Origin of the sequence: Citrifermentans bremense (assembly GCF_014218275.1) — a bacterium.
Taxonomy (GTDB): Bacteria; Desulfobacterota; Desulfuromonadia; order Geobacterales; family Geobacteraceae; genus Geomonas; species Geomonas pelophila.
Genome location: NZ_AP023213.1, coordinates 1,421,792 through 1,479,462, shown reverse-complemented (window position 1 = coordinate 1,479,462; position 57,671 = coordinate 1,421,792). Strand labels below are relative to the sequence as shown.

Sequence of the window (57,671 nt, the reverse complement as noted above, 5' to 3'; positions counted from 1 at the left end):
CGCCATGAAGCGTCTTCGCGATGATCGGGAAGACGCTCCACATGGAGAAGGCCTTGAGAGCCAAGAGGATCTTCGCCCCGCTTTTCTCCTGTACCTCGTTCAGTATGGCCAGGTTATGGCGAAGCCGCCCCAGGTCCACCACGTAGGATGGAGATGGGGCAAGCCTCGTCATTTCCTCTACATGCAGTTTGGTCACGTAAGTTCCGCCCACTCGCCGCCGTCGACTACCACGGTCGGCAGCCCCATGGAGCCCAGTTTTTCCAGGAACGGCTCGGGATCGAACTGCTCCATGTTGAAGACGCCTTCGCCGCGCCACTTGGCGGTCAGCATCATGATGGCGCCGACCACGGCGGGAACGCCGGTGGTGTAGCTGATCGCCTGGGATTTCACCTCGCGGTAGCACGCCTCGTGGTCGCAGATGTTGTAGATGTAGACCTGCTTTTTCTTGCCGTCCTTGATGCCGCGGGCGATGACGCCGATGCAGGTGCGCCCCTTGGTGAGCGGCCCGAGGCTTCCGGGGTCCGGGAGCACCGCCTTCAAAAACTGCAGCGGCACGATCTTCTGGCCGTTATACTCCACCTCGTCGATGCGGGTCATGCCGACGTTCTGCAGCACCTCTAAGTGCTTCAGGTAGTTGTCCGAGAAGGTCATCCAGAACTGCGCCTTCTTGATGCTCGGGATGTGCTTGACCAGCGACTCCATCTCCTCGTGGTACATGCGGTAGATGTTCATCGGGCCGATCCCTTCCGGGAAGTCGAAGTTCTGCTTGGTGGCAAGCGGCGCGGTCTCGACCCACTGCCCGTTTTCCCAGTGGCGGCAGGGAGCGGTGACCTCGCGGATGTTGATCTCGGGGTTGAAGTTGGTGGCGAAGGGCTGGCCGTGGTTGCCGGCGTTGGCGTCGATGATGTCGATCTCGTGCACCTCGTCCAGGTACTTCTTCGCGGCGAGGGCGGTGTAGACGTTGGTGACGCCCGGGTCGAAGCCGCTTCCCAGTAGCGCCATGAGCCCCTTCTCCTTGAAGCGGTCCTGGTAAGCCCACTGCCAGCTGTACTCGAACTTCGCGGTGTCGAGCGGCTCGTAGTTGGCCGTATCGAGATAATCGACGCCGGTGGCAAGGCAGGCGTCCATGATGGTCAGGTCCTGGTAGGGAAGCGCCACGTTGATCACCAGTTTCGGCTTTTCGCGCTCGATCAGCGCTATCAATTCCGGGACGTTGTCGGCGTTTACCTGCGCGGTGGCGACCGGAAACTCGATCTGCGCCGCGATGGCGCGGCACTTGGACTCCGTGCGCGATGCCAGCGTGATGGCCGTGATTACACCTGTGGCCTGGGCGCACTTGTGTGCCACAACCCCGCCTACACCACCTGCCCCGATAATCAGTACTTTGCTCATTTCACTTACTCTCCTCTTTTCAATAATAAAACGTCGGCGGCGTCACCACCCAAAGAAGCTTCGCCGCACTTTTTCCTACATTCTTCACCGCATGCTTGCGGTCTGAAGCGAAATAGAAACACTCACCCTTGTCCACCGTGTACAGCTTGTCGTCCAGCCGAAGCTGCACCTTGCCCGAAATCACGTAGCCGAATTCCTCGCCTTCATGTATCGGCTGTTCGTCCATCTCGCCGCCGGGGTCCAACGTCACCAGCACCGGGTCCATGTCCCGGTTCTGGGCACCCGGCACCAGGAGTTCCACCTTGACGCTGTCGCCGTCGTCGGTCGCCTGAACCCGGGCGTCTTTCCCGAACACGATGTCCTGGTCAGTCTCCTCGCTGAAGAACTCCTGCATGCTGATGCCGAAGACGTCGACTATATCCTTCAAGGTCGCGATCGACGGCGAAGTGGCATCGTTCTCCAGCTGTGAGATGAAACCTTTGGTAAGATCGGCGCGGCTGGCCAGTTCCTCCTGGGTAAGCGAGTTGACCATCCTGAGCCTTTTCAACCTCTCACCGATTTTCAAAACATCCTCCCCGGTTTAGTATCAGTAAACCTTTTGTATTTCGGCACTCTATTGTGTTCCCGAAATTTTGTCAACGAAAAGTTTAGTATTGATATACTTCCTGTTTATCAATTAGGGGAGGTTAATTTAATGAGCAACCCAAGCTATTGTAAACACATCACTTTACATCCCATGCTCTTTTTAGGAGTCGTCTTCAAGCGACCAAATCCCTTCCAGGAAATTGCGTTTTCCGACAGAACCTCCCTGCAGGTTACCATCGCTGTCTGGGTGCACCTGGGCCTGGCTCGTGTTGCCGCCGGCCTCACGGATGATGTATACCGCACCAAGCTAAGTAGCTGTTGAGGCGCAGGTTTTTTTGTGCTACTACTTTTCCCACGCCCTCCGCCGTTCCCCCGGGGCGCTCAATCCCAATGCAAAGGAACCAGCATGAACCTTTTAGACGGCAAGAGATGCGCCGACAGCCTGATCGCGGACATCGCGAAACAGGTCTCGCGCCACGTCGACGCCGGCCTCAGGAAGCCGCACATGACGGTGGTCCTGGTCGGGCACCACGCCCCCAGCGAGTCCTACGTCAAATCCAAGGTCACCACCTGCACGCTTTCCGGCTTCGAAAGCAACCTGATCCGGCTTCCCGAGACCGTGACCGAAAAGGAGCTGCTCTGGCTGATCCAGCAGATCAACGCCGACGCCTCCACCGACGGCGTCATCGTCCAACTCCCGCTCCCCAAGCAGATCAACGCCCAGCGGGTGATCAACGCCATAGCTCCCGAGAAGGACATCGACGGCTTCCACCCCGCCAACTTCGGGCGCATGGCGCTCGGGCAGAAGGCGTTCCGCCCTGCAACCGCCTACGGCATCTGCAAGCTGCTGCAGTTCTACCAGGTGCCGGTGGCAGGAAAGCACTGCGTGGTCATCGGGCGCTCCAACATCGTCGGCAAGCCGATCTCCATCATGCTCTCCAACGACTTCGACATCGGCAATGCCACCGTCACCCTGACCCACATCGAGACCCCGCGGGAACTGCTTCTGGAGGAAACCCGCCGTGCCGATATCGTCATCGTCGCCGTCGGCATCCCAGGCTTCGTCACGCCGGACATGGTGAAGGACGGGGTAACGCTCATCGACGTCGGCATCAACCGGCTGGAGAACGGCAAGATCGTCGGCGACGTCGATTTCCCTGCCGTGGCCCCCAAGTGCGAGTGGATCACCCCGGTTCCCGGCGGAGTCGGGCGCATGACCGTCGCTGCCCTGATGATCAACACCCTGATGGCATACCAGAACAACTTCGAGCTGGCTTAAGACCCCCGTTCAACGTTCAACGTTCGACGTTCAATACCAGACAAAAAAGGGTCCCGGCATTTTCGCCAGGACCCTTTTCCTTTTCTGCGTTTTTCTGAATCTTTTTTACATCCCTTCCAGCCACTTCATCCAGCTTTAAAGCACCTTTTAGAGAAGAACCTGGGAGATAGCGTAGGCGATTACGGTCGAGACGCTCACGCCGATCAGTCCCGGGATCATGAAGCTGTGATTCAGAAGGTACTTGCCGATCCTGGTCGTGCCGGTGCGGTCCATGTTGATGGCGGCCAGGTCGCTGGGGTAGAAGGCAAAGAAGAAGTAGGCGTAGCTTGCCGGCATGAGCCCTAAAAGCAGCGGTATGGGGAGACCCAGGGCGAGACCCAGGGGAAGGGTGATGGCCAGCGTCGCAGCCTGGCTCTTGACGAAAGCGGAGATGCAGAAGGTGGCGATGGCGAAGGTCCAGGGGGCCATCTTCACCATGACGCCGATGTTGTCGACCAGGAACTTCTTATTGGCGGTGATGAAGGTATCGCTCATCCAGGCAATGCCGAAGATGGATACAACTGCGATCATGCCGGCAGTGAAGACGCTGGAGTGGGCTATTTCCTTGGCCTTGACGTTGGCGCTGAACATGATGAAGGCGCCGAAAGCGAGCATGATGAACTGGACGACGGTGGTCATGGCGACCGGCTTTCCTCCTGCGGTCAGAGGGAGAATCCAGGGACAGCTCGCCATCAGGATGATGCTGCCCACACCGGTAAAGAACAGGGCCACGGAAACCTTGGCAGTGGTGGAGATCTTCATGCCGAGCGTGGTGACTTCACTGTCAAGCCCCTTGCGGAATTCCGGATCCTCGAGGCGAGCCTGGAACTCCGGGTCCTTGTCGAGGTCCTTGCCACGGTTGAAGCTCCAAGCGGCTGCTGCCAGGACGCCGATGACGCCGGCAGGCATCGTGACCGAGATGATGTCGATGAGGGTAACGGGGTGCCCCGCCTTGGCGGCAAAGCCGAGGAAGAAGGTGACCGCTGCCGCAACCGGGCTGGCAGTGATACCCATCTGCGAAGCGACGCTGGAGATCGCCATGGGACGTTCGGGGCGGATCTTGGTCTTCAAGGCCACGTCAGAGATGACCGGAAGCAGCGCGTACACTGCATGGCCGGTGCCACAGCAGACAGTGAGAAAGAAGGTGGAGAGCGGCGCCAGGATGGTCACGTACTTGGGATGGGCGCGCAGCAGCTTCTCGGTCAGTTGCACCAGGTAGTCCAGCCCTCCCGCCACCTGCAAGGTCGCCGACGCCGTGACAACCGCCAGGATGATGAGCATCACGGCGATCGGGGGCTCGGAGGGGGTACTGCGGAACGCGAGCACCAGCACCGAGACGCCTAGCCCGCCGATGAGCCCCAGGGCCACTCCGCCCCTGCGAATACCTATTAACACCGCTCCCAGCACCAAAACGAACTGGATCCAAAACATCGCTGCCATGACGACCTCCTCTGTCGGGGTTAGCTTTAGCGAGGGCCGTTGCACCTCGCTTCAATTTCTAACTTCCCTAGAGCAGGCATGATGCCAAAACCGCGCACCGCTTCAAGTCATCGATTATACTAGCAAAATCCAGAAAACCACGCCCAGATGCAGCAGGAACAGTCATAACCACCAGCAATGTATCAATGGATGAACAAGGCAAAAACGTCGTGATTCCGGGAAGATGAGCCTACCTATAACCGCTGATTATCGTTATAACCGCAGGTTATGCCACTTAATTAGCCGGTTATGCGGCGAGGGTTAAGGGAGCATTTTGCAGGATGATCTGGGATTGCCGCGGTATGGTCCCCTCCCTTGACGGGGTCCGGGGCGCAGCGTTTCGCGAAGGGAGGGAACTGGAATCTAGAGCGAGGAAACCGCAGGGGTCGGATGGAAGAGCGGTGCAGGAGCGCTGTGGAGTGCTAGTGGCGCATCTTCAGCCGTTTACTGAGGGCAGGTTGCGAGATCCCCAGAAGCCTCGCCGCCAGTGTCTGGTTGCCGTTGGCCCGGTCCAGCGCCTCCTGCACCAGGAACGCGGCGGCGTCGCTGAATGTCGGCAGCTCGTCGAAGCCGGAAAAGGGGTTTTGCTTCGGCGCCGCGGCTTGGGTGGGTCCGGACTCGGCCTGGGCCGACTCGACCGCTTTCACGAAGCTGTCCATCGATAGCATGCGGTCCCTATGCACGCTGACCGCATCGTAAACCATGGCCTTCAATTCCCGGACGTTGCCGGGAAAGCTGTAGGTACAAAGGAACTGTGCCAGCCCCTTGGGCGGGGTCGGCTTCTTCTTGCCCAGGGTCTCGGCGGCTTCCCCCAGGAAATGGTCGAGCAAAAGCGGAATATCGCCGCGACGCTCCCTGAGGGGGGGGATCTGCACCCGGTGGGTGCGCAGCCGGTAGTAGAGGTCCCGGCGGAAGCTTCCGGCGCTCTCCTTGGCGGAGAGGTTCTGGTGGGTGGCAACGATCACCCTGGCGCGCAGCCGCTTGGGAAGGTCGCACCCCAAGGGGAAATATTCGCGCTCCTGGAGCAGGCGCAAAAGCTTCACCTGGGAAGGGATGCTCAGGTCGCCGATCTCGTCAAGGAAAAGGGTGCCGTCCGCCGCCTCCTCCACCATCCCGCGCCGGGCCTGGTCCGCGCCGGTGAACGCGCCCCGCACGTGCCCGAAGAGGGTATCGGCGAAGACGGTGTCGTCGAGCCCCGCCACGTTCACAGTGATGAGCTTGCCGCGGCAGCCGCTCAGCCGGTGCGCCGCCTGGGCGATCAGTTCCTTCCCCACTCCGCTCTCCCCCGTGATCAGAAGCGGCTGCGGGCTTTTGGCCACAGCTTCCACATAGGAGAAGATGTCGAGCATGGAGCGGTCCGCGGTGACGATGGAGGAAAACGCCTCGGGATGGGAGAGTTCCCGCGAGATGAGCCTGCTGGAAACCTCCTGGAACTCGCTTCTCATCTCGACCATCCGGATGGCGCGCAAAACGCTCCCGACGATCCGGTCCGCCTCGTCGGTCTTGACGCAGTAATCGAAGGCGCCGAGTTTCATGCAGCTGACGGCGGTTTCGACCTGGTTCAACCCCGAGACCACGATAACGGCGATCTCCGGGTGCTGCTCAGCGATCTGCTTCAGCACCTCCTCGCCGGAGAGGTGCGGCATGGTCAGGTCAAGCAGCACCAGCCCGATCCCCCCCTCTTCCAGGAGCGAGAGCACCTGCCGGCTGTCGCAGCAGGTCTTGATGTTGTTGATCCCGCCGTAAGTCTCCAGGGTCAGCGCCAACGAACCGAGCCAGTCCGGCTCGTCGTCTACCAGCAGGATCCCGAAGCCGGGATAGACGTTCTCGATCATGCGTTGTTCTCCTCGTGGTACACCGGCAGGGTCAGGGTGACCGTGGTCCCCTCCCCGTTCGACTCGAATTGCAGGTTCCCGCCATGCTCCTTGACGATCCCCGCCGAGACCGAGAGCCCGAGGCCGGTCCCCCCCTGGTCCTGTTTTGTGGTGAAAAACGGGTCGGTCAGGCGCGACAGGTGCTCGGGGGCGATCCCCGTGCCCTGGTCCCGCAGGCGCAGGACCACCTGGTTGCGGAAAACGTCGTGCCAGGTGGTCAGCTCGATGGCCCGCTCCGGGTCGGGAAGCGCCTGGCAGGCGTTAAGTATCAGGTTGACCAGCACCTGCTCGATGCGCTGGCGGTTCCCACGGATGCGCGGCAGCGACTTGCGGTACTCGGCGCTGAAGCGCGTGGTCGCCTTGTGGATGGTCGGCTCGACCAGGCGCACCGCCGCTTTGGCCGCCGCGTTCAGATCCAGGATCTCGTTGCAGTCGGTCTCGTCCCGGCGGGCGAAATCCTTCAGGTCGGCCACGATGCGCTTGATACGCTTGCCGGCGTCCTGGATCTTCTCCAGGGACCTGGGGATCTCCTGGCGCATCCGTGAATAGGGGAGCCCGCCGCAGCTGAAGTCTCCGTTCTCCTCGTAGTAGCGCTCCAGGATCTTCACGGAGTCGTCATGGAACCGCTTCAGGATCGGGACCTCGAGAAGGATGACGCCGGTCGGGTTGTTGATCTCGTGGGCGACGCCGGAAACCAGCACCCCCAGGGCAGCCATCTTGTCCGCCTGCACCAGTTGCTGCTGGTTCAGGCGGAGCTCCTCCTCCACCTGGCGCCTTTCGGCGATCTCGCGGGTGAGGTCCGCCGTGCGCAGGGCGACCTGACGGTGCAGGGTGCGGGACCAGAGGGCGAAACCGCCCAGAAGGAGCACGAGCGGCACCACCACGACCGCCGCGTACTTCGCGAAGGTCCACCAGTCTATCGTCTGCGGCTCCACGACGCCGAGCCACCTGTTGTGGATCGCGTCGTACTGGCCGGTCTTCTTCAGTATCGCCAGCCCCTCGTTGAAGCGGGACAAGAGCTCCGCGTTCCCCTTCTTCACCGCGTAGCAGTAGCGATGGGTGGCGACGTTGCGCAGCACCGGGACAAGGTTGGAGAGCTTCAGCTCCCGGATCATGTACATACCGGGAACGATGGCAACCACGGCGAAGTCGGCGCGGCCGGAAGCGACCATCCTGAGTGCGTCGGCCGGAGTATCGGTCAGGGTCAGCTTCCCCCCCACCCCTTGCCGGACCAGATAGTCGTGCATGATTCCCGCCCGATGCACCGCCACCGTCTTACCCTTGAGATCATCAAGCGATGAGACGTAGGGGGAGTCCTTGCGGGCGAAGACTGCATGGTTGACGACGGCATGGGGGACGGAAAAGTCGACTTCGGAGGAGCGCTCCTGCGAGTACGACATCCCCTGCAGCACGTCCACCTTCCCGCTTTGCAGCGCGCTGCGCATCCCGGACCAGCCGCCCAGGCGGAATTCGACCTTCATCCCCATGACGTCGGCTATGGCCCGGGTGAGATCCACGTTGTAGCCGGCAGGGTGGCCCGATTTGTCGATGAACTCGTAAGGGGGGTAGTCGCGGTCGCCGCCGACGATGACGGTCCTGACGCCGGCCGCAGATTCGGCGGCGCCGCAGACGGGAACGACGAGCAGGGCCCAAAGGAGCATCTGGGCCAGGACGACCAAAGGCTGCCGCCGGCGGCACGGCAAGGTGGGTCCTGCAAAGAAAAGGGATGCTGTCTGAAGGAATGTTCCCATGCTGATCCCGGTGCTGCTGATAGGGTCTAGCTCTTCCCCCTCCCCTGGAGGGGGAGGGTCAGGGAGGGGGAAATCGACTGGTGACGCCGCGGCTGCTGGAAAAGGAAAGCAGCAGAAGAAGAGCGGCCCGCCGGCTGGTCAGAAAATCTGCTCCTGCGCCCGCTGCTCTATTCCGGCCATCTTCAACAACTCCGCCTCGATATCTGCCGGGGTGCCGGGCTCCTCGAAGCTGATCCGCCCCGCCTTCCCCGCCCTCAATTCCCGCAAAAACGTCTCAGCGGCCCGGTGCACGTCGACCACGCCGCCGGTCATCAGGCAGCCGAGGCAGCGCCCCACAGCCTCCACCATCTCGTACGGCAACTCCGGCAGCTCATCCAGCTTGTAGCGCTCCTTGAGCAGCTCCGGGTAGCGCCGCATCATGTACGCCGCCGCGAAGACGCCGACGTTGGTGTAGTCGAGCGCATTGGCGCCGATGGCCCCGCTTGCCGCCAGCCGGTAGGCGCCCCCCTGGTCGTCCATCACCGGCCAGAGAAGCCCCGGGGTGTCGAAAAGAAGTATCCCGTTTCGCAGGTCGATCTGCTGCGGTTTCAGGGTCACCGCCGGCTTGTCACCCACCTTGGCGATCGATTTCCCCGCAAGTGTGTTGATCAGCGTCGACTTCCCCACGTTGGGAATGCCGACCACCATGGTCCGGATCGGGTAGCCTGGGTTGCCACGGTTGGGGCAAACCTGCTTGATGAGCTTCACCAGGTTCTTCGCTTCGGGTATGTTCTTCGCTACCAGCGGCAGGGCGCGCACACCGGACGCCTTCTGGAAATGCTGCACCCATGCCCTGGTGACTGCCGGGTCGGCGAGGTCGTTCTTGTTCAAAACCTTGATACAGGGCTTGTTCCGCCGGACCTGCTCCAGCAGGTGATTGGAGCTGGAGAACGGAAGGCGCGCATCTAGCACCTCTATGATCACGTCGATTTTGCGGACCAGCTCGGAGATCTGTTCGAGGGCCTTGCTCATGTGCCCCGGATACCATTTGATTGTCATGTACTCTGTTTCCTTCTGGATTGCGTGAATTGCGGCAAAGGCGCCACCATACCACACACGATGCCGAAAGTGGGCATTTTGTAGCCGATGGGAGGAAGACGCGCCTGGCGCAGATGAACCGCTCTGGCTGCAGGTCTCATGACCAAGCCGCCACCTTCCCTTTAATATTAACGAAGTTGACTCCCATTACCAGTGCAGCTAACATTGCGAATGTTAAAAAGCTGTAACCAAAACAGGCGCATGCGGCTGGCCTTGAGGGGTACGACTTTAAAGGAAGGAAAGATGCGAGACTTCATTGCAGAGGCGGTGCGTTTTGCGGTGATCATAGAGAAAAAAAGCTACGATATCTACCGGCAGGCGGCTTTGGAGGTAGTCGACCTCGCCGGCAAGCGGATCTTCGAAAAACTTGCCCGCGACGAATCAAAACATATCGATGCGCTTTTGTGGCAGCATCCTGGGACCTGGTGCAGCGACCTTAGGCAAAAAAGCGAGACCCAGCCGGGGGTGGAGTGGGACCTGACCGGGCCTACAGGAAACAGGGTGTTCGAACAGTTGCGTCTTGCCCTGCTTAACAAGCGCTGGAGCATCGGGTTTTACACCATGCTGCTCAGGGCCTTCAAGGAACCCCGCATCTGCCGCGTCTTCGAAATGACGCTGTCGGTGGCGCGCAAGGAATTCAAGCTGATCACCGAAGAGTACCTGCAGGCAGACGTAAGCTATGGGCATTCTCGCGGCAACCGCCCGCCGCGCCGGGTTCACGTAAGGGAAGGAATCCGGGCCTCCCCCCCGAACAAGCACTCGCAGCTCTATTTCTCCATGCTCGACGCCGGTCGCGTATCCCGCCTGGGGTAGCCGCACCGGCGCCTCATTCTCACTTCCCTGTTCAATATCCCTCCTCGCCTTGCGACCGGCGGCCACAAACCTGCTAAAGTTAGACCTTGTGCAAAATCAACCCGCGGCATCCGGCGGCCGCAGGGCAAGGCGGTGGCACGCCGCCGGACGCTCTGCCTGCACCGGGAGGTAACCCATGGAAAACGAACCTGTCTATACCCCGCTCCCCGGCAGCGGCGAGGTCCCCCCTCCCCCGGCAGAGCTGTTCGAACAGGCGCGCCGGCGCAGGGGGAAATCCTACCGGCCGCGCACTCGGCACCTCACGCCTGGCGGAAAGGCGAAATACACGAACCGTCTTTTCCTGGAGACGAGCCCCTATCTCCTGCAACACGCCCACAACCCGGTGAACTGGTTCCCCTGGGGGGACGAGGCTTTCGAACTTGCGCGGCGCCTGACCCGGCCGGTCCTGGTCAGCATCGGCTACGCCACCTGCCACTGGTGCCACGTGATGGAGGAGGAATCGTTCGAGGACGAGGAGATCGCGCGCTTTCTCAACGCCAACTTCATCGCCATCAAGGTGGACCGCGAGGAGCGCCCCGACGTCGACACCGTCTACATGACCGCCGTCCACGCCATGGGGATGCAGGGGGGATGGCCGCTCAACGTCTTCGCCACGCCCGACCGAAAACCCTTCTACGGCGGCACCTATTTCCCGCCCCGCGATTATCCGGGCGGCATCGGGTTCCTGAGCCTGTTGCAGAGGATCCGGGAGACCTACCGGCAGGCACCGGAGCGGGTGACCCACGCGGGGGTGCAGCTTACCGAGGCGATCCGCGGCATGCTGGCGCCGATGGGGGGCGAGCCCCCCGAAAAGGAGATCTCCCTGGATGGGGTGATTGAGGCTTACCAGGAACGGTTCGACGCCAAAAACGGCGGGGTCGTCGGCGCGCCGAAGTTCCCCAGTTCGCTCCCTTTAAGCCTTCTGCTGCGCGACTACCTGCGACGCGGCGATAAAAACTCGCTGTTCATGGCGCAGCACACCCTGCGGCGCATGGCCGCAGGAGGGATCTACGACCAGGCGGGCGGCGGCTTTCACCGCTACGCTACCGATTCGGCGTGGCTCATCCCGCACTTCGAGAAGATGCTCTACGACAACGCAAGACTGGCGGCAGCCTACCTTGAGGGGTATCAGGCGACAGGGGACCACCGTTTCGCCCAGGTCGCCGGGGAGATCCTGCGCTACCTGCAACGCGACATGACGAGCCCGCAAGGAGGCTTCTACTCCGCCACCGACGCGGACAGCCTCAACGAGAGCGGTCACCGTGAGGAAGGGGTGTTCTTTACCTGGACTCCGGAGGAACTGGACGCGGCGTTAGGCGCGGAGCGGGCCCGGGTCGTGGCCGCCTGCTACGACATCACCAGGGAGGGGAACTTCGAGGGGCGGAGCATCCTGCACCGGGAGAAGAGCATGCAGCACCTGGCTGAAGAGTTGATGCTCCCGAAGGACGAGCTGGAGCGCTTGCTAACCGACGCGCGCCAGGATCTCTACCGGGCGCGGCAGCGGCGCCCGCTTCCCTTGAGGGACGAGAAGGTCCTGGTCTCGTGGAATGGCCTCGCCATATCCGCCTTCGCGCGCGGGGGGCTGGTGCTGAACGACCCGGCGCTTATCGACGCGGCGCGCGGGGCGGCGACGTTCCTGCTGGAAAACGTGATGTCTCAGGGAAGGCTTTGCCACAGCTACCAGGAAGGGGAGCCGAAGGGGGTGGGGTTCCTGGACGACTACGCCTTCTTCATAGCAGGGCTCGTCGATCTCTTCGAGGCAACGGGCGAGCTGCCCTGGCTCAAGCGCTCGCTCGAACTGGCAGCGCAGGTGCAGGAGCAGTTCGAGGACAGTGAGGCGGGGGGCTATTTCATGACCGGCCCCTTCCACGAGGAGCTGATCTCCAGGGAGAAGCCCGCCTACGACGGCGTGATCCCCTCCGGCAACTCGGTCATGATCATGAACCTACTGAGGCTCTACGCGCTCACCGGCGAGCAGCAGATGCTGGACCAGGCGCAGCGGGCGCTGGATGCCTTCTCGACCCAGCTCGCCTCCTCACCCACGGCGCTTACCGAAATGCTCCTGGCAGTAGATTACCTGCAGGACCTGCCGCGCGAGATCGTCATAGTCGCGCCGCGCGGGAAACGTGAGGCGGCCGCCCCGCTGCTGGACAAGCTGCGCCGCGTCTATCTTCCCAACCGTGCCCTGGTGGTTTTTTGCGAGGGGGATGAATTGGAACAGGCGGGCGAGCTGCTCCAGCTGGTCAGGGATAGGAAGGCCGACGGCGGGCGCGCCATGGCTTATCTCTGCGAGAGCCGCAGCTGCCGCCGCCCCACCAGCGATCCCGAGATATTCCACCGGCAGTTGCAGGATACGCAGTCAAAAGGGAGGCGGTGACACGTGCCTGGTGTCAGAGGGATAACCAGTGCATCCCGGCTGCAGCCGCGGCTATGCCGCAGAGTATCTGCGTGAAAGGGATCTTCCACCTGCGTCTTTTCTGCAGCGCCTGCTGCGCCACGAAGCTTCGCTCCCTGAGCACCGCGTTCCCCTTCTTCTTTTTGAACGACATCTTGAGGCGCAGCCGGTTCAGGTAGGTGATGGGGGCTTTGGCCCCCTTCTTCTTCCCGGCCAGCGTCTGCGCCGGCGCGAAGAGCAGGTCCACCAGGTGGTTGGTCGGGGTGTGTTGTTCCAGTGCCTGGACGCAGCCGGCGCAGTAGGTGATCACCCTCCTGCCGTCCGCCTCCTTCTTGCGGAGCTCCCCCCACTCCCCTGCCAGGGAGGGGTTCAACAGGTTCACCCCGCCCCCCTTGCCGCAGCAGACCGTTTTCTTCCCGGCATGCTTCATCTCCTCGACCACCAGCCCCTGGCGCTCAAGAAGCGTGCGGACCGCCCGGTGCACCGGCTCGGCGTTGCGGATCACGCAGGGGTCGTGGACCGTGACCGTCCCCGACACCCGCTCCGGCTCGAGTCCCGCCTCGGCCAAGGCCTCCCATACCGTGCGCACCCGCATCCCGTGCCCCAGGCGCTCGAACATCACCTGGCAGTTGGGGCAGGCGACCAGCACCTCCCGCACCCCGTGCCGCAGAAGCCAGTCGTTCATCTCCTCGAACATCGAGTTTACGTACTGCTCCCGCCCCAGCGAATAGGAGGGCTTAAGGCAGCAGTCGAAGACCACGCCCACGGTCGGGTCGGCCTGGTGCATCAGCGCCAGGAGGTTGTGCACCGCGTCAGGGCGCGTTCCAGGGAGCGAGCAGCCGGGGAAAAAGATGGTCCTGCACCCTTCAGGGAGCCGGTAGAGGCTGAAGCGGCGCGAGGTCCCGACCTTCTCGTAGTTGAGCAGGGGCCTGTGTTCCGGATAGGCGCCGAGATCGCGGTCCACCGCCTCCCGCCGCATTTCCAGGAACATGGCATCCACCTCGAGCTTCTCCGGGCAGACCGCGGAACAGAGCCCGCACAGGTTGCACTCGAAGGCGCGGTGCAGTTTTTCCGAGTCGGTCGGGTCGAACTCTGCGGCTATTTTCTTGGGGGTGCCATATTTGCGCAAAAAGGCGCACTCGCGGACGCACTTCCCGCAGTTGGTGCACCCTTTGATGTTGGTTTGGCAGAGTTTGTGGAGTGGGGATCTGACCGGTGCGGCGCTTTGTTTCATCTAGGCGGGGGCCTCTTGTTAATTAATGGGATACTTGCTGACGTAGCAGGATAACAATTGCCATCGTACTATGGCAAGCGCCTTTTGATGCAGGCGCGCAAATGTGCCCGTGTAATGGTTCTCGCCGCTCACTTGCTATCGTGCTAGACCATAAGCCCCCCTCCCCCTGCGGGAGGGGTCAGTGGTGGGGGTAGATGATTAGCTAGAACGGCTACAGCCAATGTTTCGGATAGGAGCGGTGATAGACGACGTTATTGGTGAAGCAGGCGACAGCCAGGAGTATCAATGCTCCAGCGAGAACCGGCAGCAGCACGAAGCCGGGCCCTACCGCACCCTGAACGCCGATGAGTGCCGTCGCCCCGCCGGGGGGATGGGTGGTGTGGGTGAGATTCATGACGAAGATGGAGATGCCGACTGCGACCGCCATCGTGACCGGAGTGGAACCTGCCAGCGCCACGACGACCACCGCAACTACTGCCGATAACAGGTGCCCGCCGACCAGGTTGCGGGGTTGTGCCAGGGGCGAATCGGTGGCGCCAAAAAGGAGCACGGCCGAGGCTCCGAATGAGCCGATCAGCAGGGGGTGCCCTAAGATCGCGGTCGTCTGGCAGATCGCGGTGATGCCCGCGACAGCACTCACCAGGCTCCAGAAGGCGTAACGAAAAGACATCGGAGGGCGCACCCCCCTGATGGGAGCCCGGCACTTCCGGGGAAGGCGCGTAAGCCTCCTCTTTAATGCGACCTTCCTGCGCATGACGATGCTGATGCGTCGCTTCAACTGTTGCTCCCTCCATTTCTGCATTGGAAAAACGAAAAATAGTGCTGCAGGGTGGAAATCAGGCGATCACAGGGCTCCCTCTCCCCCTGCGGGAAGCATGGCGCGAATGAACCCGGACAGATCGTCATCGATCCCCTTCACCCTGTTTTCCAGCCATTTGATCGTCTGGGCGATCTCGTTTTTCACACTGTTGTGTGAACTCGCCAAGCGGTTCCTTTCGGCGGCAAGCATGTCGATGATCTGGCGTCTGCGGGTAATGAGCGCCGTCACCGCCCAAGCACCCTCGTGCTTATGGCGGCGAGGTTCCGGTTTGACCGCCACGCCAAAAAGAGCAAGGATCCTGGCGTCGATGCTGTTACTTTTGGCAAGCCGCCCCGTTGCTTTGGCGAACTCTCTTATCTGACGCGGATTGATAACTGCAACCGGGAGATCTCTGGCAAGCAATATTCCGGTCACATGGTTCTCAACTCCGCCGGCGGCTTCAAGGACGATCAGCGTCGGGTTAAGAGATTCCAGCCAGCAAGCGAGCTCGCGGCAGGAAGCTTCGTCGTGGGGCATGCTGAACTCAGCGCCGCTCGGCAGGACCGCGACCTCGACCCGGTTTTTGCTGACATAAACACCGATGGTAATTTCGATCATGTTTGACTCCCAGGCTTGAGAATGGAGGATCGACAACTCCCTTTGGACAGGGTGCGGGGCCGGAAGGAAGGCGGGCCTTTTCCGGCCACCGGATAAAAAACCGGGGAACCGCCTGTCGCGGCTCCCCGGATCTTCGTGTTTCAGGTACGGGCTACTTCCCCGCCAGCGGGTCCTTGATCTCGTGCTGCGGCTTGAACATCAGCTTCTTCACGCCCCGGTTGTTGACGTACTTGGCAAGTTCAAGATCCACCTGGGCCGGAACCTGGATCCCCGCCTGCGCCAGAAGCTGGCGCAGCAGAGCCTGAGCCTTCGCGGCATGGCTCGCCGCATCGGTCATGATGCGGCTCGCCTCGGCCGGGTTATGGAAACCTGCGGAGTTCTCGGCGCCGATGAACACCACGCGGTAAAACGCCTCCTCGTAGTGGTCCTTCGCCTGGGCGTAGAGGTTTTTATCCAGGGCACTACCCGCAGTACTGGCCTTGTTCGCGGTCTCGAAGAGTTTCGCCGCCGTGGCGGTGGCGTAACCTGCCCGGATGAACTGGGACATGACGCGGTCCTGGATGGCGAACACCTTGTCGCGCAGCGCGTCGGGCGTCTCCTCGTGGCACTGCTTGCACGACTTCAGGTCGTTCTTCAGGGGGCTCATCACGCGGTGGTCGGTGACCTTACGCCCGGCAACCTCGGCGGAGGGCATGTGGCAGTCGGCGCAGGAGGCGCCGGCCTGCCAGTGCGGGCTGTTCCGGGAGAAGAGCTCGAACTCCGGGTGCCTGATGAAAGCGAGCTTGAAGCCGGTGACGCTCTGGGTCCATTCGCCGCTGGGCGGGTTGTTGCGCAGCTGCTTGATGATGTTCTCGATGCTGATATCCCCCCAGGCGCTACCCTGCCAGGGGAAGAAGACGTCGGTGGACTTTACCGCCGCGTCCTTGGGGATGCTGTAGGTGACGTGGCACTGCGCGCAGACCAGCGTGCGCATGTCCTGGCGCGTGAGATGCGACTGGTCCACGCCTAGGGCCTTCAGCCCCTTGCCCAGGGTGAAGCCACGGGAGATCTTGAGCGAGGCGTCGCGGTTGTCGTGGCAGTCGATGCAGGAGACGCCCAATTCCTGGTGCTCCTTGGGGATCTTCGCCCTCACCTCCTGGTACGGCTTGGAGAAATAATCCTTCCCCATGTTCCCCTGCAGGATCGGCGCATAAGGAGTCTTGCAGGTCAGGCAGGAACCGCCGGCCTTGTACCTGCCGGGGTCCACTTCGAGCTGGTCCTGAACCATGTAGCGGTGGCCGCGCGGCTCACGGTATTCCGACCCGAAGGCCCAGCCGTTGTAAAGGAGCGCCAGGAACGGGTACTCGTCGAGCTTGTCCGGGAGTTCCTCGCCTACGTCCCACCCCTTCTTGTACTTGCTCTTACCCGCCGGGGTCGGTTCCGCCGTCTGTTGCCATTGCCGGTACTGTTCCGGGTAGACCTCGCCCCACTTCGCCGGGTCGATGGTCCCGTCCGGGATCACCTGGGTCGTCGCCTGTTCGATCTTCTTCGGGGTACAGCCGTAGCCGGCAACCACCATGCCCGCCAGCGCCAGCGCAACGCATCCTCGCAGCATCCTCATTCCATTCTCCTCTCGTTGTAGATTTCAAAGCCTTGCCACCCTTTCCTAGAGCAGGGAGCGTGCCAGGGGAACAAATGAGATAAGTTGCTGAAATTACACAGTATAAAGACGAGCAAATCGGGACCAGTGTTACCTCCGGGTAACACCGTGTTACGAGCCGGTAACAGGGTGTTTCATCTTCTTCCAGAGCGTCTTTCGGGAGATGCCTAAAAGGCGCGCGGCCTCGCCGCGCCGGTTGCCGGTTGCTGCCAGGGCCTCCTGGATCAGCTCGGCCTCCCGGTGGTCGAGGCCGGCCGACAGCTTCGGTCCCGGCATTGGCGGCTGGGACGCCGCCAGCTGGGTAAGTTGTACCGCGTGCTGCGAGAATTCAGGGGGGAGATCGTCGATGCCGAGGGTGTCGCCGGTGCAAAGCGCGGTGGCGCGCTCCATGGCGTTTTTAAGTTCCCTCACGTTTCCCGGGAACGGGTGCTTCAAAAGGGCCTGCTTCGCCTCTCGCGAGAGCTGGAGCTGGGGGCGGTTCATCTGCTGGGAGAAGCGGGAGAGGAAGATGGTGGCAAGGGGGAGTATATCCTCCAGCCGCTCGCGCAGGGGGGGGAGGTCGATTGGGATCACGTTCAAGCGGTAGAAGAGATCTTCGCGGAAGAGTCCCGCCGCCACGTCCTGGCGCAGGTCGCGGTTGGTCGCGGCGATGATGCGGACGTCAACCTCGATCTCCCTGCTGCCGCCGATCCGCTCCACGGTCCTTTCCTGGAGCACGCGCAGAAGCTTCGCCTGGGCCGAAAGCGGCATCTCGCCGATCTCGTCGAGGAACAGTGTCCCTCGCTCCGCCTGCTCGAATTTCCCTTTGCGCTCCCGCAGCGCGCCTGTGAACGCCCCTTTCTCGAAACCGAAAAGCTCCGATTCCAGCAGTGTCTCCGGGAGCGCCGCGCAGTTCACCTTGACCAGCGGTCCGTCGCTGCGACGGCTCCGTTGGTGCAGCTCGCGCGCCACCAGCTCCTTTCCTGTGCCGCTTTCGCCGGTGATGAGTATGGTCGATTCCAGCGGCGCGGTGGAGCGGATCACCTGGAACACCGGCTGCATCGCCCGGCTGCGGCCGATCATCCCGCCGCAGGCGTACTCCGTCAGGAGCTGCTCCCTCAGTTCCGAGTTTTCCTCCTTCAGGCGCTCCCTTTCCGTGATGTCCCTGCTGATCATCAAGGTCCCCACGAAGCGCTCCCCACGGTCGCGGATGGGGTAGTAGCAGTTTTCGAAGATGCGCCCCTTGGTCTCCAGCGGCCTCGTGTGGGAAGCGGCGCTGCCGTCGCGCAGCCCGGCGAGGATCGCGGCTATCCGCTCGCGTGCCGGCGGCGTATGGATGGAGAGGAGGTCGCGCCCCAGGAACTTCTCCGCCTTGATGCCGCGCACCTGCTCCGCCGCCGCATTGACGAACACGATCCGGTTATCGCGGTCGGCGAAGATGATCCCTTCGCCCATGCTGGTGAGTATCGCCTGGTAGACAGCCGCCCCAGGCCCGTTTTCCGATTCAGACATCTTTGCCCCCCGTTACCGTTTGGTAACAAGGATAGTAAAGGCCCGCCGGACGATGGGAATTGACACAGGTCAAGAAAGCCTGGTTGGCCTGCATCGGAGGTGAAAAAAGGAAGGCTTAGTCAGGTATCCACTGGTCGTCGGAATCCCCTTATGCGGCAACGCTGTTGCAATCGCAGCAGGTCTCGACCCGGTTTCTGCCGGCGTGCTTCGCGCTGTACATCGCGTGGTCCGCCCTCTTCACCAGGCTCTCCGCGGTATCGTTCGGCTCAAGCCGGGCGACGCCGAAACTGGCGGTCACCTGCCCCACGTGCAAAAAGCTGTGCCGGCTCACCCGGCTCCTGATCTTCTCGGCGAGCATGCGCGCCGTCCTGCCGTCGTTGTTGTGCACCACCAGCACGAACTCCTCCCCGCCGTACCGCGCCAAGATGTCGGTCTTGCGGATCATACCGGAGACGATCACGGCCAGTTCCTTCAGCACGCTGTCGCCGGCGTCGTGGCCGTGGGTGTCGTTTATGGACTTGAAACGGTCCACGTCGAAGAAGATGACCGCCAGCGGCAGGCCGTAGCGCTTGGATTCCTGTATGGCGCTCTCCAGCAGCTCGGAAAACCTGCGCCGGTTCAAAAGCCCCGTTACCGGGTCGGTGGTAGCCTGGCTCTCCAAAAGCGCGTTCGCCCGCCTAAGCTCCTGCAGCGCAAGGTCGCGCTCGGCGGTGCGGCGGCGCAGGCCGAGGGAGCCGGCGAATAGCCCGGCAAGCCCCAAAAGCCAGACCGCCGCATGGGCCAGTGCGAGGTGCTTCAACTGCTTGCCCAGTCCCGCCTCCAGAAGCCCCATCGGCATCCTGATGCTGATGCCGCCCCGGATGTCCCCTAGCTTGTACCCCTGCTGCGCATGGCAGGCGAGGCAGCTTTCTTCGGTAACCAGGGGACGCATGAGACGCATATAGCGCGTGCCTTCCTCGGCGACCACGCTGCGCGCCTCGCTGCCTCCGCGCTCGAACGCGCGCAGGCCCTCCGCCTCCCACGGGGACGGCGCGTTCTTCGGGTTGAGCGGCTTCAGGCTCGTGATGTGGGCGGTGATGCCGTCGTCCTTGCGGGAGAGATCGTAGATCTGCCGCATCATGTAGGAAGGGTTAACGAAGGTGAGGTGCCGCCCCGACGGGGTCATCACGTCGCGGTCCGGCATCGAGGGGGGATAGAAGGCGTTGGGCGCAAGGCCCTGGTTCACCGGGACGTAGATGCCGCCGTGGAGCGCGTTCCAGTTGCGGTAGAGGACATCCTTGTCGATGTAGGCGCCGGCGATGTTCCCCGCGATGGTGGTGATCTCGCGCCGCAGGCTCGACAGGCTTGCCACCAGCGAAAGCGCCATAACCGCGGTCCAGCAAAGGGCTAGCATGATGGAATAGGTGCCAGGATGGTGGGGGACGAACTTCTGGATGAATTTGTTCATAGCTGAACCGTACCTCTAGCTGCTGCCTGTTTTCAACGTGAAGAAGAAAGTCGCTCCCTTTCCTGTTTCCCCCTCGCAGCCGACCCGGCCGCCGTGTCGGGCGATGATCCTTTTCACCGTCGCCAGGCCGATGCCGGTACCTGCGAATTCCTCGGCATTGGGTAAGCGCTGGAAGGCTTCGAAGATACCCCCGGTGAGGGCGTTGTCGAAGCCGATACCGTTGTCGCGGACGAAAATCTGGCACTCGCCGCCAATCTCCCTCCGCCCCACCTCGATCTCGGCCACTGGGCGGGTCCGGGTGTATTTCCAGGCGTTTCCGAGCAAGTTCTGCATAACCACCCGGAGCAGGTCGCAGTCCCCCTGCACCACCAGCCCCTCGGCGATAGTGAAAACCGCCTTTCTCTGCACCTCGGCAAGCCTCAGTTCAGCTTCGATCTCCCTGGATAATGCGGTCAGGTCCACACTGGCTGTTTTCACCTCGTTCCTGACGATCCGGGAAAAATCGAGGAGCGTCGCGATGAGCCGCCCCATTTTCTGCGTGGAGGAAAGCATCACACCCGCATAACCCTTTGCGTCCTCTGTGCTTACCTCCGGGGACTCCTTGATCAGGTTGCAAAAACCATCGATAACGGTGAGCGGAGATCTCAGGTCGTGCGAAACGGTGGAACAAAAGGCATCGAGTTCGCGGTTGGCGGATTCAAGCTCCTCCGTGCGGATCAGAAGATCACGGTTCAGGGCCCTCGTGCTGCGCTCAGCCTCGTCTCGCTCAGCCATGGCACGCCTGAGGCTTCCCCCTCCCAGGTAGATGCCCCCCAAGCCGAGCAGCCACAAGATGGAGAAGCTTGCCGCGTTTAAGAGCGAGTTCTGTCTGGCGATGGCCCGAAGCGGCTCCATGGGTACCGCGACGCTCAGCCCCCCGCGGATATCCCCGATGCGGTACCCCTGATCCCCATGGCACTTAAGGCACTCCTTTTCCGTGATCAGCGGTTTCATCAGGCGCAGATAACTCGCCCCACCGATCTCCTCGACCGTATCCGCCTCGCGCGCCCCGCTGGCGAAAGAAGCAAGAGCCACCCGCTCCCACGGGTCCGGGAGGTTCTCCGGCCGGATCGGGCGCAGGCTTGTGATGTGCCCCTTCACTCCGTACTTCTCCGACGCCAGTTCCAGGGCCAGCCGGGTCATGTAGGCCGGGTTGATCCAGGTGAACTTCCTGCCGTCGGTGGCGACGATGTCCCGTTCAGGGAAGCGGGCCAGGTACTTGTTGGGCTGCACCCTGTGAGATACGGGCGCGTAGACGGCGCCGAAGGTCGCGTTCCAGTGCCGGTAGATCACGTCACGCTGGTAGTTGCTACGCGCCTGGGTCCTGGCGGTCTCTATCGCCTGCGACCGTTCGTGACGCAGGTTGATCATCAAAAGGATGGCGATCACCAGGGTCCAGCCGGCGGCCAGTCCCCATTCGTAGTATCTAAGCGACCGTGGTGGCGTAATTTCCGCCTCGTTTTCGCGTCTTTGCACACACCCTCCCGCGCATAGCAATAGATCTGGACTTTGTCATGATACAGAAAAGGATTCTAACCGCAATTGACGAACATCAAGAAAGAGGGGAAAGACAGGCAGTAAGGAGAGAGAGGGGAGAGTGCTTCACGGACACTCCGGCTGTTCAGCGGAGGGGGACCGGACGTGCAGCCCGGTCCCCCTTTTCGTGCGTGAGGAGAGTTAGAGGTCGGTCAGGGTCTTCAGGAACTGGATCAGCGCCATACCCTCCTGGGGCGTCAGGCCGAGATTACCCATATCGACCCGGTTGATGTTCTCCGCCACTTCCGGAGCGGGGAAGCAGGTAGCGCCACCCATGGCGTCCTTGGGCGGATTCGGGGTGTCGCAAAGCGGAAGGACGTCCCTTAAGTTGTAGAAGTGAACGATCTCCTGCAGGCTCTTGAAATGGCCGTTGTGGCCGTAGGCCTTGACGAAGTCCGGTCCGGGGCGCTTGTCCACGTTACGCAGCGTCGGAGTCTTCTGTTTGCCCATGTTCTGAGCTGCCAGCGCGCTGTAGTCGACGGAAGCCCCAGTGCTGTCGGTCATCCCCGCGGTTTTCGCCAGGAAAGCCCCCAGTCCCTGGTCCACCCACTTCTCCCCTTTCGGGTTCCACTGGCGCGGCATGTCGTAGTACGGGTTCTCAGGATTGGCAGGAAGTCCCAGGTTGTGGTACCTGAAATCGGTAAGAAGCGGGAAACGGCTCCCGGCCATCGGCTGCAATAGGTGACAGGTAGAGCACTTCCCCTTGGTGTTGAAGATCATCAATCCCTGCAGCTCCATATCCGTCAGGCCGCGGTTTTTGAACCGGCTCCAGTTCATCATGTTGATCATGGGAACCGGCGGCATCTTCCCCTCGGAGTTCTTCCAGAAGGCATCGAACCTGGAATTGAAGGCACTCACCTCCGCGGACCGCTCGTAGGCGGCGATGGAGCGGGCGATGCGCTCGTAGGTGCCCGCGACATCCTTCACGCAGTCCAGCGAACCTGCCCCCCAAACTTCTTCGAACTGCGTGGCATACCCGGTCCTTAAGACGTTGAGACAGACGTGCTTCGCGTTCGGGTTGTTCTGTTCGAGCGGGTTGAGGAACGGGCCCATAGCCTGTTCGGCAAGCGGGTCCCCCAGGTTCCAACCCGATGCCCGCCCATCCCAGAACATCCCGCCAACGAAGACATCCTGCATGGCTCCACCCATGCCGCCACCCATGCCGCCACCCATTCCGCCACCCATGCCGCCACCCATGCCGCCACCCATGCCGCCGCCCATGCCTCCGCCCATTCCGCCACCGCCCATCGAGCCCGCTTTATGGAGGGCCGGATTGTACCCGGCATAGGCAGCGGTCGGAGGTTTACGGTTGCCCGCCCTCGTATGCACCGCTCCCGGGATGACCGCACCCGCTGCGTTTATCTCCGAATCCGGTCCGGTCCAGCCGGTTTCCGGGCTGTGGCAATCGGCGCAGGACTGCCCTGGAGGGTTGGAAAGAGACGGGTCGAAAAAGAGGTTCTTGCCCAGGCTTTCCACCGGGGTAAGCTCCACCGCGGCTACCGGTGCTGCTACCAACACTACAGACAGCGTCGCTAGTACGAGTTTTGAAATCATCTCTTCCTCCTTTGAGCATGGTGACTGGAATCTGTAATTACCCTAAGGCGCACATGGTCACAGCTATAGCACCGCCCGTGCCAGAGTCGAAGATCCGGCCGTAGTCTGTAAAATCGGCAGGTTACCACCAGGGACCGTTTTACGAGAGATGCGAAAAATTCAGCAGACAAGGAGGGGGGAATGTGGCGGGATCGCAGTAGGGCGCGGGCAAAGTAGCCGATGGCAATAGAGAAACCACTGTCGCAGTTTGGTACACCCCTTCAGGGAGAATGACTGCCGGGTTTTACTCGTGAAGAAGGAGGCAATACAGTAACCCCAATCCGGGAACACCGGGGATAGAGCAGAGAGGGAGGTTCACCTCCCCCTCCACTCTATCCGCCGCCGGACGGTGCTGCTTCATTCGCCCTTCAAGGAAGCCATGTCGATGGAGAAACGGTACTTCACGTCCGACTTGACCAGCCGCTCGTAAGCCTCGTTGACCTTCTGGATGGGTATGACTTCAACGTCGGCGGTGATGTTGTGCTTGCCGCAGAAGTCGAGCATCTCCTGTGTTTCCTTGATGCCTCCGATGAGGGAGCCGGAAATGCTCCTGCGGCCAAAGAGCAGTGCGAAGGCGGACAGCGGCAGCGGCTTCTCGGGGGCACCCACCAGGGTGATGTTTCCCTCCAGCCCGAGCATGTTGATGTAGGCGTTTATGTCGTGCTCGGCGGCAATGGTGTCGAGGATGAAATTGAAAGTTCCCGCTTGGGCCTTCATCTGCTCCGGATCGGTGGAGACGATGACCTCGTGGGCGCCCAGACGCAGCGCGTCTTCTTTCTTCCCGGCGGAAGTGGTGAAGACCACCACGTGCGCCCCGAAAGCCCGGGCGAACTTGACGGCCATGTGCCCAAGACCGCCGAGCCCTACCACCCCGACCTTCTTACCCGCGATATCCCCCCAGCGCCGGATGGGTGAATAGGTGGTGATCCCGGCGCAAAGAAGCGGCGCCACGCCGGAGAGATCGAGATTCTCAGGCACGCGCAGCACGAAATGCTCGTCGACCACGATGCTCTCCGAGTAGCCGCCATAGGTGACAGGTGCGGTGCCGTGCACATCCGGCGAGTTGTAGGTAAAGGTCGCGCCGGGGCAGAACTGCTCCATGTCCGCCCGGCAGTTAGGGCAGCCGTGGTCCGAACCGACCAGGCACCCTACCCCGACCAACTCCCCCGGTTTCACCTTGGTGACGTCGGGGCCGACCTTGGTGACGCGGCCGACGATCTCATGCCCCGGCACGCAGGGGTAGACGGTGGGCATGACGCTCGCCCACTCGTCGCGGACAGTGTGCAGGTCCGAATGGCAGATGCCGCAGTAAAGGATCTCGATCTGCACGTCACGGGGGCCGGCTTCCCGGCGCGGGATGGTATCGGCGACAAAAGATGCGGTGGCACTGGCAACTGAATATGCTTTGGCTTTGAACATTCCAACTCCTCCTCTTTGTGTTTTCCTAACCAGCCTTTGCCTCTCCTCTGTGTTTCCTCAGTGTTAGAAAAAAACTCTGTGACCTCAGGGACCTCAACGACCTCTTTGGCTTAACACGCCGGCCCTGAAGCTGGCCCCAGAGTTCATATCCTAATCGCGATTGCTCAAAAGACAATAGACCTATCTGCTGGATTTATTGCCCGGAGTAACCCAGCAGAAATGGGCAGTTCCGTGTAATTCATGATGTGACTCCTTCCTTGGAGAGTTTGACCGCATCCAAAAATGATTACCATTTTTATGCCTCAATGCCATTAACACTCCATGAATTATTTATAATTTGTAGTTATAAATGATTCGTGTTGAACCTCGTCAAATCAGATAAGTGCCAGGACTGCAACGCCCTCATAGAATATCTGATAATCACAGTTTTGGAGTGAGTCTCAAAATGCCGACAGTGGGTTATAAATTAAATTACATTCACATTCAACCGGGCAAATCCATACTGACATTTCAAGTCAACGGTTCGATGAGAGCTTGACTTGCACTTGGTGTCTGGTATTGATTGAGATTGTCTTTAACTTACTTGCACAAAGGAGGATGGAAATGAGACTGATCGCCGCGTTGATAGGACTAGCTCTGTTTACCGCTGCAACGGTGTTCGCCGGCACGACCAAGACCTACCAGGTGACCGGTCCAGTGCTGGAAGTCAAAGATGACATGATCGTCGTACAGAAGGGCAAAGAGAAATGGGAAATCGCCCGCGATAAGGATACCAAGGTGACCGGCGGCCTGCAGGTCGGAAGCAAGGTGACTGTCACGTACACAATGAAAGCCGCCACAATCGATGCCAAGGCTGCGGCCAAGGCCGGAAAGAAGAAATGACTCGCCGCGGGGAAGATTGAACGCCTGGCAGGTTCTTCTGGCTGACACAGGTAGAGATATGAAGGAGGTAAGACATGAGGCGTTTTCTGCTGAATGGGTTGCTGTCCGCAGTTACTGTGCTTCTTGCCGTTGGGATTTCACTGACTGGCGCCCTTGCTGGCGAAGCCGTCAAGACCATGGATAAGGCTAAATCCATGGATAAGGCAAAGACTACGGCAAAGAGCGTGACGAAACCGGCGGTTCCTGGAACCAAGGTTGATATCAACAGCGCTTCGCAGGCGGAGTTGGAGAAACTGCCAGGTGTCGGTGCAGTAACGGCTAAAAAAATCATAGCTGGCAGGCCCTATGCCTCGGCTGCCGACCTCTCCAAAGCTGGACTGTCGGCCAAGGCCATCGAAAAGATACAGCCCTTTGTAGCGGTTGGCGCGGCGTCTGTGGCGGTACCGACAGCAGCACCCAAGGTCTCGGTTCCCAAGGCGTCCTTGCCTGCTGTACCGGCCGCTGCAAAAGCCGCCAAGCAGGTCCAGCCTCCTGCGGGCAGCGGCATGGTATGGGTTAATACTGATTCGAAAATCTATCACAAGTCCGGCAGCACATGGTACGGCAAAACTAAACAGGGTTCGTACATGACGGAGGCAGAGGCAATCAAGGCAGGTTACAGAGAGTCCAAGCAGGGGGGGAAGTAGCTGCAGAAGTAGTGGTTAATTGACCCCGTGCAGTTGCGGGCAAGGAGGTTGTCATGGGAATATTTGACGACGTCGTAGGCAAGATCCTTGGAAGCAAAACCGGCGCAGAGAGTTCGGGGCTCCTAGATGGTGTCATGGATATGCTCTCAGATAAAGAAGGAGGTGGATTGAGCGGACTTGTTCAGTCGTTCCAGCAGAAGGGACTCGGAGACACCATCTCCTCATGGATCGGGACCGGGCAGAATTGGTCAATTACTCCCGAGCAGATTGAAGAAGGGTTAGGGAGTGAAAGAATCCAAAATCTGGCAGCAAAGGTAGGTATGTCTACTGAAGAAGTGACAGCCAAGCTTTCAGAACTATTGCCCACCATGATAGACAAAATCACGCCTGACGGCCTCGTGCCCGAAGGGGGACTTCTGGATAAGGGGCTGGAATTTCTTAAGAGCAAGCTATCGTAACCCCGACAGCCTTGATGTCACGTTATGTAAGTTAGGGAGAGAAGAGAGTCGACGTGTGGCCTTTGCATGGGGTCGCCAAGCCTCTTATTTAATGTACCAAAATGAGACAGCGGTGATTTCGACCACTAAACAAAGGCTCTCGGCACTAGCCGGGAGTCTTTTGCGTTTAAACTACTACCCTACTCAAGTCCACACAAAATATTTCTTTCCACGCCTGGCCTGTTCCGCCGAGCTGTTCCAACGCCGGGTATGGGTTAAAGTATTGGAAAAAGCTGGCGTAAGGTACCGGAAGCCCTACGGGAGGTACACGGAGGGGCAGAAGCAGGACCGCTTGAAGATCCTTACCTATTTCGGAAGGGACTTCAAAAAGGGCAGATACGAGAAAGCCCCGGCTGCATGCGAAAGTTCATGCGAAAGCCGGGGCCTAAAGAGAAGAATCCGTGAGGATTCCTTGTAGATAAATGGAGCGGGAAACGGGGTTCGAACCCGCGACTTCAACCTTGGCAAGGTTGCACTCTACCACTGAGTTATTCCCGCTCAACGAGTCCTGTTTTATAGCAAAACCAGTTTCGGCAGTCAACACAAAACCTGCTCACGATGAAGAAAAAAATCAGATGACAATAAAAAAGCCCGATTCTCCGGGCCTTTTTCCTGCTCCATTTTTGCAGGCTACTTCCTGAACCAAACTACTTGCCGGTCAGGATCTTCCTTATCGTCTCGTAGACTTCCTTGGGAACGAACGGCTTCATGAGAATGGCCTTGGCACCGGCATCGAGCGCTGCCTGGGTGTCGCTGTCGAAGTCGGAGGCGCTGGCGACCAGCACCCGCGCGTTCTTGTCGTATGCCACCATTTCCCTGGTCGCATCGATCCCGTTCTTGTCCGGCATGTAGATGTCCATGATGACGATGTGAGGGCGCAGTGCCTTGAACCTCTCTACCGCCTCTTCACCGTCACCCGCCTCGCCTACGACCGTGAATCCGATCTTCTCGAGCAGGTCTCGCAAAACCTTCCGAAAGAATATCTCGTCATCGACGATCAAAATCCTTACATCTTTCAAAGCCATGCCTGCCTCCACCGGGAAACCGCAGTTAACCTGGACACGCCTTCTACCTTGCCGGCTGCACTTTTACTAACTAGAAACGCTTTATGTCTTAAAATTTCCTCCCTGTCAACCGATAAACTGCTGCTAATGCGTGCGTGCTGTAGTAATGACAGATGCGCTCGAAGTTGTAAGGGAGCAAGAACCGGTCGAGATCATCATGTGTGTAACTTCGGGCTTTGTCGTCACAGTCCATGTAATGCTGCAAGGTTGAGCCGCACCTCAGGTCATCCGGCCTGCTGTTGACCTCTATGAGGAAATATCCTTCCTCTCGCAGGTTCGCCACCACGTTCTCAAGGTACTGCTTCCTTTGCGCCCGGGTTTCTATGATGTTGAAGACATAGGTCGAAAGAACAAGGTCCACGCCCAGGTCGCTTTGGACCAGTTCAGAAACGTCCAGCAATCGCTCCAGGGCCATGGCCTTTGGATGCGCCCTGAGAACCTTCACCTGCTCGGGAACATCGGCAGCATAGACCGTGAACCCCTGTTCGGTCAGGTAGAGAGCGTTTCTTAGTGATCCGGTGCCGTAGTCGAGCACCCGGTTCGCCCGTATCAGCCGGAAAAACCTGGTGTAGCGGATGATGCTGGTCGCAGGCTTGATCATCTCTCGCCTCCTCCGAGACCTCTCCCGCAGCTGCGGGCTCCGGTCTTCCCCCTTTCGTCAGATTTCCGTGGACAATTGTATAGCATCAACAGAAATTGTTAAGAGACTCTAACCACTTGTTCCGTTTTGTTTCAGGGCCTCAGTTGGGGGGCCTCGCGCGCCAGCATGGAACACGATGACTGCTCCAAGATCATCACCTGTTCCATCTTGTACCGCTCTTACTGTTCTTTTTTGTGTCACTGCAACAGCTTTGCCCTTCGCCCAAGGAATCCTTTCAAATGAACTCCTTTGTGTTTACAAATAGTAATGGCTCCCTCTTTGCCAAAAGCGGATTGCCGGCACGATTTGGGAACGACAGTTGCTGTAAAAGCATTTTATTTCACCGTATGCATAAAGTTCAGCGCGAGAAGCTCGCGTTATCGCCTAATACAGAACTTGAGGCACGGACGATCAGCGGGCCTGTTCCCTCCACGGGGCCAGGGACTAAACAGCAACAACATCAAAGGAGAAAACACACATGCCCAAGTACGTAATCGAGCGCGAACTCCCCGGCGCAGGGAGCCTCGCCCCGGACACCCTGCAGGCGATTTCGCAGAAGTCCTGTTCTGTTCTGAGCAGCCTCGGGCCTGAGATACAGTGGCTCCACAGCTACGTGACCGACGACAAGATCTACTGCATCTACCTGGCGCCCAGCAAGGAACTGATCCTGGAGCACGCCCGGCAGGGAGGCTTTCCCGCCAACAGCGTGGCAGAGGTCCGCACCGTGATCGACCCGACTACGGCGGAATGACCTTTTTCCGGCAGAGGGGACCGTATACTTTTTTTTGCAAGAAAAGGTTGACATAGCCCCGAACAGTTAATATTATGAGCACCTGTAAAGGGGAGTAGCTATCGGCCGGAGAAATGGCCGACCCTTGGTTCGTCAAGACGGTGGCAACACCCGGACCTGGGGATACGGATTATCTATCTAACAGCAAGACCTTTACCCAAGCGATGATTCGCCGTGGGTAAAGGTCTTTTTTTTTACCTGCCCTTGCGCCAGGCGGCGCGCCCGATGCGGGAATTGCATCCGTTCAAAAGGAGGAAAAATGCACAAGGAATCGCTTAAATACGCTGAAACGACCGGAAGAAAATCGCAAAGCGCCAAGAGGAATCCGCCGCGCAAGAAGGTTAACCAGGTACTGAAAAACGTGGTGTCGCTACGGGTAAGCGACCAGGAGAAGGACCTTCTGGAGCGGCTCACCGCGTCCACTTCGCTGAACGTGTCCGACCTGGTGCGCGAGGCTCTGGGCTTCTGGCTCGCCAAGCGCCAGGGGCAGCGCGCGGCCAAGAGCTTCAGGCATTCGCTGCAGACCAATTCCTAACATCCAAGATCTAAGGAGAGACAACGACATGAAACGACATCTGGCCAGAGCATTCACCCTAGCAGCAGCCGTACTGTTTTTGAGCGTCACCGTGCTGGAGATGAGCGCCGAAGCAAGGATCGGCGGCGGCCGCTCCATGGGTAGCCGCGGCACGCGCAGCTATTCAAGGCAGGCAGCCCCCTCTTACGGGCAGCCGATGGGAAGCACCTACCGGCAGCAGGTCCCCCCGACCGCGGGCCCGATGCAGCAGCAGGGTGGCTCCTTCCTGCGTTCCATGGCGGGAGGTATCGCAGGCGGTCTTCTGGGCGGCATGCTCTTTCGCGGCATGGCAGGCGCAGGCGGTTTCGGCGGCATGGGAGGCGGCATCGGCATCTTCGACATCCTGCTCCTTGCCGGTATCGGCTACCTCATCTACCGCATGGTAATGAAGCGCAGAAACCAGCAAGCCGCGGTCCAGGGAGCCGGCAGTTATTCCTATGGCGGCTATGAACCGCAGGGCGCCACCATTTCCGCTCCCTACCGGGTCGAGCCTGCCCAGAACGACGTCGCCACCGGTCTCTCCCATCTGCGCCAGATGGACCCCGGCTTCGACGAGGGGCGCTTCAACGACCTGGTCATGGACAACTTCTTCAAAATCCAGAGTGGATGGATGAACCGCGACCTCGCCGCCCTCTCCCCGCTGGTAACAGAAGAGATGAAGGGGGTCTTCCGCGACGACATCGACAGGCTTTTGCGCGACAGGCAGATCAACAGGCTGGAGAACATCGCGGTGAGGAAGGTAGAAATCACTGAAGTCTGGCAGGAGGCGGGGCAGGATTACGTCACCGCCCTCATCTACGCGAACCTCCTCGACTACACCACTGACGAGCAGGGGCAGGTCGTGGCAGGAAGCAAGACGGAGCCGGTCAAGTTCGAGGAACTCTGGACCTTCACCAGGCCGGTCGGCAACAACCCCTGGCGCCTGTCGGCGATCAACCAGGTGTAAGGACGGCCAGGTTAAGATTAAGATTGAGAAGAAACCTAGATTTCACAGTGACAGAAACGGCAAAGGGCGCTCCAAATGGGGCGCCCTTTTTTATGCTTTCTGCGGCTCGCGGCAGGGCCAGATATCCGTCCTCCACCTCCCGGCCTCGCCAATCTCAATCTCAATCTCAATCTCAATCTCAATCTCAATCTCAATCTCAATCTCAATCTGCTTAACCTCTTGCCTCTCGGTCCAGCACCTCCCTCACCTTGTTCAGCAGCGTCATCGGCTGGACCGGCTTCATGACCAGGTCCACCGATTCCTCGAACACGCCGCGGTTCTTCATGAAGTCAGCGGTGTAGCCGCTCGAGTAGAGCACCCTCGCCTTCGGATCCATCGCCCGGATCTCCTCGAACGCCTCGCGTCCGTTCTTACCCGGCATGATCACGTCCATAAGTATCAGCGAGATCTCGTCCCGGTGGGCCATATATTTCTGGACGCAGTCGCTGCCGTCGACGGCGAGGATCACCCGGTAGCCGTACTTCTCCAGCAGCGATTCCACGAGCCTTCTCACCCCCGGGTCGTCCTCCGCCAGCAGGATGGTCTCGGACCCCGTCTTCGGCGCTTCGCTCGTGGAAGAGCACCCCTGCCTCTCCGCTTCCCCTTCTATCAGCGGCAGGTAGATCTTGAAGACCGTCCCCTCTCCCGGCTCGCTGTAGACGTTGATGAACCCCTTGTGCTGCTTGACGATGCCGTAGACGATCGACATCCCGAGTCCGGTCCCCTTCCCCACGACCTTGGTGGAGAAGAAGGGCTCGAAGATCCGCTCCCGGGTTTCCTGGTCCATCCCCTCGCCCGTGTCGGAAACCATGATGCAGGCGTAGCGCCCTGGGCTGCCGCCCCCCTGGGAGCGCACATGTGGCTCGTCGATCTCCTGCACCCCCGTCTCGATGGAAAGGCTGCCACCGTTGGGCATGGCGTCGCGGGCGTTGGTGGCGAGGTTCATCAGGATCTGCTCCAGCTGGCTCGCGTCGGCCAGGACCTTCAGGGTGCCGGGATGCGGATGAAAGCTAAGCGTGATGTCCTCGCCGATGATGCGCAGCAGGAACTTCTGGATCTGGTTCACTTGCGTGTTCAGGTCGAGCGCGGAGGGGTTCATGATCTGCCTACGGCTGAAGGTTAGAAGCCCTCGCGTCAGCTGCGCCCCCCTCTCCGACGCCGCCACGATCTGTTCCACCTGCTCCTTCTGGTGCTGGGTCAGGGTCCCGTCCAGCTCCAGGAGGTTTCCGTAGCCGACGATGACGGTCAGGATGTTGTTGAAGTCGTGGGCGATGCCGCCTGAGAGCTGGCCTATCGCCTCCATCTTCTGCGACTGCCTCAGCTGCTCCCCCAGATGTTTCTTCTCGGTCTGGTCGCTGATGACGCAGGCCACGCGTATGCTGCCGCTTTTGTCCTCGATGGGGGTGTAGGTCACAGCCAACGAGCGCACCCTGTGCTCCGCCGACTCGGTCTGGATCTCGAAGCTGACCGCATTTCCAGCCAGGCACTCGTCCACCTGCGGCTTGACCGAGGCGAAAAGCTCTGCGCCGAGCACCTCCTCCGCGGTCCGTCCCACCACCTCGTCCAGGGTCACCCCCCGGTACTCCAAAAAGGCACGGTTGGCCATCCGGTAGCGGTAGTCGCGGTCCATGACGCAGATCTGGTCCCGGGAGCACTCGATCACCTTGCGGTATTCCTGAAGCAGTTCCTCGGTGCGGGCGCGGTCCGCGATGTGCTGGGCCTGCTGCACGTTCTGGATCGCCATCCTGGAGAGCTGCCCGGCGATCTGGAACAGCGATCGGCACACCTTCTGGAACTGCTCCCTGGACATCCTGTGGGCCTTTGAGAGCGCGTCCCGGTAGCGCACGGGGTCGGCCCCTATCTCGTCGGCGTACCGGGACATCTGCCCGAGATCGGCTTCATCGTCCAGCACCTGCCCCACCAGCCAGTTCCCGACGTGGTACCCCCCTACGTGGATCGCCGCGCCGCCATCCCACAGCCCGCCGCTCAGGCAGGGCTGCAGGCAGGAGCCGGAGTGCCCCATCGAGCCCAAAGCGGCATCGGAGCGCATGCAGTTGGCAAGCCCCAGCTCGGTGCCGCGAATCACCTCGCCGCAGAGTTCGCTGAAGTTGCTGGGACGGGTGATGGGGCGCCCCTTGGCGTCGGTGATGATGGAGGCCACGCCGTGGGCTTCGGCGAAGCTGTTCTGGATTGCCTGCAGCTCTTCCAGGTCGAAGAGGTCTTCCATGGTTATCCGCGCCAGGTTCACCATCGGCTCGGTCAGAACGGCCAGCCTGTGCTCCAGCGCAAGCTCCAGGCGCTTGCGTTCGGTTATGTCCCTCACCGTAGCACAGTTGAACTCGGTCCCGTTGTAGATGCAGTAGTTGGCTGTGACCTCAACCGGGACCAGCCGCCCGTCCTTTGCCCGGTGCGCCGTCTCCTGCTGCACACTCCCCTTTTGTTTCAGCTCCTGCCAGTACCCGGTCCAGACCTCCGCCGGGTAGGAGGGGTTCAGCTCCGCGATCTGCATGCGGATGAACTCGTCCCTGCTGTAGCCCAGCATGGCGGAGGCGGCGCGGTTGGCGTACCAGATGCTTCCCTGCGGCGTCACCCAGTAGACTGCGTCGTTGATGTTCTCAATGGTGAAGTCCTTGAGGTTCAGGCCTTCCAGGTGGCTCATCGCCTCGAGCTCCTGCGCCACCCGGACGCTGGCGATCTGGAGCACGGTCTCGATGAGGGGGAGGTTTTGCAGCGGCCGACGGCTCAGGATGGCGAGGACCCCGATAGCCTTTCCCTGGCTGTCCCTGAGCGGCACCCCCGCGAACCCCTCCGCCTCCTTTTCCTGCAGCATCTGGTGCAGCGGGAACAGATCCCTCACTCCGCTGGGGTGGATGCAGAACGCTTTGCCCACCACGTCCTGGCACGGCGCGCCCATCAGGTCGTATTCGAGCTCCTCGCACTCGGCGTCGCGGCAGCGCAAGCCTCGGGTCCTGATCCGTCCCTGTTCGCCCAAAAGCTCTCCCGCATAGGCGTAGTCGACGTCCAGGCAGGCGCAGAGGTACTGGCTGATGCCGGTCAGGAGCCGTTCCTCGCGCTCGCGTGCGCCGCACTCGTTGATGAAGAAGAGGGTCTCCTCGATCTTCAGGCGCTCCCCCGCCTGCCGCGCCATCTCCCGGGTCTTGCGGTTCACCTGTCGGCGCAAAAGAACGATGAAGGCGGTCGCCACCCCCCAGATCAGGGCGCACCCGATCAAGGTGGGGATAAGCCAGCGGGGGGTGACCGGGACCGCCGACGCGTTGCCGTAGGACCAGCGCCTGAGCGCCTGATGGTAGGGGGAGCCCTCGGCGGCGCGCCAGGCGGCCAGGTAGCGGTCCAGGACTTCGAGGAACTTGGGATTTTCGCCCTTGCCCGCGGCGAGGTAGATGTCGAAGGGGTTGAAGATGATCCCTGAGGAAGCGAGGTCGTACTGGTGGTGCTTCGCGGTGCCGAAGGTGCTGTTGACCACTCCGGCGTCAACCTTGCCCGAGGAGACCGCGGCGAAGATCTGCTCGAAGTTGCCGTACTCGACGAAGCTGCATTTGATGCCGAACTTATCGATCATGTTGCGGAAGCTGGCGCCGTTGAAGTCCGCCTTCATCACCGCGACCGTCTTCCCCTGGACCTCTTTGATGTTGTTGAGCTGCGACTGGCGGCGGACGTACAACTCGCCCCACACCGTCAGAAGAGGGGTCTTCGCGTAGTCGAGGAATTCGGCGCGGTCCGGGGTCCAGGCGACGGCGGTGAGGAGATCTACCTCCCCCTTCTTGAGGCGTGAGATCCCCTCGGCCCAGTCGCCGTAGAGGTACTGGACCTCCCACCCCTCGCGCCGGGCCACCTCGTTGATCAGGTCCACGAAGATCCCCTGGACCTTGCCGTCCTGCTGGAAGATGCCGGGGTAGAAATTGAACGCGCCGACCCTGATCCTGCGCGCGTGGGCGTCCCCGCCTAAAGACGCGGAGGCGGTCAGCAGCAGGCAAAATGCAGCGAGTAAAAGAGTAAGACGCCTCAACTTGTGGACTCCCGTTACCTTGTGCCGCGCCGATTGCGCGGCTTTTTTTTCACACCCTAGCCGCCCCGGCTCCAAGCCTGGGGCGCGGCGCAGCGGCGTTCTTGCCGGCTCATTGGGCCTGCTCCGCCAACTGCATGATGGTCGGCACGTCCAGGATGAGCGCCACCGACCCGTCGCCCAGGATGGTCGCGCCCGACATCCCCGCCACCTGCTGGTACATCCGCCCCAGCGACTTGATAACCGTCTGGTGCTCCCCGATGACCCAGTCGACCAGAAGGCCGAAGCGCTTCCCCTCCAGCTGGCAGATCACCACCTGCTGGATCTCGGGGGGGGCGCCGGGGATGCGGAACATCCTTCTCAGCGGGACGTAGGGGACCAGCTTTTCGCGCACCATCAGGTACTCGCGCCCGTGGCTCTTCTCGATCTCCTCCCGGGAATGCAGGATGCATTCGTCCACCATGGAGAGCGGCAGCACGAACCTGTCCTTGCCGATCTGCACCAGGAGGCTTTCGATGATGGCCAGGGTGAGCGGTATCTTCAGCATGATGCTGGTCCCCTCCCCCTGCGAGCTCTTCACGTCGATGGTGCCGCGCAGCCCCTCGATCGCCTGCTTCACCACGTCCATGCCGACGCCGCGCCCGGAGACGCTGGTGACCTTGGCCGCGGTGGAGAAGCCGGGGGCGAAGATAAGGTTCCAGATCTCCTTCTCGGAGAGTTCGGCCGAGGGGGAGATGATCTTGCGCTCCACCGCCTTGGCCCTGATGGCGTCGGCGTTTAGCCCCGCGCCGTCGTCTTTGATGGTGATGAGGACGCTGTCGCCTGAGTGCACCGCGGAGAGCCTGATGGTGCCGGCCCGCGCTTTCCCCTTCGCCTCCCTTGCCTCGGGGGTCTCAATGCCGTGGTCGATGCTGTTGCGTATCACGTGCACCAGCGGGTCGTTGAGCTTCTCGATCACGGTCTTGTCCAGCTCCGTTTCCGCCCCTTCCGTGGTGAGCTCGATCTCCTTGCCCAGTTCCGCGGAGAGGTCGCGCACCAGCCTCTTGAACTTCGAGAAGGTGGCGCCGATCGGGAGCATCCTGATGTCGAGCGCGTTGTCCCTCAGGTCGTTGGTGAGCCGCTCCACCTCCTCGGCCACCGAGACCAGCTCGGCGTGCTTCTTGAGCTCCTGGGCCACCATGCTGAGCCGCGCCTGCACGGTAACGAGCTCTCCCACCAGGTTGACCAATACGTCCAGCTTCTCGGCCGCCACCCTGATGCTCGAAGCCCCCTCCGCCCCCTGCGACTGGCGCTCCTGGCGCACCTCTTTTACGTGGCGCTGTTCCAAAAGGGCCGAGGTCACCGTCTCCGGATCGACCAGCCCAGCCTCCACGGCGAGCTCGCCGATCCTCTTCTGGCGCCCCAGAAGCTCCTCCATCTGCTGCGCCGTCATGTCCCCGCGCTCGATGAGGATCTGCCCCAGCTTCTTGTATTCGTCCTGCCTGGAGCCGTCGTCGATCACGGCGATGGAGAGCTGGCAGTCGTCGACGACGAAGATGAAGACGTCGTTGATGGCGTCCTCCCCCGCGGTTGTGGTGAGGATGATGTCCCAGTAGAGATGGCACTGCTCGGGCTCCAGGCTTTCCAGGGGCGCTATGGCGGCTGCGTGCGCCACCACGGTGCAGGGCCCCAGTTCCTGCAGCTCGGCGATCAGGGAGAGCGGGTTCACTCCGGAGCAGAAGATGCTCGGCGCGGGACGGAAGCGGATCCGGTAGGTGACCGCTTCCTGTTCCTCCGGCTCCGGCGCCGGTGCTGCGGGGTGAGCGTCCGCCGGGGCGCCTGCGGCGCAGCCGCCGGGGACCAGCGCCCGGAAAGCCTCGATGACCCGGTCGTTCAGCCCCTGGTCCACCGCAGCTCCGCACTCGGCCGCCTCCAGCATGGCGAGGATGCGGTCCCTCGCCTCCAGGCTCAGGGTCACCAGTTCCTTGCTGACGCCAAGCTCCCCGTTTCGCACCAGGTCGTAGACGGTCTCGACGTTGTGGGTGAACCCCGCGATGTCGTCGAAGCCGAACATGGCGCCCGACCCCTTGATGGTGTGCATGGTGCGGAAGACGCGGCCGACGATGCCGAGATCGGTGGGGTTCTCCTCCATCTCCAAAAGGGCATCCTCCAGGTCAGCCAGAAGCTCCCTCGCCTCGTCCTTGAAGGCCTGGATGAAATTATCCTGCATGGCTTTCCCCCTTATTCCGCAGCTTTAAAGTCATCTCAGGCCTCCGTTTTCCAGATGCAGCTGTTGGTGACGTCGTGGGAGCAACCGGCGTGGCGCAACATGCCGGCCTTTTGCGCCACCCGGGCGACCCCCTCGGAGTCGGTCCCGGAAACCTTCAGCGTGCAGCCGCGCTCCAGGGAGCTTCTGTGCGCGCTGCAGATGAGCTGCAGTCCCGTCACGTCCACCTCCGTCACCCCGGCAACCAGTATCTCCACCGGCTTTCCCGTCTCGAAGGCCTTCAACAGCCCAGCCTTCAGCTCGGCGGCCTGGCAGATGGTCATCGCCCCGTTGATCGCCACCTGGGTCACATCCTTCTTCTTGGTGATCTTCAGCAACTGGGTACCCATGTTCCTCCCCCTCTCGTGGCCTTGCCTCTATTAGATGGCCTGGTACTTTATGGCCTGTTCAGAAATGCCAGTCTCAACCTCTTGTATCGGCTTAAATCGTTCCGACTGTAGGAGAGAAAACAGTTTTCTGTCTCTTTTACCCATCGCTGATACAGAGCCGGGTGCGGGGCAGGCATTGAATGAGACTCCCAGAAAGAAAGCCCCGTCTCTGTGGACACGGGGCTCTCTTTTTCCTGCTGCGGGAAGAAGCTGTTTCAGGGGACTGCTCTTTCCCCTTAAAAGCGCTCGAACTCGGCGTCGTTGTCTAAATCGTTCAGGACGAAGTCGTGTCCCACCGCCTTCCTGGTCTGCACCTTCACCGGCTGTCTGGCCGCCTTCGCCTCGCTCTTCGCCGCGGACTTCGCGAGCGGCTGCTTTCGACAGATACATGGCTGTTAAGTTGTGAATGATGACTTAGCTGATATATTGGCAGAAAGCCCTCTGACTGCAGGAGAAATCGTATATAACTTCTCGTTTTATCCGCCCGATCAAGTGTGACGCAGGACTCATCCAGAGATCCTGCTCGCCAGCACATTGCGGATGGTCTGCTCTATCATAGCGCCTCCCCCGGAGAGCAGCGGCTCGTCGTGCCCCGAATAGATCTGGTCGATCTTCCTTCGGTTCAAGATCTGCAACGCTGCCAGGTAATCGCAGCCGAAGCTCCCGCCGGGGGTCCTCACCCTAAGCGGCAGGTCGCCTGAGAAAAGGGCGTGCAGCGAAGGCGCGTAAAGACTTATGGAATCGCTTGAATGACCAGGCGTCTGCAGCACCTCCAGGAAATCGTCGCCTGCCTTGAGGAACTGCCCCCCCTTGAGCGTTTGGTCCACGCCGGGCCCTTCCTGAAAGGCGAGCACTCTGCAGCCGTAGGCCTTTCGGAGCGCCGCCGCCCCGGCGGAGTGGTCGAAGTGGTTATGGGTGAGGATCACCTGCTGGACCGGGACCTTTCCGAACCCGGTGGAGAGGCGGGCGATCTCCTCCATGATGAAGCCGTCTACCCCGGGGTCTATCACCGTGTTGACGTCCTCGATCCTGTTCCAGTCCCCCAGAATCAGGTAGGAGTTGCAGCTGTAGGTCTCCTGACTCTTCCCCAGCGGGACGATCTTCACAATCAGCCGCCGATCTTCTTGTAAAGCTGGGCGTCTGGCACCACCTGCTGGAAGAGGTGTGCCACCTCCGGCGGGAGCTTCTGGGTGTTTTCCGTGGCGAGGTACCCGCCGGGAGCCAGCGCCTTGTGGAACATCCTGAAGACCTCGACCCGCTCCTTGTACGCGTCCCAGATCTTGATCCTGCTGCGTCCCGAGGCGTAGCCGATCATGTGGTCGGCGGCATGTTCCAGCGTCGGCTGGTCCCGCATGAAAAAGGTGAAGGCCATGTGAACTCCTGGTTTGGTTGATAATGAGCAGATCGGTAGCCGTTTGCATTTGCTGAAACTCTTTAATGGGGGATACGCATTAAATTGGCCTCACCTGAATAAAGAGAGCCCCGTTTCCGCGGAAACGGGGCTCTCTTTTTCACTGCGGGGCACGGTTTTGTGCCTCGGTTCTTACCTTTGTCTTGCCCTTAGAAGCGCTCGAACTCGGCGTCGTTGTCAAAATCGTTCAGGACGAGGTCGTGCCCCACCGCCTTCCTGGTCTGCACCTTGACCGGCTGCTTGGCCGCCTTCGCCTCACTCTTCGCCGCGGACTTGGTGAGCGGCCTCGAAGCCTGGACGTGCTGCACGTGGGAGCCGTCGACCCTGAAGAACGCTATGGTCGACTGCAGCTGCGCCGACTGGCTGGAGAGCTCCTCCGCGGTGGAGGCCATCTCCTCGCTCGCCGAGGCGTTTTGCTGGATCACCTGGTCCAGCTGCTGGATCGCCTTGTTGATCTGCTGCGCCCCGGTGTCCTGCTCCTTGCTGGAGGCGTTGATCTCCTGCACCAGCTCCGCCGTCTTCTGGATGTCCGGGAGGATCCCGGCGAGCATCTCGCCGGCCCGCTCGGCCACCTCGACGCTAGAGACCGAGAGCTCCGAGATCTCGCCCGCCGCTACCTGGCTCCTCTCGGCGAGCTTTCTCACCTCGCTTGCCACCACCGCGAAACCTTTGCCGTGCTCGCCTGCGCGCGCGGCCTCGATCGCCGCGTTCAGGGCCAGCATGTTGGTCTGCCGCGCGATCTCCTCGATGATCGAGATCTTGCCTGCGATGTCCTTCATCGCCTGCACCGTCTCGGCCACCGCCTTGCCCCCTTCCTGCGCGTCGGCAGCCGACTTCACCGCGATCTTCTCGGTCTGCATGGCGTTATCCGCGTTCTGCCTGATGTTCGCCGACATCTCCTCCATCGAGGAGGAGGCCTCTTCGGCCGCCGCCGCCTGCTGGGACGCCCCTTCCGACATCGACTGGGCGTTGGCGGAGAGCTGCACGCTGCCGCTTGCCACGTTGTCGGCCGCCTGCTTCACCTCGGTCACCACATCGGTGATCTTTCCGACCATGGCCGACAGCGCCTGGATCAACTCGTCCTGAGCGCTCCGCTCCTTGAGGCTCACAATCAGGTTCCCGCGGGAGACCTCCTTGGCTGCGTCGGTGATCTTGTTGATCGCCTCGATCAGCACGTTCAGGTTGTTTTTGATCAGGTTGTACTGACCCTTGTACTCGGCGGTTATCATCGGGGGCATGTCCCCCTTGGCGATCCTGTCCACGTGGTCCGCCGTCACCATGAGCGGGTTCACGATGTTGGTCACCGTGTCGTTCACGCCGACCACCAGCTTGTTCCACCCCCCGACGAAGAGCGAGGCGTCGGCCCGCTTGTCCAGCTCACCGTCCGCCGCGGCCTTGATGATGATGTCGGTCTGCTCCAGGAGCTCGTTCATCATCTTCACCACCGCGTTCAGGTTCTCCTTGATGATGTTGTACTGACCCTTGTACTCGGTCACGATCGCCGGCGGGATCTCCCCCTTCGCCACCTTGTCCACGTAATCGGCCGTAACCATCAGCGGGTTTACGATGTTGGCGACGGTATCGTTGACGCCCGTTACCAGCTTGTTCCACCCCCCCACGAAAAGGGAGGCGTTGGCGCGCTTGTCGAGTTCCCCGTCCGCCGCTGCCCTGATGATGATGTCGGTCTGCTCCAGCAGGTCGTTCATCATCTTCACCACGGCGTTCAGGTTCTCCTTGATGATGTTGTACTGTCCCTTGTACTCGGTCACGATGGCCGGCGGGATCACCCCCTTTGCCACCTGGTCCACGTAGTCGGCCGTCACCATGAGCGGGTTCACTATGTTGGCGACGATGTTGTTCACCCCGACGACGAGCTCCTTCCAGCCGCCAATGAAAAGCTCCGGGTTCGCCCGCTCGTCGAGCCTCCCCTCCGCCGCGGCCTCGACCACCTTGTCCGCCTCGGAGAGCAGGTTGTTCATGATGTCGATGCAGTTGTTGAGGTTCAGCTTGATCTCGTTGAAGTCGCCGCTGTAGCTGTCTGTGATCCTCGGGGGGATGTCCCCCTTGGAGATGCGGTCCACGTACTCTGCCGCAACGTTCAGCGGCCCTATCACCGCGTCCAGGGTGTCGTTCACCCCCTGCACGATCTTCCGGAAGTCACCCTGGTGCTTCCCTGCATCGGCGCGGGTGGCGAGCCTTCCCTCGACGGCCGCCTGCGAGAGGAGCGCCGCATCGGCGACAAGCGCGGCCACGGCGTCGATGCAGACGTTCAGGTTGTTCTTGATCTCGTTGAAGTCGCCGTTGTAGCTGTCCGTGATCCTCGGCGGGATGTCCCCCTTGGAGATCCGGTCCACGTACTCCGCCGCCACGTTCAGCGGCCCTATCACCGCGTCCAGGGTGTCGTTCACCCCCTGCACGATCTTTCGGAAGTCACCCTGGTGCTTCCCTGCGTCGGCGCGGGTGGCGAGCTTTCCGGCCACGGCCGCCTCGGAGAGGAGGTTCGCGTCGGCGATCAGCGCCTTCAGGTTCGCCCGCACCTGCTCTATGGTGTCGTTGATGAAGGCCTTTTTCCCAGGGAACTGCTCCAGCGGCGCCTCGAAGTTGCCGCGCCCGAACTCGCCGATGCAGGCCATCGCCTTCTTCTTCACCGCGATGTGGCCGTTCACCATGTTGTTCACCCCGGCCGCCATCTCCCGGTACACCCCCTGGTAGTTCCCGGCGGCGATCTGCACGTCGATGTCACCCAGGTCGTGCTGCGCCGACATGTTGTTCATGTCCGCGATCAGCGCGTTCAGCGTCTCCACGCACTGGTTCACGTTGTTCTTGATCTCGTTGAAGTCGCCGTTGTAGCTGTCCGTGATCATCGGGGGGATGTCCCCCTTGGAGATGCGGTCCACGTACTCGGCCGCGACGTTCAGGGGCCCGATCACCGCGTCGAGGGTATCGTTCACCCCGGTGACGATCCTGGCGAACTCCCCCTGGTGCTTCCCTGCGTCGGCGCGGGTGGCGAGCTTTCCGGCCACGGCCGCCTCCGAGAGCATGGCGGCATCGGCCACGAGCGCCTTGATGGACTCGACCATGGCGTGCATGGCCGCCATGACGCTGTCCCCCTTCTTCCCGGCGAGGTCGATTGCGACCGACATGTCCCCCTTGGCTACCCGGGTCGCCACCTCGCTCACCTCCTTGGGATCGGCTCCCAGCTGACCCTGCACCAGGCGGGTGATGAAGTACCCGAGGGCCACGGCGAGGAGCACCCCGGCGGCGATCATGGCCGTCATTATGGTGATGGCCCCCTTTGCCAGCGCGCTGTTGCCTTCGGAGGTGAGCTTCGCCTGGGCGAGTTTCGCTTCGACCAGGGCGTCGATCGCCGCCTGCTCTTCCTTTGCCGCCTTGGCGCCGTCGCCGACCATGAGGGCATGCGCCTCCTGGGTCCGGTTCGCCCTGGCAAGTTGCGCCATCTCGTCCAGGAACGGGGCGTAGGCGGAGCTCGCCCGCTTGAACTCGGCGAAGAGTTTGCGCCCGTCTTCGGTCATGATGGTCTTCTCGAACTCGGCGGTGTTCTTGTTGATCACCTCGCGCAGCTGGACGATGCGGTCGCCGTAGCTCTTGCGCTCCGCGGCGTCGGTTGCGGCAACCATGTCACGGATGTTGATGCGGATCCTCTGGAAGGAGGTGGAGATATCCTGCAGCTGGGAAATGGGGATGGTTATCTTTTGGTACAGCTTCGTGTCAGCTTCTTCTATCGACCTCAGCTTCGTGATGCCGATAAAGCCGATGACGGCGGCTATGAGTGCGACCGCTGCGAAACCCGTCATCAGTTTTGCGCCAAGCTTCAAGTTGTGAAACCACTTCATGACTCCCCCCTGTGTCCGTGTGATCCTGCTTTAGATAGATGCATGGCTCGCCAGGCCATGAGTGCTGACTTAGCTGATCTATCGGCACGAATCCCACTGACTGTAGGAGAAATCGTATACAGCAAATCTTTTTCTGAAGGAGTGAGCAATTCAGGCACTTAAGTAGCAGCCGCTGTTTTGACAGTATCCGGCGGGTCTGTCGAGTCGCTAAGAGATAACCACCGGACCCTGATTCGCCATCAGCCGCCAATCTTCTTGTAAAGCTGTGCGTCTGGCACCACCTGCTGGAAGAGGTGTGCCACCTCCGGCGGGAGCTTCTGGGTGTTTTCCGTGGCGAGGTACCCACCGGGGGCGAGCGCCTTGTGGAACATCCTGAAGACCTCTACCCGCTCCTTGTACTGGAAATGGAGCATGACGTTCTTGCAGACCACGAGGCAGTAGTCGTTTCCGACCGGCTTCAAGGAGAGGAGGTCGTGGTACTGGAAGGTCACCCGGTCGCGCAGAAGCTGCACCACCCGGTGCTGCCCCTGCTTTTCCGCCGGCTCGAAGTACTTGGAGAAGAGCTGGGCCGGGGTGCGCTGCAGTTCCTCGTAGGGGTAGGTTGCGGCCTTGACCACGTCGCCGAAGTTGTTGTCGCTGTCGTAGTCCGTGGCGTCGATGCGGAGGTTCTTGAACCCGAAGGAGTTCATCTTCTCCGCGAAGATCATCGCGATGGTGTAGGTTTCCTGCCCTAGCGCGCACCCCGCGTCCCAGATCTTGATCCTGCTGCGTCCCGAGGCGTAGCCGATCATGTGGTCGGCGGCATGTTCCAGCGTCGGCTGGTCCCGCATAAAAAAGGTGAAGGCCATGTGAACTCCTGGTTTGGTTGATAATGAGCAGATCGGTAGCCGCTTGCATTTGCTGAAACTCTTTAATGGGGGATACGCATTAAATTGGCCTCACCTGAAGAAAGAGAGCCCCGTTTCCGCGGAAACGGGGCTCTCTTTCTCGCTGCGGGGCACGGCTACTCGTGCCTCGGTTCTTACCTTTGCCTTGCCCTTAGAAACGCTCGAAATCGGAGTCGTTGTCGACGTCGTTCAGGACGAGGTCGTGCCCTATCGCCTTCCTGGTCTGCACCTTGACCGGCTGCTTGGCCGCCTTCGCCTCACTCTTCGCCGCGGACTTGGTGAGCGGCCTCGAAGCCTGGACGTGCTGCACGTGGGAGCCGTCGACCCTGAAGAACGCTATGGTCGACTGCAGCTGCGCCGACTGGCTGGAGAGCTCCTCCGCGGTGGAGGCCATCTCCTCGCTCGCCGAGGCGTTTTGCTGGATAACCTGGTCCAGCTGCTGGATCGCCTTGTTGATCTGCTGCGCCCCGGTGTCCTGCTCCTTGCTGGAGGCGTTGATCTCCTGCACCAGCTCCGCCGTCTTCTGGATGTCCGGGAGGATCCCGGCGAGCATCTCGCCGGCCCGCTCGGCCACCTCGACGCTGGAGACCGAGAGCTCCGAGATCTCGCCCGCCGCTACCTGGCTCCTCTCGGCGAGCTTTCTCACCTCGCTTGCCACGACCGCGAACCCCTTGCCGTGCTCGCCTGCGCGCGCGGCCTCGATCGCCGCGTTCAGGGCCAGCATGTTGGTCTGCCGCGCGATCTCCTCGATGATCGAGATCTTGCCTGCGATGTCCTTCATCGCCTGCACCGTCTCTGCCACCGCTTTTCCCCCTTCCTGCGCGTCGGCGGCCGACTTCACCGCGATCTTCTCGGTCTGCATGGCGTTGTCGGCGTTCTGCCTGATGTTCGCCGACATCTCCTCCATCGAGGAGGAGGCCTCTTCGGCCGCCGCCGCCTGCTGGGACGCCCCTTCCGACATCGACTGGGCGTTGGCGGAGAGCTGCACGCTGCCGCTTGCCACGTTGTCGGCCGCCTGCTTCACTTCGCTCACCACCTCGGTGATCTTTCCGACCATGGCCGACAGCGCCTGGATCAGCTCGTCCTGCGCGCTGCGCTCCTTGAGGCTCACCATCAGGTTCCCCTGGGAGACCTCCTTGGCGGCGTCGGTGATCTTGTTGATCGCCTCGATAAGCACGTTCAGGTTGTTCTTGATCAGGTTGTACTGGCCCTTGGACTCGGCGGTTATGGCCGGGGGCATGTCCCCCTTGGCGATGCGGTCCACGTAGTCGGCCATCATCATCAGCGGGTTCACGATATTGGTGACGATGTTGTTCACGCCCGTCACCACTTCCTTCCACTCGCCGATGAAGTGCCCGGCGTCGGCGCGCTCGTCGAGCCTCCCCTCAGCCGCGGCCAGCGTCACCTTGTTTATCTCGACTATCAGGTTGCTCATGATGTCGATGCAGTTGTTGAGGTTCAGCTTGATCTCGTTGAAGTCGCCGTTGTAGTTGTCGGTGATCTTCGGGGGGATGTCCCCCTTGGAGATGCGGTCCACGTACTCCGCCGCCACGTTCAGGGGGCCTATTACCGCGTCGAGCGTGTCGTTTACCCCCTGCATGATCTTTCTGAAATCCCCCTGGTGGCGGGAGGCGTCAGCGCGGGTGGCGAGCTTTCCTTCCACCGCGGCATGGGAGAGCGCGTTTGCGTCTTCCACGAGTGCCGATACCGCGTCGATGCAGACGTTCAGGTTGTTCTTGATCTCGTTGAAGTCGCCGTTGTAGTTGTCCGTGATCTTGGGAGGCACGTCCCCTTTGGAGATCCGGTCCATGTACTCCGCCGCCACGTTCAGGGGCCCGATCACCGCGTCCAGCGTGTCGTTGACCCCGGCGACCACCTTCTGGAAATCGCCCCTGTGCTTGCTTGCGTCGGCGCGGGAGGCGAGCTTTCCGGCAACGGCTGCATCGGCCAGCATGGAGGCGTCAGCAACAAGCGCCTTAACGGAATCGACCATATTCTGCATGGCCGCCATGACGCTGTCGTCCCTCTTTCCGGCCAGATCTATGGTGACCGTCATGTCGCCGGCCGCGACCCGGTTGGCGACCTCGCTCACCTCCATGGGATCGGCTCCGAGCTGCCCCTGCACCATGCGGGTGATGAAGAGCCCGAGCCCTACTGCCAAGAGCACGCCGACTGCGATCAGGATCGACATGATCTTCGTCGCGGTAGCCGCAAGCGCCGTGTTCGACTCGTTTGTCAGTTTCGCCTGCTTCAGCTTGGCATCCACCAGCTTCTCGATGGCGGTTTGCTCGTTTCGGGAAGCGGCGGCCCCATCCCCACGCATGAGCGCCAGCGCTTCCTTGTCCTGCCCTGCCTGTGAAAGCTGGACGATGCGGTCCATGATCGGGCCGTAGGCGTTTCGTGACTGCTTGAACTCGTCGAAAAGCTTCCGCCCCTCGTCGGTCAGTATGGTTTTTTCGAACTCCCCGGCCGCCTTGTCGATCTCCTCCCTAAGGTCGGTGATCCGCTTTATCTTGTCCTGCTCATCCTGAGGGCTCGTCGCCATGATGAGGTCCCTCAAGTTGACCCTCATCCGCTGGAAGGCGGTGGAGACGTCCTGCAGTTGGGTTATCGGTACGGTGATCTTCTGGTACATGGTGACATCTGCGTCTTCGATCTTGTTCATCTCCCTGATGCCGAAATACCCGATGATCGCCGCGATGACGGCGACGGATATGAAGCCAGCGATCAGCTTGGTGCCGAGCTTCAAATCATAAAACCACTTCATGACTACCTCCTAGTGCAAAGTTTTAGATAACAGCCACTCACTACCAGAAGAAGATCGCTACCCGCCCCTGCCATGGATTTTGACGTAACGCATGAATGCTGTCCCCTTTCGTTCAACTCCCGATATGAAAAAGAAAATCCCGCGGCTCATTCAGACTCATCCAGACTCAACATCGAACCTTATCGGAATCTTTTCCCGATTCCTTAACGTACAACCTTCTCAAATAAATTATTTTGATTCAATGAGTTATAGGAATTTATGTTGTCAATTGGCCACAAAAACATGAAGTGTCAGGACAGTCACAGACGCAAAAAGCCCCGTTCTCCTTAAGGGGAACGGGGCTTTTTGATTGCTGCACCAAGGCCCAAGCCTTGGCTGACCCTGTTACTTCTTCGCTTCGTCCTTTTTGGCGGCCGCCATGGCGTCGTTCAGGACCTTCACCCCAGCCTTCGAGGCGGCGATGGAGCCGGTCAGGGACTCGCGGGCGAGGTCGGGGTTGTGGAAGCCGTCGGAGTTCTCAGCGGTCCAGTATTCCCAAAGCGCATGCGCCTCCTCGTGTTTCGCGCGCGCCTCGTCCAAGACGGTCGGGGAAACGCCCGCCCTCTGCGCCGCGGCGTAGGTGTCGATCAGCTGCCCCAGCCAGTACTCGGCCTTGCGCATCTTACCCTTCACGTAGTTCTGCACCGTGTCCAGCTGGTACAGCTTCTTGTCCTTCCCTTCCTTGGGATGGCAGCCAAGGCAGGCCTCCTTGATGTGGTTCTTGGGACGGATCACGCCGTGGGTCGTGAACATCTTGCCGTCTTTGCCTTTTTTCTTCGGCATGTGGCACTGGTGGCACTGCACCCCGGCCTTATCGTGGATGCTGCCGGCGTAGGTCTCGGCCTCGGGGTGCTGGAACTTGATCAGCCGCGCGCCGGTTACGGCATGCTTGAAGTCGAAGAAGTCGAGCTCCTGGTAGTGCTTCAGAAGCTGCAGCGAGTTCTTGAGCGGGAAGTGGTTGGTCCTCAAGTCGTCGTAACCGACCTTCTTCCCGTCGCTCCACTGGGTCCCGGCGTTGCAGTTGTACTCGACGTGGCACTGCGCGCACATCATCCTGGAGTCGGTCTTTTGCATCACGCCGATCTTCCTGAAGTCGCGGAAGTCGATCACATTGAGGTCTGTGGCGCCGTTTTTGGCGAAGATGTTCCCCTTGGGGTCCTTCTGGATCGCCTGGATCAGGGCGTCGCGCACCACGCGGGGCTGGGTCCCGTGCGGGTCGTGACAGTGGACGCAGCCGACCGGGTTGTTGGTGTCCTTGGCGACGTCCACCACGTTGGAGGTGCGGTCCCACTTGGCCCGGGGGTCCTTGTCACCCAAGAACTTCCACTTGAGCAGATGGTCCGAGGTCTTGCACTGGATGCAGGTGGGGTTCCCCGCCATCGCCGTCTCGGGGAGCTTCTTGCCGGTATCGGTCAGCACGTCCCAGGTCTTGCCGGTGGAGGTGACCCCTTTCCACCCCTCCTTGAACTGGAAGCGCCCACCCTGGAAGCGGTCCACCGCGAACTGGTCGATGACCATGAAGGCGTGCCCGCGCGGCTCGTCATGCTCGAAGGTGAAGCCGTGGCCGGCCAGGAGCTTGTCCTGCATCGGGGAGCGGCCGGTGGGGGCCCCCTTCTCCTTCCGGGCCGCCGCCTCGTAGTTGTCCTCGTAGAAGCTGTTGTACTGCTCCTTGTGGCACTTGCCGCAGAGGGCCTGGTCGATCAGCGTCACCGGCTTGTTCTTTTCCGGGTCGTTCATGTGGGCGTCGAGCTTGTCGTGACATTCCTTGCAGGAGAGCTTGGCGTGCTTGGACCCTTCCTTCAACGCCTTCACCTCGTCGTGGCACTCGTAGCACTTCGCCCTGCCGTCGGCGGCGACCTTAGCCGCCGGTTGGGACTTCGCCGCCGTCGTCAGCGCGGGAAGCGAGAAAAATCCCACCGCAACCGCCGCTGCCGCTGTCAAAGCCAGGTTCTTCTTCAGCATGTTTTCTCTCCTCTGTCATGTGTGGTGGTTCTGCAAGATTAAAGTCTGCATAGAATGAAAGCGCTGTATAGATGCATTAAACCGCTGGGAAAGGATTTGACCAAAGTCAAAAGAAGGCAGTTTGTAAGACAATGATGCCTGCAAATATTTACCATAAAACCTGATGTCTTCAAGTGCTGCAACTGATACGACCGTTGCCGCCCCCCTGAGACAATATTACTGTTTATCAACACTGCTTCCGACATACCCATACTGCTTCTGTGACAGTGTGAGCTTTACCTGCTCCAAACCAGACAGTGCCTACACAACTAAAAAAGCCCCCACGCCTTCAACGGCACGGGGGCTTTTCTTCAATCTGTCTTCCTGGTTGCGAGGTTTATGCGGAGCCGGTCAGGGTGACATCCAGGGCTTCGCGGATCCGGCACAGCAAGAGCTCCGGCTTGATCGGCTTGCGCAGGTAATCCTTCGCGGCACCGCCCCCCTTTTGCAGCATGACGTCAGCAGGATACCCGCTCATGAAGATGGTGGGGAGCCCTGGTGCCTGGTCCTGGATCCTTTGGTAGAGCTCCATCCCGCTCATGCGCGGCATGACCAGGTCGGTGAGCAGCAGGTCCACCTTGTCCCCCTGGTCGGCGAAGATCTTCAGCGCCTCCTCTCCCTCCTTGGCGGAGAGCACGCGGTAGCCGTTATGCTGCAGCAAAAGCTGCGTCATGACCCGCACCGTCTCGTCGTCCTCGACCAGCAGCACCGTCTCGTTGCCGGTGGCCCATTGGGGACTGCCGCCGGCGTACCCCTCGGCCGGCAGCTCTTCCGAGAGGGGCAGGTAGATGCTGAAGGTGGTACCGGCACCGGGCTCGCTTTCGAGCCCGATCATGCCGTTGTGCTTTTTGATGATACCGTAGCAGGTGGAAAGCCCGAGCCCGGTCCCGACTCCCATCTCCTTGGTGGTGAAAAAAGGTTCGAAGACCCGGTCCTGCACCTCCCGGCTCATCCCCACCCCGCTGTCGGCCACGGTGATCAGGGCGTGGTTCAGCTGCGACAGCTCGGTCCTGATGGAAAGCCTCCCTCCCGAGGGCATCGCGTCGCGCGCGTTCACCACCAGGTTGAAGAGGACCTGCTCCAGTTGCCCCTTGTCCGAGGAGACGATCAGGGGAACGCTGGAAAGCTCGACGGTCAGTTCGATGTCCTCGGTGATGAGCCGCGCGAGGCTCTTGTGCAGTCCTTCGACAAGGTGGTTCAGGTCGACGGGCATCAGGTGCACTTCCTGCTTGCGGGAAAAGGCGAGCAGGCTGCGGGTCATTTCGGCGGCCCGCTCCACCGAGCCGAGTATCTCGGCCGCCATGGAGGCCACCTCGCTCTCCTGGGAGTTGAACTGGATCAGGGAGGAATAGCCGGCTATTACGGTTAAAAGGTTGTTGAAGTCGTGGGCGATGCCGCCGGCCAGGGTGCCTATCGCCTCCATCTTCTGCGCGTGCCGCAGCTGCTCCTCCAGCTGGGACCGCTCCGTCATGTCCTTGATGAGGCAGGCGACCCGGTCGACACGGTCCCCCTTCTTAAGCGGCGTGTAGGTGATCAGGATGTCCCTGACCCCCTTGGCGGGGAAGTCGTACCGGTTCTCGAAGATCACTTCTTCGCCGGCGAAGCAGGCATCGATGCGCCCCTTGATCTCGGCAAACGCCGCGGGCCCCAAAAGGTCCGGCACCGTCCGCCCGATCAGCTCCTCGTGCCGCACCCGGTGGCACTCCAGGTACGCCCTGTTCGCCAGCATATAGCGGTAGCCGCGGTCGAACACGTAGATCATGTCGCCGGTGCACTCGATAACCGCCCGGTATTCGAGAAGCCTCTGGTCGGCGAGCTTGTAGTCGCTGATGTCGATCAGCTTCAGCACGACCCCCTCGGCCTCTCCCTCGGGACTCAGGTAGGGGACGAGCCTCAAGAGGTACTGCTGCCCGCTCTGCAGGTCCGATACCTCCCGCTCCGGGATGACGGCGCCGCGGGCCACGCTGCGGAGGTCCTCGCCGGCGCTGGGCCAGTCGAGCCTGCGGCAGAGCTCCGGCAAAAGTTCCCCGGTGTCGGCACTGGAGAGTCCCAGAAGCTGCGCGAGGCTCGGGGTCAGGCGCATCGGCCTCAATTCCCGGTCGAAGAAGGCGGTGGCGGTCCAGGCGCAGCCGAGGAAATTCTCCAGGTCGTTGCGGGCCCGTTCCAGTTCCCGGCTCTTTGCCTGCAGCTCGAGCTTCGCGGCTTTAAGCTCCTGCCGCGCGCGCTCCAGGGAGCCATCCGTACCTGCGTGCTGGAAATAGTGCATCGTCCCTCCCGAAAGCAGTTTCAGCTATTGCATGTCATATCAATACCCGTCCACATATCCTCACCCTTCTCGCCGCAGGCGGGAGTGGCTGGGTGGGGGTGCTGCGGTAAAGCGGCGGCGGACGGCCTCAGCCAAAGGCCACGAAGAGCGCGAGGGCTCCGCAGTTGACAAGCGCCGTGACCCTGAAGACCAGGACGAACCGGCGCTTGCGGGTCTTGTGCCTGAACGCCCACTGCGCCAGGGCGGCGCCCGGCCATCCCCCGAGAAGTCCCAAAAGGTGCAGGGTCCTCTCCGCCACCCTGCGGCGCCCCTGCTCCGCCGCCCGCTTGTCCGCAGCATAAGCCGCCGCTGCGGCGGTCCCGGAAGCTAAGTAGACGGCAAGGACAGGCAATGGGAGGGTCCCCTCAGCGGTCAAGGCAACCAAAAGGAAAAGGAAAAAAAGTGAGAAGCGGGGTGCGGGGGTGGAGAGTGACATTACCAGCTTGTCTCGGCAATAGGTTTAGTAATATCCAGGCAAAGACTCGGTGTGAATACGCTTAATTCTTATACAAGAGTGGCGCTTCAGTTTCAAGACTTATTAAATAAAACAGATAATGGTGTCCCCGGGCCGGCAAGGTGTGGTATTTTCAGCAAACATCTCAAGCAGAGTCGGCTGCTCTCCGATACAATAGACAGTGCCGCCTTTGAGACAAAGCGCCCCCTCAGACGGAGACGGAATCCATGAAAGATTCGCGCCGGTTCTACCGTGCCCCATCATCACACAGCGTAGAGGTGCTGATAAGGGACGACTGCCACAAAGGCTGCCTGGAGAACGTCTCCTTGAACGGGGCGCTCTTGCACCTGGACGATCTCTCCCCCTTGGCGGTCGGGGAGGCGTGCGTCCTGCAGTTGCAGGTGGATGACGCGCCGCTTCCTCCCCTGAGGATCGACTGCGAGGTGGTCCACGGCTGCGAGCGGCTGGTCGGGGTAAAGTTCCTGGGGAGTGCGGAAGAGGCAGAGCGGCGGATCCCCTCCTTGATCAAGCTTATGAGCGACACACGGCAAGGGGGGGACGAGTACCTGGAGCGGATCCGGGGCTACCTCGCCGACTACTGCGGGGCGCGCTGACCCGCGCCGCCGGCGCTGCCGGTCCCTGAGGAGCGCGTTATGAACCACCATCGCCGGGGGCGTTGCCCCCAGTTTGTGGCAATTTCCCTCGCCTTCATCGCCCTGCTCCTCGTCCCCTGTCCCGCGCAGGCGCTGGAGAAGGCGACTCTCCAGCTCAAATGGCTGCATCACTTCCAGTTCGCCGGCTACTACGCGGCGCTGGAGAAAGGGTTCTACCGCCGGGCCGGCCTCGACGTCACCATCAAGGAAGGTGGGCCGGCAACCGAGGTGGAGGACGAAGTCCTCTCCGGCCGGGCCGACTTCGGCGTGGGGACCTCGGCGATCCTCTTGCGCCGCGCCCGCGGCGAAGACCTGGTGGTGCTGGGGCAGATCTTCCAGCATTCCGCAGGGGTGCTGATCACCCCCCGCCGCACCGGGATCCACTCCCTCGCCGACATGGCGCGCCGCAGGTTCATGTACTCCAACCAGCACGGCGACATGCTGACGCTTTTGCGGCAAAACGGCGTCGACGAAAAGGAGCTGGTGCAGGTCCCGCACAGCGGCGACCCCCAGGACCTCATCGACGGCAAGGCTGACGTCATGATGGGGTACAGCTTCAACGAGCCCTTCATCCTGGAGCAAAAGGGCGAACCCTACCTGCTTTTCTCCCCCCTTACCTACGGCATCGACTTTTACGGCGACAACTTCTTCACCACCCGCGCCAACATCGACACCAGGCGCGAATTCGTCGAGGCCTTCCGCGAGGCTACGCTGGACGGCTGGCGCTACGCCATGGCCCACAAGGCCGAAGTGGCCGAGCTGATCCTCGCCAAGTACTCCCGCAAAAAAAGCCGCGACTGGCTCATGTTCGAGGCGAACCAGATGGAGTCCCTGATCCAGCCCACGCTGGTGGAGATGGGTTACCAGAACCCCGCGCGCTGGCGCCACATCGGCAAATCGTTCGAGGAACTGGGGATGGTGCCGCGCGGTTTCGACACCACCGGCGTGAGCTTCGACCCGGCCCCGGGGACCGACTACCGTCTCGTGCTCAGGGTACTGCTCGTGTGCGGCGCCGTGATAGTGGTGCTGGTCGTCATCGTGATGAAATTCAGGCAGCTGAACCAGGACCTGAAGGGGGAGGTCGCCGAGCGCAAGGCGGCGGAGGAGGCTTTCAGGGAGAGCGAGGAACGGCTGCGCGTCATCTTCGAGACCTCGCAGGCAGGGATCATCATGGTGGACCCGGAGGGGATCATCCGCTTCGCCAACAAGAGGATGGCCGAGATGTTCGGCTGCACGCACGACGAACTGATCGGCTCCTCCTATTTGAGCCATCTCCACCCCGGGCAGTGCGCCACGGGTAGCGCCCTCATGGAGAAGCTGATCCGCGGCGAGGTGGACCAGGCCTCTACCGAGCGCCGCTACCGGTGCGGGGAAGGCGGGGAGTTCTGGGGCTACCTCTCCGGCAGGAGGCTGGAGACCCCGGACGGGAAGCTCCAGGCGCTGGTCGGGATCATCTCCGACATCACCGACCGCATCAAGGCGGACGAGGCCCGGCAGAAGGCGCTCATGCTGGTGGAGACCCTGCTGGCACATTCCCCGATGGGGATCACCGTTTTCGACGGTGAGAGCGGCGCCTGCATCCTGGTGAACCAGGCCGCCGCCGACATCTCCGGCAACGACAAGGAGGCCCTGCTGGGGCGCAACTTCAGAAACTCGTCCTCCTGGCGCGACGGCGGGCTCATCGCGGTCGCGGAAAGTGTCCTCGCCGACGGCGACGCGCGCCCCTTCGAGGCGCAACTGCCGACCTCCGGGGAAAACGACGTCACGCTGCGCTGCCACCTCTCCCGCTTCGAGGTGGAGGGGAAGCCCCACCTTCTTGTGCTGGGGCAGGACATCACCCAGGAGAGGCGCCTGGAGCTGGAGAACAAGCGGATCGAGGCGCAGATGCTCAACATGCAGAAGCTGGAAAGCCTCGGGGTGCTGGCGGGGGGTATCGCCCACGACTTCAACAACATCCTCACCGGGATCGTGGGGAACATCACCTTCGCCGAGCTCTCCCTCGAACCCCGCCACAAGGCGGCGGCGCCGCTTTCAAAGGCGGAGAAGGCCTGCCAGAGGGCTGCGGAGCTCGCCTCGCAGCTTCTCACCTTCGCCCGGGGGGGACAGCCGATCAAGAAGGCGTTCTCGGTGAAGCCGCTGGTCGGGGAGTCGCTTTCGCTGGTTTTGCGCGGCACCAACGTCAAGGCGGCGATCGACATCCCGGACGACGTCTGCGTCATCGAGGCCGACGAGGGGCAGATAAGCCAGGCCTTCAACAACATCGTCATCAACGCCGTGCACGCCATGCCCGGGGGAGGGACGCTGACCGTCGCCGGGGAGGATACCGTGATGGAAATCGGCAACCCCTTCGGCCTCGCGCCCGGCCCGTATCTGCGGATCAGCTTCAGCGACCAGGGGTGCGGCATCCGCGAGGAGGACCTGGAAAGGATCTTCGATCCCTACTTCACCACCAAGACCAGCGGCACCGGCCTGGGGCTTGCTTCGACCCACTCCATCGTCGCCAGGCACGGCGGCATCGTCCTCGTGGACTCGGTCCTGGAAAAGGGGACCACCTTCACCATCTACCTCCCCTCCACCGGGCACTGCGTGGCCGCGGAGGAGGGGCAGGACCACGCCGGCCGCGCTCATGGCGGTGGAGAAAGCGTGGTGGTCATGGACGACGAGGAGATGATCAGGGAGCTTACCCGGGACATGCTCGCCGCGCTGGGCTACCGGGTCGAGGTCTGCGGCGACGGCGCGGAGGCGGTCGAGCTCTACCGCGCCGGTTGCGCGCGGGGGGAGCGCTACTCCGCGGTGATCATGGACCTCACCGTCCCGGGAGGGATGGGGGGGAAGGAGGCGGCGCAGCAGATCCTCGCGCTCGACCCCACGGCGCGGCTCATCGTTTCCAGCGGTTACTCCAACGATCCCGTAATGTCCGAGTACCGCAGCTGCGGCTTCTGCGCCACCCTGGTGAAGCCTTACACAGCCAGGGAGATAGGGAGGGTGCTGTCGGAGGCGATTGACGGCTAACTGCAGAGGCAATTGACGATTGACAATGGACAATTGACAACTATAAGTTCGGCATTCCACGCATAACTTTGCCATGAAGCGCTGCACGAGGACTCGCGTCCCCCCCTTTGCGAAGGGGGGACAGGGGGGATTTGCCTCTTGCGTAGACGACTTCCGGGCAGCTACTCCTCCGCTGCCGGGGCGCCCAGAAGGGCCGAGAGCCTCGGGATCTCCGCGGCGTGCACCACGGCCAGCACCTCGTCGCCTGCCTGCAGCACCAGGTCGCCGCGCGGCACCAGGAGCTTTCCCCCCCTGATCACCGCGGCGATGACGCTCTGCGCCGGGAGTTCCATCTCCCTGATCGCCTTTGCCGCCACCGCCGACTTCGGATGCACCTTCTCCTCCACCAGCGAATACTCCCCCTTGGTCAGCTTCAAGAGGGTCATCATCTCACCCAGCGACATCTCCTCGGCCACCAGGTGGGAGAGGATGTCGGCCTGGTTCAAGGCCACGTCGACGCCGAGCTTCGGGGTGAACATCCAGAGGTTCTTCGGGTGGTTCACCCGGGCGATCACGCGCGGCACCCGGAATTCCGAGCGGCAAAGCCCCGCCACAACCAGGTTGGTCTCGTCGGCGCCGGTGACAGCCGCCACCACGTCCGCCTCCCTCACCCCCGCCGACTCCAAGAGCCTCGGATCGGTACCGCTTCCATAAAACACCGCCTCCTCCCCCAAATCCCGCTTGAGCGCGGGGATACTCTCCCCCCTCTGCTCGACGAGGCGCACATGCTTCCCTCCTTTTTGCAGCAGCCGAGCCAGATGCTCCCCCACCTTGCCGCCTCCCACTATGATGACGAACATGTATTCCTCCTATTGCAGGCCGAGCAGCTCCTTGAGCCTCCCCGAGCCGGAAGAGTGCAGCGCCAGGTGCAACAGGTCTCCGGCGCGGAACTCGCTTCCCGGGGTCGGTATCAGGGTCCGCCCCTGCCGGGTCAGCGCCACCACCTGGATCTCGCCCGGAACGCTCAGCTCGCGCACGCTCCTTCCCGCCAGAAGCTGCGGCAACTCAACCTCCACGAGCTCCACCTCGCCGCTTCCCAGGCTCTTCACCGTCTGCAGGGGCGAGTAGCAGAGGAGCTCGGAGAGCCGGTTCACCCCCCAGGTGACGTGGGAGATGGTGGTGAGCCCCAGGCGCCGGTACACCTCCTCGTTGCCGGGATCGAAGAGCCGCGCCGCGACCCGGGGGACCCGGAACAGGATGCGGGCCACCCGGGCGGTCACCACGTTCACCTCGTCGCTCGAGGTGACCGCCGCCAGCGCGTCCGCCTGCTCGATCCCCGCCTGCAAAAGGACCTCCCGGTCGAACCCCACCCCTGTCACAGTCCTCCCGCCAAAGGTGGGGGAAAGCCGCCCGAAGGCACCAGGGTCCCGGTCCACCACGGCAACCTCCACGCCCCGGGCCGAAAGCGCCTCGGCAAGCCCAGCCCCCAATCTCCCGCAGCCGATCACGACGATCTTCATGTCACACCTCCCGCAGGCTCCCCGCTGCTATCTCTTCTCTGAAGAGGCGCCCAAGGCGCCCTTTTTCTGTTCCCGTCCCCGCAGCCACGCCTTGCGCCCCTCCTCGGCCAGCAAAAGGAGCAGCGGGAAACAGAGGGTGATCCCCCAGAACCTCCCCGGCAGCGCCCCCACCTCGAACACAGGCTGCAGCGGCGGCAGGTAGATCAAGAGCAGGCAAAGCGCGAGCTCGAAGACGATCCCCGCCAGGAGGAAGCGGTTGCTGAAAAAGCCGACCGAGAAGACCGAGACCCGGTCCGTGCGGCAGGCAAACGCGTTGCCGACCTGGGCACAGACGACACCGGCGAAGAATATGGTGGTGGCCAGCACGTACACGGTGCCATCGGCCGACAAAAGCCGCTCCCGGTAAGGGAGGAGGTCCGGGCGCGGCAGATGCAGAAGCTCTTCATAGCCGTAGCTCAGGTAGAGGAGGAAGAACCCGGCGAGGCAGAAGAGCGCCTGCATGCTCCCCAGCCAGAGGAAGGCCCGCCCCAGGAGTTTTTTGTTGATGAGCCGCTCCTTGCGGGGGCGCGGGGGGCGCTCCATGATCCCCTGTTCCGGCGGCTCGGTCCCCAGGGCGAGCGCCGGCAGCATGTCCGTGCCGAGATCGATGGCGAGGACCTGCATCACGGTCAAGGGGAGCGGCAGGTTCAGCATGATCTGCAGTATGAAGGGCCAGGCCTCCGGGACGTTGCTGGTAAGGATGTAGGTGACGAACTTCCTGATGTTGGCGTAGACCGCGCGCCCCTCCTCGACCGCGTTCACGATCGAGGCGAAGTTGTCGTCGACGAGCACCATATCGGCGGCCTCCTTGGCGACGTCGGTGCCGGCGAGCCCCATGGCGATCCCGATGTCCGCCTTCTTGAGCGCCGGCGCGTCGTTCACCCCGTCGCCGGTCACCGCCACCACCTCCCCCGCAGCCTGGAGCGCCTGCACCACCCTGAGCTTGTGCTCGGGCGCCACGCGGGCGAAGATCACCTCGCCTTCAAGCGCCGCGGCAAGCGCCCCGTCATCCATTGCGTCCAGTTCCCCCCCGCTCACCAGGCGGCACTTTCTCTCCTCGCTCATCACCCCGATGCGCCGCGCCACGCTCTCCGCGGTGAGGCCGTAGTCCCCGGTCATCATGATGATGCGGATCCCGGCTTCGTGGCACTTCTTCACCGCGGAAGCGACCTGCGGCCTGGGAGGGTCGTGCATCGCCACGAGCCCCAGGAAGAGGAGTTCTTGTTCCACCAGTTGCGCCGCATAGTCGGTGACCCCTTCAGGAAGCCGCCGCTCCGCCACGGCCAGCACCCGGTAGCCGCGGCGGGCGAAGGAGTCGAGCGCCTCGGAAAGCCGTTGCTTCAGCCCGGCGTCAAGCGCTACGGGGTCGCCGTCGCTCAAGGCCGCACGGCAAAGTGCCGCCACCTCGGCAGGAGCCCCCTTGACGAAGACCGTTT

General features: G+C 61.5%; 44 protein-coding genes and 1 tRNA gene (2 of these 45 running past the window's edge). 12 read left to right on the top strand and 33 right to left on the bottom strand.

Translation table 11 applies throughout. The annotated features are described in order from the left end of the window. The 3 genes in view from nspC to GEOBRER4_RS06485 are tightly spaced (at most 20 nt apart) and all read right to left on the bottom strand, a layout consistent with a single transcriptional unit that may run on beyond the window. Nucleotides 1-172, bottom strand: partial view of a carboxynorspermidine decarboxylase gene (gene nspC / locus GEOBRER4_RS06495; RefSeq protein WP_404813887.1) — the beginning only. The gene continues 959 nt to the left of window position 1, outside the view; the window shows 172 of its 1,131 coding nt (coding positions 1-172); it begins with the start codon at nucleotides 170-172; its stop codon lies beyond the left edge, outside the window. Between the two features lie 20 nt (nucleotides 173-192). Beyond that, complete coding sequence (locus GEOBRER4_RS06490) at nucleotides 193-1,392, bottom strand: saccharopine dehydrogenase family protein (protein ID WP_185244719.1); 1,200 nt, start codon at nucleotides 1,390-1,392, stop codon at nucleotides 193-195. Between the two features lie 19 nt (nucleotides 1,393-1,411). After that, nucleotides 1,412-1,957, bottom strand: coding sequence for a helix-turn-helix domain-containing protein (locus GEOBRER4_RS06485; RefSeq protein WP_185244718.1), 546 nt, complete (start codon nucleotides 1,955-1,957; stop codon nucleotides 1,412-1,414). 426 nt (nucleotides 1,958-2,383) lie between these two features. On the opposite strand from GEOBRER4_RS06485, the gene GEOBRER4_RS06480 reads away from it, so the two are divergent. After that, nucleotides 2,384-3,256 (top strand): bifunctional 5,10-methylenetetrahydrofolate dehydrogenase/5,10-methenyltetrahydrofolate cyclohydrolase, encoded by an 873-nt coding sequence (locus tag GEOBRER4_RS06480; protein WP_185244717.1) that lies wholly within the window; start codon nucleotides 2,384-2,386, stop codon nucleotides 3,254-3,256. 147 nt (nucleotides 3,257-3,403) lie between these two features. Here GEOBRER4_RS06480 and GEOBRER4_RS06475 read toward each other — a convergent pair whose 3' ends face one another. From GEOBRER4_RS06475 to ylqF, 4 genes are all read right to left on the bottom strand, one after another. After that, the gene (locus GEOBRER4_RS06475; RefSeq protein WP_185244716.1) at nucleotides 3,404-4,735 is read right to left on the bottom strand and encodes an anaerobic C4-dicarboxylate transporter; all 1,332 of its coding nucleotides are present in this window, start codon (nucleotides 4,733-4,735) and stop codon (nucleotides 3,404-3,406) included. Between the two features lie 461 nt (nucleotides 4,736-5,196). Continuing rightward, complete coding sequence (locus GEOBRER4_RS06470; RefSeq protein WP_085813302.1) at nucleotides 5,197-6,609, bottom strand: sigma-54-dependent transcriptional regulator; 1,413 nt, start codon at nucleotides 6,607-6,609, stop codon at nucleotides 5,197-5,199. Continuing rightward, nucleotides 6,606-8,309: a transporter substrate-binding domain-containing protein gene (locus GEOBRER4_RS06465; RefSeq protein WP_449727634.1), complete on the bottom strand. Its 1,704-nt coding sequence runs from the start codon at nucleotides 8,307-8,309 to the stop codon at nucleotides 6,606-6,608. The genes GEOBRER4_RS06470 and GEOBRER4_RS06465 overlap by 4 nt, the downstream gene beginning before the upstream one ends. A gap of 228 nt (nucleotides 8,310-8,537) precedes the next feature. Then, the gene (gene ylqF / locus GEOBRER4_RS06460) at nucleotides 8,538-9,437 is read right to left on the bottom strand and encodes a ribosome biogenesis GTPase YlqF (RefSeq protein WP_185244714.1); all 900 of its coding nucleotides are present in this window, start codon (nucleotides 9,435-9,437) and stop codon (nucleotides 8,538-8,540) included. Between the two features lie 282 nt (nucleotides 9,438-9,719). Here ylqF and GEOBRER4_RS06455 point away from each other — a divergent pair, with 282 nt between their 5' ends. Both GEOBRER4_RS06455 and GEOBRER4_RS06450 read left to right on the top strand, forming a co-directional pair. Further along, the gene (locus GEOBRER4_RS06455) at nucleotides 9,720-10,289 is read left to right on the top strand and encodes a ferritin (RefSeq protein WP_185244713.1); all 570 of its coding nucleotides are present in this window, start codon (nucleotides 9,720-9,722) and stop codon (nucleotides 10,287-10,289) included. 175 nt (nucleotides 10,290-10,464) lie between these two features. Next, nucleotides 10,465-12,705, top strand: coding sequence for a thioredoxin domain-containing protein (locus GEOBRER4_RS06450; RefSeq protein WP_185244712.1), 2,241 nt, complete (start codon nucleotides 10,465-10,467; stop codon nucleotides 12,703-12,705). Between the two features lie 13 nt (nucleotides 12,706-12,718). On the opposite strand, the gene GEOBRER4_RS06445 is transcribed toward GEOBRER4_RS06450, so the two are convergent. The 9 genes from GEOBRER4_RS06445 to GEOBRER4_RS06405 form a co-directional block, all read right to left on the bottom strand. Continuing rightward, the gene (locus tag GEOBRER4_RS06445) at nucleotides 12,719-13,957 is read right to left on the bottom strand and encodes a (Fe-S)-binding protein (protein ID WP_185244711.1); all 1,239 of its coding nucleotides are present in this window, start codon (nucleotides 13,955-13,957) and stop codon (nucleotides 12,719-12,721) included. A gap of 211 nt (nucleotides 13,958-14,168) precedes the next feature. Beyond that, entirely contained in the window at nucleotides 14,169-14,735 is a 567-nt protein-coding gene (locus tag GEOBRER4_RS06440; protein WP_085813307.1) for an HPP family protein, read from the bottom strand. 66 nt (nucleotides 14,736-14,801) lie between these two features. Continuing rightward, nucleotides 14,802-15,374, bottom strand: a complete 573-nt coding sequence (locus GEOBRER4_RS06435; RefSeq protein WP_226377907.1) for an IS110 family transposase — start codon at nucleotides 15,372-15,374, stop codon at nucleotides 14,802-14,804. A gap of 151 nt (nucleotides 15,375-15,525) precedes the next feature. Continuing rightward, nucleotides 15,526-16,974 (bottom strand): ammonia-forming cytochrome c nitrite reductase subunit c552, encoded by a 1,449-nt coding sequence (locus tag GEOBRER4_RS06430; protein WP_185244710.1) that lies wholly within the window; start codon nucleotides 16,972-16,974, stop codon nucleotides 15,526-15,528. A 150-nt stretch (nucleotides 16,975-17,124) separates the two neighbouring features. Further along, nucleotides 17,125-18,504, bottom strand: coding sequence for a sigma-54 interaction domain-containing protein (locus tag GEOBRER4_RS06425; protein ID WP_185244709.1), 1,380 nt, complete (start codon nucleotides 18,502-18,504; stop codon nucleotides 17,125-17,127). Nucleotides 18,505-18,652: 148 nt separating this feature from the next. Beyond that, nucleotides 18,653-19,951, bottom strand: coding sequence for a diguanylate cyclase (locus GEOBRER4_RS06420; protein WP_185244708.1), 1,299 nt, complete (start codon nucleotides 19,949-19,951; stop codon nucleotides 18,653-18,655). 15 nt (nucleotides 19,952-19,966) lie between these two features. Continuing rightward, nucleotides 19,967-21,466, bottom strand: coding sequence for a sensor histidine kinase (locus GEOBRER4_RS06415; RefSeq protein ID WP_185244707.1), 1,500 nt, complete (start codon nucleotides 21,464-21,466; stop codon nucleotides 19,967-19,969). 201 nt (nucleotides 21,467-21,667) lie between these two features. Next, nucleotides 21,668-23,080: a cytochrome-c peroxidase gene (locus tag GEOBRER4_RS06410; protein ID WP_185244706.1), complete on the bottom strand. Its 1,413-nt coding sequence runs from the start codon at nucleotides 23,078-23,080 to the stop codon at nucleotides 21,668-21,670. Nucleotides 23,081-23,476: 396 nt separating this feature from the next. Continuing rightward, nucleotides 23,477-24,538 carry an NAD(P)-dependent alcohol dehydrogenase gene (locus GEOBRER4_RS06405; protein WP_185244705.1) on the bottom strand — a complete coding sequence of 354 codons (1,062 nt, stop codon included), beginning with the start codon at nucleotides 24,536-24,538 and terminating at the stop codon, nucleotides 23,477-23,479. 603 nt (nucleotides 24,539-25,141) lie between these two features. Here GEOBRER4_RS06405 and GEOBRER4_RS06400 point away from each other — a divergent pair. The 3 genes from GEOBRER4_RS06400 (at nucleotide 25,142) to GEOBRER4_RS06390 (ending at nucleotide 26,564) form a co-directional block, all read left to right on the top strand. Beyond that, on the top strand, nucleotides 25,142-25,420 hold the full coding sequence (locus GEOBRER4_RS06400) for a hypothetical protein (RefSeq protein WP_185244704.1): 279 nt from the start codon (nucleotides 25,142-25,144) through the stop codon (nucleotides 25,418-25,420). 74 nt (nucleotides 25,421-25,494) lie between these two features. Then, on the top strand, nucleotides 25,495-26,106 hold the full coding sequence (locus GEOBRER4_RS06395; RefSeq protein ID WP_226377906.1) for a ComEA family DNA-binding protein: 612 nt from the start codon (nucleotides 25,495-25,497) through the stop codon (nucleotides 26,104-26,106). A gap of 53 nt (nucleotides 26,107-26,159) precedes the next feature. Then, nucleotides 26,160-26,564 carry a YidB family protein gene (locus GEOBRER4_RS06390; RefSeq protein WP_185244703.1) on the top strand — a complete coding sequence of 135 codons (405 nt, stop codon included), beginning with the start codon at nucleotides 26,160-26,162 and terminating at the stop codon, nucleotides 26,562-26,564. A 462-nt stretch (nucleotides 26,565-27,026) separates the two neighbouring features. Here GEOBRER4_RS06390 and GEOBRER4_RS06385 read toward each other — a convergent pair. From GEOBRER4_RS06385 to GEOBRER4_RS06375, 3 genes are all read right to left on the bottom strand, one after another. Continuing rightward, a tRNA-Gly gene (locus GEOBRER4_RS06385) sits at nucleotides 27,027-27,101 on the bottom strand. A 149-nt stretch (nucleotides 27,102-27,250) separates the two neighbouring features. Next, a complete protein-coding gene (locus GEOBRER4_RS06380; RefSeq protein WP_185244702.1) occupies nucleotides 27,251-27,628 on the bottom strand; it encodes a response regulator in 378 nt (125 codons plus the stop codon). A gap of 88 nt (nucleotides 27,629-27,716) precedes the next feature. Further along, the gene (locus GEOBRER4_RS06375) at nucleotides 27,717-28,268 is read right to left on the bottom strand and encodes a class I SAM-dependent methyltransferase (protein ID WP_185244701.1); all 552 of its coding nucleotides are present in this window, start codon (nucleotides 28,266-28,268) and stop codon (nucleotides 27,717-27,719) included. A gap of 517 nt (nucleotides 28,269-28,785) precedes the next feature. Between GEOBRER4_RS06375 and GEOBRER4_RS06370 the strand changes: the two genes are divergently transcribed. The 3 genes from GEOBRER4_RS06370 to GEOBRER4_RS06360 all read left to right on the top strand — a co-directional run bounded on the left by GEOBRER4_RS06370 (nucleotide 28,786) and on the right by GEOBRER4_RS06360 (nucleotide 30,617). Further along, a complete protein-coding gene (locus GEOBRER4_RS06370; RefSeq protein ID WP_185244700.1) occupies nucleotides 28,786-29,058 on the top strand; it encodes a DUF4242 domain-containing protein in 273 nt (90 codons plus the stop codon). A gap of 298 nt (nucleotides 29,059-29,356) precedes the next feature. Beyond that, a complete protein-coding gene (locus GEOBRER4_RS06365) occupies nucleotides 29,357-29,632 on the top strand; it encodes a ribbon-helix-helix protein, CopG family (RefSeq protein ID WP_085813320.1) in 276 nt (91 codons plus the stop codon). A 28-nt stretch (nucleotides 29,633-29,660) separates the two neighbouring features. Then, complete coding sequence (locus GEOBRER4_RS06360; RefSeq protein ID WP_185244699.1) at nucleotides 29,661-30,617, top strand: Tim44 domain-containing protein; 957 nt, start codon at nucleotides 29,661-29,663, stop codon at nucleotides 30,615-30,617. Between the two features lie 211 nt (nucleotides 30,618-30,828). Here the strand turns inward: GEOBRER4_RS06360 and GEOBRER4_RS06355 are convergent, their stop codons facing one another. The 3 genes from GEOBRER4_RS06355 to GEOBRER4_RS06345 all read right to left on the bottom strand — a co-directional run bounded on the left by GEOBRER4_RS06355 (nucleotide 30,829) and on the right by GEOBRER4_RS06345 (nucleotide 37,275). Further along, nucleotides 30,829-34,683: a PocR ligand-binding domain-containing protein gene (locus GEOBRER4_RS06355; RefSeq protein ID WP_185244698.1), complete on the bottom strand. Its 3,855-nt coding sequence runs from the start codon at nucleotides 34,681-34,683 to the stop codon at nucleotides 30,829-30,831. Nucleotides 34,684-34,792: 109 nt separating this feature from the next. Then, a complete protein-coding gene (locus GEOBRER4_RS06350) occupies nucleotides 34,793-36,889 on the bottom strand; it encodes a chemotaxis protein CheA (protein WP_185244697.1) in 2,097 nt (698 codons plus the stop codon). A gap of 35 nt (nucleotides 36,890-36,924) precedes the next feature. After that, on the bottom strand, nucleotides 36,925-37,275 hold the full coding sequence (locus GEOBRER4_RS06345; RefSeq protein ID WP_185244696.1) for an STAS domain-containing protein: 351 nt from the start codon (nucleotides 37,273-37,275) through the stop codon (nucleotides 36,925-36,927). A gap of 300 nt (nucleotides 37,276-37,575) precedes the next feature. Between GEOBRER4_RS06345 and GEOBRER4_RS06340 the strand changes: the two genes are divergently transcribed. Next, on the top strand, nucleotides 37,576-37,713 hold the full coding sequence (locus GEOBRER4_RS06340; protein ID WP_185244695.1) for a hypothetical protein: 138 nt from the start codon (nucleotides 37,576-37,578) through the stop codon (nucleotides 37,711-37,713). A 107-nt stretch (nucleotides 37,714-37,820) separates the two neighbouring features. On the opposite strand, the gene GEOBRER4_RS06335 is transcribed toward GEOBRER4_RS06340, so the two are convergent. The 8 genes from GEOBRER4_RS06335 to GEOBRER4_RS06300 form a co-directional block, all read right to left on the bottom strand. Beyond that, complete coding sequence (locus GEOBRER4_RS06335) at nucleotides 37,821-38,420, bottom strand: MBL fold metallo-hydrolase (RefSeq protein WP_185244694.1); 600 nt, start codon at nucleotides 38,418-38,420, stop codon at nucleotides 37,821-37,823. A 2-nt stretch (nucleotides 38,421-38,422) separates the two neighbouring features. Beyond that, entirely contained in the window at nucleotides 38,423-38,686 is a 264-nt protein-coding gene (locus GEOBRER4_RS06330; protein ID WP_085813326.1) for a hypothetical protein, read from the bottom strand. Nucleotides 38,687-38,874: 188 nt separating this feature from the next. After that, the gene (locus GEOBRER4_RS20265) at nucleotides 38,875-42,579 is read right to left on the bottom strand and encodes an MCP four helix bundle domain-containing protein (RefSeq protein WP_185244693.1); all 3,705 of its coding nucleotides are present in this window, start codon (nucleotides 42,577-42,579) and stop codon (nucleotides 38,875-38,877) included. Nucleotides 42,580-42,818: 239 nt separating this feature from the next. After that, nucleotides 42,819-43,427 carry a CheR family methyltransferase gene (locus GEOBRER4_RS06320; RefSeq protein WP_085813329.1) on the bottom strand — a complete coding sequence of 203 codons (609 nt, stop codon included), beginning with the start codon at nucleotides 43,425-43,427 and terminating at the stop codon, nucleotides 42,819-42,821. Between the two features lie 190 nt (nucleotides 43,428-43,617). Then, entirely contained in the window at nucleotides 43,618-46,233 is a 2,616-nt protein-coding gene (locus GEOBRER4_RS06315; RefSeq protein ID WP_185244692.1) for an MCP four helix bundle domain-containing protein, read from the bottom strand. Nucleotides 46,234-46,617: 384 nt separating this feature from the next. Next, nucleotides 46,618-48,234: an ammonia-forming cytochrome c nitrite reductase subunit c552 gene (locus GEOBRER4_RS06310; protein ID WP_185244691.1), complete on the bottom strand. Its 1,617-nt coding sequence runs from the start codon at nucleotides 48,232-48,234 to the stop codon at nucleotides 46,618-46,620. Between the two features lie 376 nt (nucleotides 48,235-48,610). Continuing rightward, nucleotides 48,611-50,539 (bottom strand): PAS domain-containing hybrid sensor histidine kinase/response regulator, encoded by a 1,929-nt coding sequence (locus GEOBRER4_RS06305; RefSeq protein WP_185244690.1) that lies wholly within the window; start codon nucleotides 50,537-50,539, stop codon nucleotides 48,611-48,613. Between the two features lie 127 nt (nucleotides 50,540-50,666). Then, nucleotides 50,667-50,930 carry a DUF1294 domain-containing protein gene (locus GEOBRER4_RS06300; RefSeq protein WP_226377905.1) on the bottom strand — a complete coding sequence of 88 codons (264 nt, stop codon included), beginning with the start codon at nucleotides 50,928-50,930 and terminating at the stop codon, nucleotides 50,667-50,669. Between the two features lie 329 nt (nucleotides 50,931-51,259). Here GEOBRER4_RS06300 and GEOBRER4_RS06295 point away from each other — a divergent pair, with 329 nt between their 5' ends. Continuing rightward, entirely contained in the window at nucleotides 51,260-51,646 is a 387-nt protein-coding gene (locus GEOBRER4_RS06295) for a PilZ domain-containing protein (protein WP_185244688.1), read from the top strand. Between the two features lie 39 nt (nucleotides 51,647-51,685). Further along, on the top strand, nucleotides 51,686-54,697 hold the full coding sequence (locus tag GEOBRER4_RS06290) for an ABC transporter substrate-binding protein (RefSeq protein ID WP_185244687.1): 3,012 nt from the start codon (nucleotides 51,686-51,688) through the stop codon (nucleotides 54,695-54,697). 161 nt (nucleotides 54,698-54,858) lie between these two features. Here GEOBRER4_RS06290 and GEOBRER4_RS06285 read toward each other — a convergent pair whose 3' ends face one another. The 3 genes in view from GEOBRER4_RS06285 to GEOBRER4_RS06275 are tightly spaced (at most 27 nt apart) and all read right to left on the bottom strand, a layout consistent with a single transcriptional unit that may run on beyond the window. After that, nucleotides 54,859-55,536 carry a potassium channel family protein gene (locus GEOBRER4_RS06285; RefSeq protein ID WP_185244686.1) on the bottom strand — a complete coding sequence of 226 codons (678 nt, stop codon included), beginning with the start codon at nucleotides 55,534-55,536 and terminating at the stop codon, nucleotides 54,859-54,861. 9 nt (nucleotides 55,537-55,545) lie between these two features. Beyond that, nucleotides 55,546-56,196 carry a potassium channel family protein gene (locus GEOBRER4_RS06280; protein WP_185244685.1) on the bottom strand — a complete coding sequence of 217 codons (651 nt, stop codon included), beginning with the start codon at nucleotides 56,194-56,196 and terminating at the stop codon, nucleotides 55,546-55,548. 27 nt (nucleotides 56,197-56,223) lie between these two features. After that, nucleotides 56,224-57,671, bottom strand: partial view of a cation-translocating P-type ATPase gene (locus GEOBRER4_RS06275; protein WP_185244684.1) — the 3' portion only. The gene runs 1,396 nt beyond the window's last position; the window shows 1,448 of its 2,844 coding nt (coding positions 1,397-2,844); the start codon falls outside the window, past its right edge — the gene reads right to left on this strand; its stop codon occupies nucleotides 56,224-56,226.

Coding starts and splice junctions, on each gene's coding strand:
- GEOBRER4_RS06490 (WP_185244719.1), bottom strand. CDS start 1,392: ATGAGCAAAGTACTGATTATCGGGGCAGGTGGTGTAGGCGGGGTTGTG.
- GEOBRER4_RS06480 (WP_185244717.1), top strand. CDS start 2,384: ATGAACCTTTTAGACGGCAAGAGATGCGCCGACAGCCTGATCGCGGAC.
- GEOBRER4_RS06475 (WP_185244716.1), bottom strand. CDS start 4,735: ATGGCAGCGATGTTTTGGATCCAGTTCGTTTTGGTGCTGGGAGCGGTG.
- GEOBRER4_RS06470 (WP_085813302.1), bottom strand. CDS start 6,609: ATGATCGAGAACGTCTATCCCGGCTTCGGGATCCTGCTGGTAGACGAC.
- GEOBRER4_RS06465 (WP_449727634.1), bottom strand. CDS start 8,309: ATGCTCCTTTGGGCCCTGCTCGTCGTTCCCGTCTGCGGCGCCGCCGAA.
- ylqF (WP_185244714.1), bottom strand. CDS start 9,437: ATGACAATCAAATGGTATCCGGGGCACATGAGCAAGGCCCTCGAACAG.
- GEOBRER4_RS06455 (WP_185244713.1), top strand. CDS start 9,720: ATGCGAGACTTCATTGCAGAGGCGGTGCGTTTTGCGGTGATCATAGAG.
- GEOBRER4_RS06450 (WP_185244712.1), top strand. CDS start 10,465: ATGGAAAACGAACCTGTCTATACCCCGCTCCCCGGCAGCGGCGAGGTC.
- GEOBRER4_RS06445 (WP_185244711.1), bottom strand. CDS start 13,957: ATGAAACAAAGCGCCGCACCGGTCAGATCCCCACTCCACAAACTCTGC.
- GEOBRER4_RS06435 (WP_226377907.1), bottom strand. CDS start 15,374: ATGATCGAAATTACCATCGGTGTTTATGTCAGCAAAAACCGGGTCGAG.
- GEOBRER4_RS06430 (WP_185244710.1), bottom strand. CDS start 16,974: ATGAGGATGCTGCGAGGATGCGTTGCGCTGGCGCTGGCGGGCATGGTG.
- GEOBRER4_RS06425 (WP_185244709.1), bottom strand. CDS start 18,504: ATGTCTGAATCGGAAAACGGGCCTGGGGCGGCTGTCTACCAGGCGATA.
- GEOBRER4_RS06420 (WP_185244708.1), bottom strand. CDS start 19,951: ATGAACAAATTCATCCAGAAGTTCGTCCCCCACCATCCTGGCACCTAT.
- GEOBRER4_RS06410 (WP_185244706.1), bottom strand. CDS start 23,080: ATGATTTCAAAACTCGTACTAGCGACGCTGTCTGTAGTGTTGGTAGCA.
- GEOBRER4_RS06405 (WP_185244705.1), bottom strand. CDS start 24,538: ATGTTCAAAGCCAAAGCATATTCAGTTGCCAGTGCCACCGCATCTTTT.
- GEOBRER4_RS06400 (WP_185244704.1), top strand. CDS start 25,142: ATGAGACTGATCGCCGCGTTGATAGGACTAGCTCTGTTTACCGCTGCA.
- GEOBRER4_RS06395 (WP_226377906.1), top strand. CDS start 25,495: ATGAGGCGTTTTCTGCTGAATGGGTTGCTGTCCGCAGTTACTGTGCTT.
- GEOBRER4_RS06390 (WP_185244703.1), top strand. CDS start 26,160: ATGGGAATATTTGACGACGTCGTAGGCAAGATCCTTGGAAGCAAAACC.
- GEOBRER4_RS06380 (WP_185244702.1), bottom strand. CDS start 27,628: ATGGCTTTGAAAGATGTAAGGATTTTGATCGTCGATGACGAGATATTC.
- GEOBRER4_RS06375 (WP_185244701.1), bottom strand. CDS start 28,268: ATGATCAAGCCTGCGACCAGCATCATCCGCTACACCAGGTTTTTCCGG.
- GEOBRER4_RS06370 (WP_185244700.1), top strand. CDS start 28,786: ATGCCCAAGTACGTAATCGAGCGCGAACTCCCCGGCGCAGGGAGCCTC.
- GEOBRER4_RS06365 (WP_085813320.1), top strand. CDS start 29,357: ATGCACAAGGAATCGCTTAAATACGCTGAAACGACCGGAAGAAAATCG.
- GEOBRER4_RS06360 (WP_185244699.1), top strand. CDS start 29,661: ATGAAACGACATCTGGCCAGAGCATTCACCCTAGCAGCAGCCGTACTG.
- GEOBRER4_RS06350 (WP_185244697.1), bottom strand. CDS start 36,889: ATGCAGGATAATTTCATCCAGGCCTTCAAGGACGAGGCGAGGGAGCTT.
- GEOBRER4_RS06345 (WP_185244696.1), bottom strand. CDS start 37,275: ATGGGTACCCAGTTGCTGAAGATCACCAAGAAGAAGGATGTGACCCAG.
- GEOBRER4_RS06330 (WP_085813326.1), bottom strand. CDS start 38,686: ATGGCCTTCACCTTTTTCATGCGGGACCAGCCGACGCTGGAACATGCC.
- GEOBRER4_RS20265 (WP_185244693.1), bottom strand. CDS start 42,579: ATGAAGTGGTTTCACAACTTGAAGCTTGGCGCAAAACTGATGACGGGT.
- GEOBRER4_RS06320 (WP_085813329.1), bottom strand. CDS start 43,427: ATGGCCTTCACCTTTTTTATGCGGGACCAGCCGACGCTGGAACATGCC.
- GEOBRER4_RS06315 (WP_185244692.1), bottom strand. CDS start 46,233: ATGAAGTGGTTTTATGATTTGAAGCTCGGCACCAAGCTGATCGCTGGC.
- GEOBRER4_RS06310 (WP_185244691.1), bottom strand. CDS start 48,234: ATGCTGAAGAAGAACCTGGCTTTGACAGCGGCAGCGGCGGTTGCGGTG.
- GEOBRER4_RS06305 (WP_185244690.1), bottom strand. CDS start 50,539: ATGCACTATTTCCAGCACGCAGGTACGGATGGCTCCCTGGAGCGCGCG.
- GEOBRER4_RS06295 (WP_185244688.1), top strand. CDS start 51,260: ATGAAAGATTCGCGCCGGTTCTACCGTGCCCCATCATCACACAGCGTA.
- GEOBRER4_RS06290 (WP_185244687.1), top strand. CDS start 51,686: ATGAACCACCATCGCCGGGGGCGTTGCCCCCAGTTTGTGGCAATTTCC.
- GEOBRER4_RS06285 (WP_185244686.1), bottom strand. CDS start 55,536: ATGTTCGTCATCATAGTGGGAGGCGGCAAGGTGGGGGAGCATCTGGCT.
- GEOBRER4_RS06280 (WP_185244685.1), bottom strand. CDS start 56,196: ATGAAGATCGTCGTGATCGGCTGCGGGAGATTGGGGGCTGGGCTTGCC.